The organism is Flavobacterium sp. LC2016-01 (assembly GCF_009711135.1).
Lineage (GTDB): Bacteria > Bacteroidota > Bacteroidia > Flavobacteriales > Flavobacteriaceae > Flavobacterium.
In genome coordinates this window covers 403700-461115 of record NZ_WMIC01000003.1, presented here as the reverse complement: position 1 = coordinate 461115, position 57416 = coordinate 403700, and the positions used below count along the sequence as shown (strand labels likewise).

At 32.9% G+C, this 57416-nt stretch carries 61 protein-coding genes (2 of these 61 running past the window's edge); 19 read left to right on the top strand and 42 right to left on the bottom strand.

Annotated features, from left to right (window positions below; translation table 11 throughout):
- From trpA to GKZ88_RS08950, 20 genes are all read right to left on the bottom strand, one after another.
- Positions 1-206, bottom strand: partial view of a tryptophan synthase subunit alpha gene (trpA, locus tag GKZ88_RS09045; RefSeq protein WP_155102046.1) — the 5' end (the start) only. It extends 556 nt beyond the left edge of the window; the window shows 206 of its 762 coding nt (coding positions 1-206); the start codon lies at positions 204-206; the stop codon falls past the left edge of the window.
- 142 nt (positions 207-348) lie between these two features.
- On the bottom strand, positions 349-846 hold the full coding sequence (locus GKZ88_RS09040) for a nucleotidyltransferase family protein (protein ID WP_230392489.1): 498 nt from the start codon (positions 844-846) through the stop codon (positions 349-351).
- A 107-nt stretch (positions 847-953) separates the two neighbouring features.
- Positions 954-1691 (bottom strand): carbon-nitrogen hydrolase family protein, encoded by a 738-nt coding sequence (locus tag GKZ88_RS09035; protein WP_155102044.1) that lies wholly within the window; start codon positions 1689-1691, stop codon positions 954-956.
- A gap of 19 nt (positions 1692-1710) precedes the next feature.
- On the bottom strand, positions 1711-2028 hold the full coding sequence (locus tag GKZ88_RS09030; RefSeq protein ID WP_155102043.1) for a gamma-glutamylcyclotransferase family protein: 318 nt from the start codon (positions 2026-2028) through the stop codon (positions 1711-1713).
- 160 nt (positions 2029-2188) lie between these two features.
- A complete protein-coding gene (trpB, locus tag GKZ88_RS09025; RefSeq protein WP_155102042.1) occupies positions 2189-3370 on the bottom strand; it encodes a tryptophan synthase subunit beta in 1182 nt (393 codons plus the stop codon).
- Between the two features lie 12 nt (positions 3371-3382).
- Positions 3383-4015 (bottom strand): phosphoribosylanthranilate isomerase, encoded by a 633-nt coding sequence (locus tag GKZ88_RS09020; protein ID WP_155102041.1) that lies wholly within the window; start codon positions 4013-4015, stop codon positions 3383-3385.
- Between the two features lie 138 nt (positions 4016-4153).
- Positions 4154-4939, bottom strand: coding sequence for an indole-3-glycerol phosphate synthase TrpC (trpC, locus tag GKZ88_RS09015; RefSeq protein ID WP_155102040.1), 786 nt, complete (start codon positions 4937-4939; stop codon positions 4154-4156).
- 46 nt (positions 4940-4985) lie between these two features.
- A complete protein-coding gene (gene trpD / locus GKZ88_RS09010) occupies positions 4986-5978 on the bottom strand; it encodes an anthranilate phosphoribosyltransferase (RefSeq protein WP_155102039.1) in 993 nt (330 codons plus the stop codon).
- A 138-nt stretch (positions 5979-6116) separates the two neighbouring features.
- Entirely contained in the window at positions 6117-6524 is a 408-nt protein-coding gene (locus GKZ88_RS09005) for a GNAT family N-acetyltransferase (protein ID WP_155102038.1), read from the bottom strand.
- Positions 6525-6586: 62 nt separating this feature from the next.
- A complete protein-coding gene (locus tag GKZ88_RS09000; RefSeq protein WP_155102037.1) occupies positions 6587-7153 on the bottom strand; it encodes an aminodeoxychorismate/anthranilate synthase component II in 567 nt (188 codons plus the stop codon).
- An 88-nt stretch (positions 7154-7241) separates the two neighbouring features.
- A complete protein-coding gene (locus GKZ88_RS08995) occupies positions 7242-7685 on the bottom strand; it encodes a hypothetical protein (RefSeq protein ID WP_155102036.1) in 444 nt (147 codons plus the stop codon).
- A 96-nt stretch (positions 7686-7781) separates the two neighbouring features.
- Entirely contained in the window at positions 7782-9182 is a 1401-nt protein-coding gene (locus GKZ88_RS08990; RefSeq protein WP_155102035.1) for an anthranilate synthase component I family protein, read from the bottom strand.
- Positions 9183-9479: 297 nt separating this feature from the next.
- Positions 9480-10757: a hypothetical protein gene (locus tag GKZ88_RS08985; protein WP_155102034.1), complete on the bottom strand. Its 1278-nt coding sequence runs from the start codon at positions 10755-10757 to the stop codon at positions 9480-9482.
- Positions 10758-10965: 208 nt separating this feature from the next.
- Positions 10966-11532 (bottom strand): YceI family protein, encoded by a 567-nt coding sequence (locus GKZ88_RS08980; RefSeq protein WP_155102033.1) that lies wholly within the window; start codon positions 11530-11532, stop codon positions 10966-10968.
- A gap of 31 nt (positions 11533-11563) precedes the next feature.
- Complete coding sequence (locus tag GKZ88_RS08975) at positions 11564-12196, bottom strand: NAD(P)H-dependent oxidoreductase (protein ID WP_155102032.1); 633 nt, start codon at positions 12194-12196, stop codon at positions 11564-11566.
- A gap of 5 nt (positions 12197-12201) precedes the next feature.
- On the bottom strand, positions 12202-12663 hold the full coding sequence (locus GKZ88_RS08970) for a MarR family transcriptional regulator (protein WP_155102129.1): 462 nt from the start codon (positions 12661-12663) through the stop codon (positions 12202-12204).
- A gap of 449 nt (positions 12664-13112) precedes the next feature.
- Positions 13113-13631, bottom strand: a complete 519-nt coding sequence (locus GKZ88_RS08965; protein ID WP_155102031.1) for a GNAT family N-acetyltransferase — start codon at positions 13629-13631, stop codon at positions 13113-13115.
- Between the two features lie 3 nt (positions 13632-13634).
- On the bottom strand, positions 13635-14108 hold the full coding sequence (locus GKZ88_RS08960) for a DUF6691 family protein (RefSeq protein WP_155102030.1): 474 nt from the start codon (positions 14106-14108) through the stop codon (positions 13635-13637).
- A 10-nt stretch (positions 14109-14118) separates the two neighbouring features.
- Positions 14119-14682 carry a YeeE/YedE thiosulfate transporter family protein gene (locus tag GKZ88_RS08955; protein WP_347343865.1) on the bottom strand — a complete coding sequence of 188 codons (564 nt, stop codon included), beginning with the start codon at positions 14680-14682 and terminating at the stop codon, positions 14119-14121.
- A 145-nt stretch (positions 14683-14827) separates the two neighbouring features.
- The gene (locus GKZ88_RS08950; protein ID WP_155102028.1) at positions 14828-16246 is read right to left on the bottom strand and encodes an MBL fold metallo-hydrolase; all 1419 of its coding nucleotides are present in this window, start codon (positions 16244-16246) and stop codon (positions 14828-14830) included.
- A 209-nt stretch (positions 16247-16455) separates the two neighbouring features.
- On the opposite strand from GKZ88_RS08950, the gene GKZ88_RS08945 reads away from it, so the two are divergent.
- The 6 genes from GKZ88_RS08945 (at position 16456) to GKZ88_RS08920 (ending at position 22029) form a co-directional block, all read left to right on the top strand.
- Positions 16456-17049: an HD domain-containing protein gene (locus GKZ88_RS08945; RefSeq protein WP_155102027.1), complete on the top strand. Its 594-nt coding sequence runs from the start codon at positions 16456-16458 to the stop codon at positions 17047-17049.
- A 153-nt stretch (positions 17050-17202) separates the two neighbouring features.
- The gene (locus GKZ88_RS08940; protein ID WP_155102026.1) at positions 17203-18549 is read left to right on the top strand and encodes a cytochrome ubiquinol oxidase subunit I; all 1347 of its coding nucleotides are present in this window, start codon (positions 17203-17205) and stop codon (positions 18547-18549) included.
- Between the two features lie 2 nt (positions 18550-18551).
- Positions 18552-19628, top strand: a complete 1077-nt coding sequence (cydB, locus tag GKZ88_RS08935) for a cytochrome d ubiquinol oxidase subunit II (RefSeq protein WP_155102025.1) — start codon at positions 18552-18554, stop codon at positions 19626-19628.
- Between the two features lie 215 nt (positions 19629-19843).
- Complete coding sequence (locus GKZ88_RS08930; RefSeq protein WP_155102024.1) at positions 19844-20338, top strand: hypothetical protein; 495 nt, start codon at positions 19844-19846, stop codon at positions 20336-20338.
- Positions 20339-20588: 250 nt separating this feature from the next.
- Positions 20589-21170 carry a Crp/Fnr family transcriptional regulator gene (locus tag GKZ88_RS08925; protein WP_230392488.1) on the top strand — a complete coding sequence of 194 codons (582 nt, stop codon included), beginning with the start codon at positions 20589-20591 and terminating at the stop codon, positions 21168-21170.
- Positions 21171-21270: 100 nt separating this feature from the next.
- A complete protein-coding gene (locus GKZ88_RS08920) occupies positions 21271-22029 on the top strand; it encodes a glucose 1-dehydrogenase (RefSeq protein ID WP_155102022.1) in 759 nt (252 codons plus the stop codon).
- Positions 22030-22274: 245 nt separating this feature from the next.
- Here the strand turns inward: GKZ88_RS08920 and GKZ88_RS08915 are convergent, their stop codons facing one another.
- Together GKZ88_RS08915 and GKZ88_RS08910 are read right to left on the bottom strand one after the other, a co-directional pair.
- Positions 22275-23060 (bottom strand): sulfite exporter TauE/SafE family protein, encoded by a 786-nt coding sequence (locus tag GKZ88_RS08915; RefSeq protein WP_155102021.1) that lies wholly within the window; start codon positions 23058-23060, stop codon positions 22275-22277.
- 246 nt (positions 23061-23306) lie between these two features.
- Positions 23307-23933: a Crp/Fnr family transcriptional regulator gene (locus GKZ88_RS08910; RefSeq protein WP_155102020.1), complete on the bottom strand. Its 627-nt coding sequence runs from the start codon at positions 23931-23933 to the stop codon at positions 23307-23309.
- Positions 23934-24311: 378 nt separating this feature from the next.
- On the opposite strand from GKZ88_RS08910, the gene GKZ88_RS08905 reads away from it, so the two are divergent.
- The 5 genes from GKZ88_RS08905 to GKZ88_RS08885 all read left to right on the top strand — a co-directional run bounded on the left by GKZ88_RS08905 (position 24312) and on the right by GKZ88_RS08885 (position 29550).
- Complete coding sequence (locus GKZ88_RS08905; RefSeq protein WP_155102019.1) at positions 24312-24623, top strand: rhodanese-like domain-containing protein; 312 nt, start codon at positions 24312-24314, stop codon at positions 24621-24623.
- 77 nt (positions 24624-24700) lie between these two features.
- Positions 24701-26281, top strand: coding sequence for an NADP-dependent glyceraldehyde-3-phosphate dehydrogenase (locus GKZ88_RS08900; RefSeq protein ID WP_155102018.1), 1581 nt, complete (start codon positions 24701-24703; stop codon positions 26279-26281).
- Between the two features lie 226 nt (positions 26282-26507).
- Positions 26508-28382 carry a M1 family metallopeptidase gene (locus tag GKZ88_RS08895; RefSeq protein WP_196216463.1) on the top strand — a complete coding sequence of 625 codons (1875 nt, stop codon included), beginning with the start codon at positions 26508-26510 and terminating at the stop codon, positions 28380-28382.
- A gap of 11 nt (positions 28383-28393) precedes the next feature.
- The gene (locus GKZ88_RS08890) at positions 28394-28786 is read left to right on the top strand and encodes an ACT domain-containing protein (RefSeq protein WP_155102017.1); all 393 of its coding nucleotides are present in this window, start codon (positions 28394-28396) and stop codon (positions 28784-28786) included.
- Positions 28787-28938: 152 nt separating this feature from the next.
- Positions 28939-29550, top strand: a complete 612-nt coding sequence (locus GKZ88_RS08885; protein ID WP_155102016.1) for a hypothetical protein — start codon at positions 28939-28941, stop codon at positions 29548-29550.
- 44 nt (positions 29551-29594) lie between these two features.
- On the opposite strand, the gene GKZ88_RS08880 is transcribed toward GKZ88_RS08885, so the two are convergent.
- A complete protein-coding gene (locus GKZ88_RS08880) occupies positions 29595-30158 on the bottom strand; it encodes a hypothetical protein (RefSeq protein WP_155102015.1) in 564 nt (187 codons plus the stop codon).
- Positions 30159-30338: 180 nt separating this feature from the next.
- On the opposite strand from GKZ88_RS08880, the gene GKZ88_RS08875 reads away from it, so the two are divergent.
- The 5 genes from GKZ88_RS08875 to GKZ88_RS08855 all read left to right on the top strand — a co-directional run bounded on the left by GKZ88_RS08875 (position 30339) and on the right by GKZ88_RS08855 (position 37362).
- Positions 30339-30743 (top strand): GNAT family N-acetyltransferase, encoded by a 405-nt coding sequence (locus GKZ88_RS08875; protein WP_155102014.1) that lies wholly within the window; start codon positions 30339-30341, stop codon positions 30741-30743.
- A 258-nt stretch (positions 30744-31001) separates the two neighbouring features.
- Complete coding sequence (locus tag GKZ88_RS08870; protein WP_155102013.1) at positions 31002-31385, top strand: hypothetical protein; 384 nt, start codon at positions 31002-31004, stop codon at positions 31383-31385.
- 176 nt (positions 31386-31561) lie between these two features.
- Positions 31562-32644, top strand: coding sequence for an efflux RND transporter periplasmic adaptor subunit (locus GKZ88_RS08865; protein ID WP_155102012.1), 1083 nt, complete (start codon positions 31562-31564; stop codon positions 32642-32644).
- A 118-nt stretch (positions 32645-32762) separates the two neighbouring features.
- The gene (locus GKZ88_RS08860) at positions 32763-35930 is read left to right on the top strand and encodes an efflux RND transporter permease subunit (protein WP_155102011.1); all 3168 of its coding nucleotides are present in this window, start codon (positions 32763-32765) and stop codon (positions 35928-35930) included.
- A complete protein-coding gene (locus GKZ88_RS08855; protein ID WP_155102010.1) occupies positions 35923-37362 on the top strand; it encodes a TolC family protein in 1440 nt (479 codons plus the stop codon). Before GKZ88_RS08860 ends, GKZ88_RS08855 begins: the two co-directional genes overlap by 8 nt.
- 318 nt (positions 37363-37680) lie before the next feature.
- Here the strand turns inward: GKZ88_RS08855 and GKZ88_RS08850 are convergent, their stop codons facing one another.
- From GKZ88_RS08850 to GKZ88_RS22590, 3 genes are all read right to left on the bottom strand, one after another.
- Positions 37681-39402 carry an ATP-binding protein gene (locus tag GKZ88_RS08850; RefSeq protein WP_155102009.1) on the bottom strand — a complete coding sequence of 574 codons (1722 nt, stop codon included), beginning with the start codon at positions 39400-39402 and terminating at the stop codon, positions 37681-37683.
- A gap of 51 nt (positions 39403-39453) precedes the next feature.
- Positions 39454-39645, bottom strand: coding sequence for a hypothetical protein (locus GKZ88_RS08845; RefSeq protein WP_155102008.1), 192 nt, complete (start codon positions 39643-39645; stop codon positions 39454-39456).
- Between the two features lie 189 nt (positions 39646-39834).
- Complete coding sequence (locus GKZ88_RS22590; RefSeq protein ID WP_255474703.1) at positions 39835-39969, bottom strand: hypothetical protein; 135 nt, start codon at positions 39967-39969, stop codon at positions 39835-39837.
- A gap of 238 nt (positions 39970-40207) precedes the next feature.
- On the opposite strand from GKZ88_RS22590, the gene GKZ88_RS08840 reads away from it, so the two are divergent.
- Together GKZ88_RS08840 and GKZ88_RS08835 are read left to right on the top strand one after the other, a co-directional pair.
- Positions 40208-40840, top strand: a complete 633-nt coding sequence (locus tag GKZ88_RS08840; RefSeq protein WP_155102007.1) for a hypothetical protein — start codon at positions 40208-40210, stop codon at positions 40838-40840.
- A 355-nt stretch (positions 40841-41195) separates the two neighbouring features.
- Positions 41196-41561 carry a hypothetical protein gene (locus tag GKZ88_RS08835; protein WP_155102006.1) on the top strand — a complete coding sequence of 122 codons (366 nt, stop codon included), beginning with the start codon at positions 41196-41198 and terminating at the stop codon, positions 41559-41561.
- Positions 41562-41637: 76 nt separating this feature from the next.
- On the opposite strand, the gene GKZ88_RS08830 is transcribed toward GKZ88_RS08835, so the two are convergent.
- From GKZ88_RS08830 to GKZ88_RS22310, 4 genes are all read right to left on the bottom strand, one after another.
- On the bottom strand, positions 41638-42990 hold the full coding sequence (locus GKZ88_RS08830) for a GH1 family beta-glucosidase (protein WP_155102005.1): 1353 nt from the start codon (positions 42988-42990) through the stop codon (positions 41638-41640).
- Positions 42991-43259: 269 nt separating this feature from the next.
- The gene (locus GKZ88_RS08825; RefSeq protein WP_155102004.1) at positions 43260-43928 is read right to left on the bottom strand and encodes a response regulator transcription factor; all 669 of its coding nucleotides are present in this window, start codon (positions 43926-43928) and stop codon (positions 43260-43262) included.
- A 7-nt stretch (positions 43929-43935) separates the two neighbouring features.
- The gene (locus GKZ88_RS08820) at positions 43936-45642 is read right to left on the bottom strand and encodes a tetratricopeptide repeat protein (RefSeq protein WP_155102003.1); all 1707 of its coding nucleotides are present in this window, start codon (positions 45640-45642) and stop codon (positions 43936-43938) included.
- 49 nt (positions 45643-45691) lie between these two features.
- On the bottom strand, positions 45692-45865 hold the full coding sequence (locus GKZ88_RS22310) for a hypothetical protein (RefSeq protein WP_196216462.1): 174 nt from the start codon (positions 45863-45865) through the stop codon (positions 45692-45694).
- A gap of 344 nt (positions 45866-46209) precedes the next feature.
- Between GKZ88_RS22310 and GKZ88_RS08815 the strand changes: the two genes are divergently transcribed.
- Complete coding sequence (locus tag GKZ88_RS08815; RefSeq protein WP_155102002.1) at positions 46210-47127, top strand: hypothetical protein; 918 nt, start codon at positions 46210-46212, stop codon at positions 47125-47127.
- A 171-nt stretch (positions 47128-47298) separates the two neighbouring features.
- Here the strand turns inward: GKZ88_RS08815 and GKZ88_RS08810 are convergent, their stop codons facing one another.
- The 12 genes from GKZ88_RS08810 to GKZ88_RS08755 all read right to left on the bottom strand — a co-directional run.
- Positions 47299-47478 (bottom strand): hypothetical protein, encoded by a 180-nt coding sequence (locus GKZ88_RS08810; protein WP_155102001.1) that lies wholly within the window; start codon positions 47476-47478, stop codon positions 47299-47301.
- A gap of 12 nt (positions 47479-47490) precedes the next feature.
- Entirely contained in the window at positions 47491-47898 is a 408-nt protein-coding gene (locus GKZ88_RS08805; RefSeq protein WP_155102000.1) for a hypothetical protein, read from the bottom strand.
- 95 nt (positions 47899-47993) lie between these two features.
- The gene (locus tag GKZ88_RS08800; protein WP_155101999.1) at positions 47994-49049 is read right to left on the bottom strand and encodes a type I restriction endonuclease; all 1056 of its coding nucleotides are present in this window, start codon (positions 49047-49049) and stop codon (positions 47994-47996) included.
- A 94-nt stretch (positions 49050-49143) separates the two neighbouring features.
- On the bottom strand, positions 49144-49653 hold the full coding sequence (locus GKZ88_RS08795; protein WP_155101998.1) for a hypothetical protein: 510 nt from the start codon (positions 49651-49653) through the stop codon (positions 49144-49146).
- A gap of 2 nt (positions 49654-49655) precedes the next feature.
- Positions 49656-51401 (bottom strand): hypothetical protein, encoded by a 1746-nt coding sequence (locus tag GKZ88_RS08790; RefSeq protein WP_155101997.1) that lies wholly within the window; start codon positions 51399-51401, stop codon positions 49656-49658.
- A 3-nt stretch (positions 51402-51404) separates the two neighbouring features.
- The gene (locus tag GKZ88_RS08785) at positions 51405-52952 is read right to left on the bottom strand and encodes a DUF4407 domain-containing protein (RefSeq protein WP_155101996.1); all 1548 of its coding nucleotides are present in this window, start codon (positions 52950-52952) and stop codon (positions 51405-51407) included.
- Entirely contained in the window at positions 52936-54180 is a 1245-nt protein-coding gene (locus GKZ88_RS08780) for a DUF4407 domain-containing protein (RefSeq protein WP_155101995.1), read from the bottom strand. The genes GKZ88_RS08785 and GKZ88_RS08780 overlap by 17 nt, the downstream gene beginning before the upstream one ends.
- Positions 54177-54440 carry a hypothetical protein gene (locus tag GKZ88_RS08775; RefSeq protein ID WP_155101994.1) on the bottom strand — a complete coding sequence of 88 codons (264 nt, stop codon included), beginning with the start codon at positions 54438-54440 and terminating at the stop codon, positions 54177-54179. Before GKZ88_RS08775 ends, GKZ88_RS08780 begins: the two co-directional genes overlap by 4 nt.
- Positions 54441-54786: 346 nt before the next feature.
- Entirely contained in the window at positions 54787-55068 is a 282-nt protein-coding gene (yidD, locus tag GKZ88_RS08770) for a membrane protein insertion efficiency factor YidD (RefSeq protein WP_155101993.1), read from the bottom strand.
- 1 nt (position 55069) lies between these two features.
- Entirely contained in the window at positions 55070-55300 is a 231-nt protein-coding gene (locus GKZ88_RS08765) for a hypothetical protein (protein ID WP_155101992.1), read from the bottom strand.
- A gap of 148 nt (positions 55301-55448) precedes the next feature.
- Positions 55449-56117: a response regulator gene (locus tag GKZ88_RS08760; protein WP_155101991.1), complete on the bottom strand. Its 669-nt coding sequence runs from the start codon at positions 56115-56117 to the stop codon at positions 55449-55451.
- Between the two features lie 6 nt (positions 56118-56123).
- On the bottom strand, positions 56124-57416 hold the 3' portion of the coding sequence (locus GKZ88_RS08755) for an ATP-binding protein (RefSeq protein WP_347343862.1). 324 nt of this gene lie beyond the right edge of the window; the window shows 1293 of its 1617 coding nt (coding positions 325-1617); its start codon lies beyond the right edge, outside the window; its stop codon occupies positions 56124-56126.

Below are 57416 nucleotides of genomic sequence, written 5' to 3'. Positions count from 1 at the left end.
TGAAGCGCCGCCGTAGAACTCGCCTGAATAGTTGGTCCGTCAGCCAAAGGATCGCTGAAAGGCAATCCAATTTCGATTAAATCAACTCCGTTTTTTTCTAAATCCTGAATAATTTGAACGGTATCATTCAAATTTGGATATCCTGCCGAAAAATAGATCGAAAGTATCTTTTTATCTTCTTGTAATTTTTGAGTTATTCTGTTCATTTTAATATCTTTTATTTCTCCTGCAAGGTTTCCTAAACCTTGTAGGTGTCTGTTTAATGATTAGTATAATTTAAGAGTTGAATCTGTAGATTTTGATATTTTAAAAGCTGTTAGAATTTGCCGGAGCATCTTATTCCAACTTTTAAGCTGTATGTTTTATGTTTAAATTTATCCATTGTTTTTTCCACTGTTTTTCATTTAGTCTTTCCTGAAAAATAGCCAGATTAAAGTTTGGTGTAGGTTTAACTATTAAATTAAATAAATCATTTAACCCGTGAGGGGCTAAGATTTCAATTTCATAGTCTGAATTTAACCTCACCGCAATAGCTGTTGCCGTTTCAGGCCAAAATGAAATTGCATTTTCAGTATGACTATATTTTAAATGATTATTGCGTAAATGCATTCTTGCCTGATTTTTAACAGACCATTTTACCATCGGGTTTATGTCAGCTAGTTTTTGTTCTATTTCTTTTTCTAAATTTTCTGAAATATTGTTTTCATCAAAAAAGACTACATCTATATCATTAAGTTTTGTTGTTTTTATTTCATGTAAAATATCCCAAACTTTATTTCGTATAAATCCAGCTCCAATCCAACAATCATGTAGGTTTAAATTTTTAACCACAATGAGAGTTTCCATAATGAACGGATCTTTTATTATTATTTGAATTAGTTCATCTCTATATTTCATTATGTTTATTAGAATTTACTTTACACCTAAAAGGTTTTAAAAACCTTGCAGGAATGCTAATCAGTAACAATTTTAATTGTCCAATTATCATTTTGCTTTTCAACTAATAACAATCCGGAATCTGAGTCATTCATCTGTCCAATTAACTCGCCTTTAGTATTCCAAAAAGCGCTCTGCCCAGCCGAAGGCGATCCCCATGATTCTCCGCTGAAATTCGACATCAAAACATTCATTTTATGCTTTGCAGCATAATTTTGTAAGTCTCTATATGCATTCGGAATTCCATTAGGCGAAAAGAAAATACTGGCAATATAAATATCCGTTTCTCTTTTGCAGGCGTTTTCCGGATGCAGCGGATTATCAATATCAGCACAAATGGCAAACGAAATCTTTTTATCTTCAATCGTAATCATCGGATTATAGTTGAAAGAAGATTGGAAAAATTCATCTTCACCTTCATGCAAAAACTGCTTCGTATATATTGAAACCGAATTGTCTGGAGAAATTACAAATTCACCAATAAACAATTCCGATTCGATTTCGATTGGCGCGCCGGCAATAATGATAATATTATTTTCAGAAGCCAATTTTTTCAAATGATCCAAACGAGAATCGTCTTTTTTGAAAGCTAATTTTTGCGCATCAGCTCTTTCGTAACCCGTAATTGACATTTCTGGAAAAGCAATTAAATGCGCCCCATTTTGTACTGCCAATTCGATAAGATTATAATGATCGAATAAATTAGCTTCAATATTTCCTCGTGTTGGTTTTGTTTGCGCTGCAGCTAAAATCATTTTTTAATTTCTGTAATTTTTAATTTTCCATGTAAATCCAAGCCACAGTTCCAGATTTCAATGTAACTTGAACTCTTTTGTAAGCGTTAGATTCAAATAAATCTACTTTGGCTAAATCTGCCAAAGTAACATTGAAAACAACTCCATGTATAATTTCCGAAGGATTTTCACTTGCCACTGCAACGACATAATCTGCCATTCCAAATTCTTCTTCGATTTGCAGGCTTTTTAGTTTGTAGCCCAGTAATTTGTCTGGAGTTCCTGTTAATACTTTATTGAAAACCTGCATTTGAATTTGTTTTGAACGTAAAGTTCCATATGAGAATAACTGTTCCATAATTATTATTTTTCTCGTTATTTGTTTGCGTTAGGGATAGAGGCGATATCTCTCGATTTAGAAAAATAAGGCTTTTTAGCCGTAGTTTTTGTTTATCGGGAATAAAGCCGAAAGCCTCCCGATAGCTATCGGGATAGGAACGCCCAAATTACGATTTTTATTACAATTTAAAATAGTCAATATAATTGTCTAAATCTTTATCACCGCGCCCTGAAAGACTGATTACAACAACATCTGTAGGTTTAAATTTCTTTTGATCTAAAACTGCAAATGCATGTGCGCTTTCGATTGCCGGAATAATTCCTTCTAATTTTGTCAGCTGTAAACCTGCATTCATAGCATCATCATCCGTTACAGAGAAAAATTCACCGCGTCCGGTTTGTGCCAAATGCGCGTGCATTGGTCCAACTCCTGGATAATCCAAACCTGCAGAAATCGAATACGGTTCTGTAATTTGTCCGTCTGGTGTTTGCATCAAAAGGGTTTTACAGCCGTGAATAACACCAACTTTTCCCAGTTTACTTGTTGCGGCGCTGTGACCGCTATCTACACCTTTTCCGGCAGCTTCAACGGCAATAATACCAACTTCCGGTTCGTGCAGAAAGTGATAATAAGTTCCTGCTGCATTACTTCCTCCGCCAATGCAAGCTACTACATAATCCGGATTTTCACGCCCTTCTTTTTCTTTTAACTGCCATTTTATTTCTTCGGAAATAACACTTTGAAAACGCGTCACCATATCCGGATAAGGATGCGGTCCAATTGCAGATCCGATAATATAATGTGTATCAACCGGATTATTAATCCAGTCGCGAATAGCTTCGTTTGTAGCGTCTTTTAAAGTTCGTGAACCTGAAAGTGCCGGACGAACTTCTGCACCTAACATTTTCATACGAGCCACGTTTGGCGCCTGACGCGCAATATCGATTTCGCCCATGTAAACGATACATTCCATGCCCATTAAGGCGCAGACTGTTGCTGTTGCCACGCCGTGCTGACCCGCTCCGGTTTCAGCAATAATTCTTTTTTTGCCTAAACGTCTTGCCACTAATATTTGCCCGATAGTATTGTTGACTTTATGCGCTCCGGTATGATTTAAGTCTTCTCTTTTTAGATACACTTTGGTATTGTATTTTTCAGATAAACGTTTGGCAAAATAAAGCGGGCTAGGGCGTCCAACGTAATCTTTTAATAACTGATCGAACTCGGCTTTAAAACTAGGTTCGCTGGTAATTTTTAAATAATTCTGGCGTAATTCTTCTACATTTGGATATAACATTTCCGGAATGTAAGCTCCTCCAAATTCTCCGTAATATCCTTTTTCGTTGACGTTAAAATTCATTTTATTCCAATTTTAAAAGTTGGCAACATCAAATTTGCGTTTGAAATTGCTTAATAGATTTTTGTTTTTCAGCCCCGGTTCGATTTCAAATTTACTATTTACATCAATAGCATAAATAGGTAAATTGCTTTTTGAAATTTCTTCGATTGCTTTTAATTCATTAATTCCGATGCCACCGCTTAAAAAGAAAGGTTTATCAGATTTATATTTTTTTAATATGGTCCAATCAAAAGTGGTTCCGTTTCCTCCGGGTAATTTTCCTTTGGTATCAAAAAGGAAAAAATCAGAAACGGCTTCAAAAGGTTTTATCGTTTCAAAATCAAAATTTTCATCGGCAGAAAATGCTTTTATGATTTCTATTTTCTTTGGCAATTGTTTTTTTAATTCTGATATAAATTCCACCGATTCTTTTCCATGTAACTGAACAGCTTGTAAATTATATTTTGCAACTTTTTCCAGAATTTCTTCTTGAGTCTGATCTACAAAAACACCTGTTTTTTTGATGGTTCCGATTAATTCTGGAATCGTTCCGTTAAAATATCGCGCGGACTTTTCCCAGAAAATAAATCCCATATAATCGGGTAGGAGTGCACCTACTTCGAGAATGTTTTCGGGATATTTCATGCCGCATATTTTGAGTTTCATTTTGTTGTGTTTTTTTAACGCAAAGGGCGCTAAGATTTTTTTATTTTGATTGAGTTTTAAAACGCTGAGTTCGCAAAGTTCTTCCGCCACAAATTCACGAATGATTGTAAATTAAATTCGTGAATTCGTGGCTAATTTTTAAACGCTCAAATTTTTAATAAATTCTGTCGCTGCATTACCAGCATTGTCGGTTTTCATGAAGTTTTCTCCAATTAAGAAACCTTTGTAACCGTATGGTTTTAGTTCCTGAATGGCTTCGATTGATGAAATACCGCTTTCGGAAACTTTTACAAAATCATTCGGAATTTGAGATGCTAATTCTTTGCTGAAATCTAAACTAACTTCGAATGTTTTTAGATTTCTGTTGTTCACGCCAATCATGTCTAAACTCGGCATAATTGATTTTTCGAGTTCTTCCTGATTGTGAACCTCCAGCAAAACTTCTAAACCTAAATTCTTTGCAAATTCAGATAATGATTTAATTTCTTCACGCGTTAAAACCGCAGCGATCAATAAAATCAAATCGGCTCCGTGGGCTTTTGCTTCCAGAATTTGGTATTCATCAACTATAAATTCTTTTCGCAAAAGCGGAATATTAACACTTGCTCTTGCCAAAAGTAAATCGTCAAGAGAACCTCCAAAATATTTGGCATCGGTTAAAACTGAAATTCCGCAAGCGCCTGCATTTTCATATCCTTTTACGACTTCTTCAACCGTAAAATTATTGTTGATGATTGATTTTGAAGGAGAACGACGTTTGTGTTCTGCAATAATTCCCGAATTGCTTTCTCTCAATTTCTGACTAAGAGAAATAGTTTGTTTTCCAAAAAATATTGAAGCCTCCAATTGCGAAACCGGAATGATGGATTTTTTGAGAACGACTTCTCGTTGTTTATCAAATATTATTTTATCTAAGATGTTCATTTTTTAAAGATGCTAAGTTTCTAAGGTACTGAGGTACTAAGTTTTTTTAAAGAGATAACTCTTGTAATTTTTTAAGTGCTTGATGCCCTTTTCCAGACAATAAACTTTCCTTCGCCAATTCAAATCCTTCAAGCGGAGAACATTTTGTAACGGTTGCGATTGCCATTGCAGCATTGGCGCAAACCACATTATTCTGTGCTTCATTTCCTTTTCCAGAAATGATATTCGTGAATATTTCAGCCGATTCTTCGATGGTTTTTCCGCCTTCGATTTCAGTTTGGGATAAAAGTCTAACACCAAAATCCTCTGGTTTCAACATTCCTTCCATGTGTGACGTAATTATTTTGGTTGGACCTGTTAAAGAAATTTCGTCATAACCGTCAAGCGAATGAAGTATTGTAAAGTTTGTATCGGTATTTTGATATAAATAAGCGTACATTCTGGCTAATTCAAGATTGAAAACACCAACCAGCTGATTTTGTGGAAACGACGGATTTACCATTGGTCCCAACATATTGAAGAAGGTTTTTACCGCCAATTCTTTACGAATTGGTCCAACATTTTTCATCGCCGGGTGAAATAGGGGAGCATGCAAAACACAAATTCCGGCCTGATCAATACATTTTTCTAAAAACGAAGGATCGTTGCTGAATTTAATTCCCATTTTTTCCATGACGTTACTCGATCCTGAAATGGATGAAACTCCGTAATTTCCATGCTTGGCAACTTTTATTCCGGCTCCAGCCGATACAAAAGAAGCAAGAGTCGAAATATTAAAAGTGTCTTTTCCGTCACCGCCAGTTCCGCATAAATCGATGGTGTTGTAGGCTGATAAATCAACACGAACACACAATTCTAACAAAGCTTCACGAAATCCTGAAAGTTCATCAATCGTAATGCTTCGCATCATAAATACAGTCAAAAACGCCGAAATCTGGCTCGGATTATATTGTCCGCTTGAAATATTAATCAACACCTCTTTTGCTTCTTGTTTCGAAAGCACTTCGTGATTGATTAATTTATTTAATATAGTTTTCATTTTTTAAGTCTTAAAGTCGAAAGTCAAAAGTCTTAAAGTCTTTTGCTTCTCGTACCTGTTTTAATGTTGTGTTATTTATATTTTGTTAGTTCGTAATTGACTTTATGACTTTCGACATTAGACTTTACGACTAAAATTTTAATGTTCATTTCCCTGATAAATCCACATGGGTTCTGTTTTTCCTGCTCTTTCAAATCCGTTTTTTTTATAAAAATCAACCGATTTTCCGTCCGCGGTTAACATCTGCATGTGAAAGTGACTATATTTCTCCTGCATTTTATCTACAATCAATTTTCCAATTCCTTTTCCTTGATAATCAGGAAGCACCAATAAATGCGGATAATAAACGGTTAAAAATCCGTCAGAAATCGCATTCCCAAGTCCGACTAACTTTTTTCCTTCCCAGGCCGTAATTAAAGTTTCGGAATTTAATAAACCGTTATACAATTCATTCGGTTTACTGGCCGAGCTCCATTCGTTTGCTTGGTATAAAACCAAAATATCTTCAATATTGATTTCCCGGGTTTCTGAAATAGTTATTTTCATTTTTTTAAAGATGCTAAGTTGCTAAGATTATAAGGTTCTGAGTTTTTTACTGCGACTGTAAACTAACTCTTAATCCAATTCTCTAAAATCCTTTTTCCGTTTGGAGTCAATACACTTTCCGGATGAAACTGAACGCCTCTCACATCAAAAGTTCTGTGTCTTAGCGACATAATTTGCCCGTTTTCATCGACAGAAGTTGCCTCTAAAACATCTGGTAAATTAGCATCAACAACCCATGAATGGTATCTTCCAACTTCAAATTCAGAGCCTAAACCTTCAAACAAAATTTCGTCTGAAACTACTGTTTTTACATTTGTGGCAACGCCGTGATACACTTTGTCAAGATTGGAAAGCGTTCCGCCAAAAACTTCTCCAATCGCTTGTTGCCCTAAACAAACACCTAAAATGCTTTTTGTCGGTGCGTATTTCTGAATTACCGCTTTTAATAATCCAGCTTCATCCGGAATTCCAGGTCCTGGCGAAAGCAAGATTTTTTCGAAAGAGGCGATTTCGTCAATGTCAAATTCGTCATTTCGGTAAACGGTTACTTCGCAGTTTAAATCTTCTAAATAGTGCACTAAATTATAAGTGAAACTATCGTAATTGTCTATAACTAATATTTTTTTCATTTTTTCTAAGGTTCTAAGTTGCTAAGATTCTAAGGTTCTAAGTTTCGTAACTTGAAACTTGAAACAAAGAAAACCTGAAACTAAATTTTTATTTTTCTCGAACGTATTTTTCTGTTATAATGCGATCGATTCCTAATTTATCTACTTTTTCTACTCCTTTTTGAGTTAGCGTATCGTTTTTGATTTTTACGACAAACTCAAATTTTCCATTTTCCCATTGACGGTTGTTGAAATATTCCAGATTTTCGGTGTAAACACTGTCTTTTAAAGTATATTTTCCGCCTCCGCCAAAGAAAACGGCATTGGTTGAATCTTTACCGTTATTCAAATCATGATTGAAAAAAGCAAAATGCGTATCATTTATAATCTTAATCATTTTTGTTTTTGGATTGAAAGTCGAGAACGTCGAATCTTTTTCTGTCGTTTCAGCCGATATAAGTCGCCAGGTTCCTGTAATAGGATTTTCTTTTTTCTCCGAATTGCAGGAGGTCAGCGTAATGATTAAAATAAAAATTGATAATGATTTTTTCATGATTTGTGGTTTTTGTGGTTTTTGTTTCAGGTTTCAAGTTTCAGGTTTCAAGTTTCAGGTTTCAAGTTTCAGGTTTCATGTTCCAACAACTTGAAACTAAATTTTTTCTGCCATTTCAAGCGCTGTATTCAAAGCTCTTAATTTGTTATAGACTTCCTGCATTTCGCTTTCTTCATCAGAACTTGCAACAATTCCGGCACCAGCCTGACTGTGCAATTGATGATTTTTACTTAGAAAAGTTCGGATCATAATCGCGTGGTTAAAGTTTCCTTCAAAATCCATAAAACCTATTGCGCCTCCATAGAAATTACGATTTGTTTTCTCGTAATCTTCAATTAATTGCATGGCTCTGTGTTTTGGCGCTCCGCTTAAAGTTCCGGCTGGGAAAGTATCGGCAACAACTTGCATCGTCGTCGCTTTTTCATGTAAATGTCCGGTAACTTTAGAAACCAAGTGAATCACATGCGAGAAAAACTGAACTTCTCTGTATTTCTCAACGTTTACATCGTGTCCATTTCGGCTTAAATCATTTCTTGCCAAATCGACTAACATAACGTGTTCGCTATTTTCTTTTTTATCTTCAGAAAGTTCTTTGGCTAAAAGTGCATCGCGTTCATCATTTCCGGTTCTTTTGAAGGTTCCGGCGATGGGGTGAATTTCGGCTTTTCTGTTTTTTACGATAATTTGTGCTTCGGGCGAAGACCCAAAAATTTTGAAATCGCCATAATCAAAAAAGAATAAATACGGAGAAGGATTAATGCTTCTTAAAGCACGGTAAACATTGAATTCATCGCCTTTAAAACCTTGTGTAAAACGACGCGATAAAACCAATTGAAAAACGTCTCCGCGGAAGCAGTGTTTTTTGGCTAAAGCCACATTATGTTTAAATTCTTCGTCAGTTAAATTAGAGAAACCTTCGCCTTCTTTAGTGAATTTATATGAAGCAATATTTCTCGATTGCAATAATTGTTCAATTTCCGAAATATTATTTCTTCCGTCAACGCTGTGGCAGAAAATATAAGCTTCGTTTTTAAAGTGATTAATGGCAATAATATTTTGATAAACGGCATAAAAAACGTCCGGAATCGAAGTCGCGTTGTCTTTTTTTGCAATCGAAACTTTTTCGAAATAACGAACGGCATCATAAGAAATATACCCAAATAAACCGTTATTGATGAATTTAAAATCATTTTTCTCCGATTTAAACTGGCTCGAAAATTCCTGAATTACTTCCGGAATATTAGTCGAAGCATCAATTTTAATTTGTTCCGATGTTCCGTCAGGAAAAGTTTTAGAAATCGTTTCGTTTTCGATTTTAATCGTTGCAATCGGGTTACAGCAAACGTAAGAGAAACTATTGTCATTTCCGTGATAATCACTACTTTCCAGTAATAAACTATTTGGGAATTTATCTCTTATTTTGAAATAAATGCTAACCGGCGTGATGGTGTCTGCCAGGATTTGTCTGTAATGTGTGTTGAGTATAAAAGGTTTCAAAGTATGTTGTTTTTTAGTTTTTAATTTATCTTCTAGAGTTTTGGCCAAAAAAAAAGGCTTGTCGTGATGACAAGCCTTTTATATTTATAGTTTTGAAAATACCATAGGAAGCTTAGTTCACGACGTTTGACGTAAATTCTTCCACCACCAAGTATTGTTCATTAATGTTTTCATTTTCTTATTTTGATATCACAAAGATATAAAGGTAATTTGAATTAGAAGTCATAAAATTTCAAAAAAAACTTTTCTAAATCTGAAAATTTGTTAAATTTTAAAATCAAATACTTGCTCAATGCCTTAATTTCCAATAGCCAGAGTGTTGTTTACATTAGCTCTAAAATCTGGGCTTCCTTTAATGTTTGGCGTTGTAAACAGATCTACATTTTTAATTTTTGTGTATTCTATGCCCGAATTTTGACTATTGTAAAAATTTTGGATCGCTGGATCACTTGACGAAGATTCGCTGGTAATACCGCCATTGCAATTGTTGACAATTAAATTCTTGAAAGTAAGTTTAGCCAAATTCGCATCGCCGTCTCCAATATTTCCTTCAAGCAAAGCAAAAGGGGTAAAGCCTGAAATAATACTATTTGATAAATTAAAAAAGGTATCTTCTCTAACATAAACAGATTCTCTCACAAGGCCTTGATTGTTCTCTTCCAGATTCACTAAAGTAATGTTTGTAGCATTAATTTTAGTCATTTTTTTGCTCATATCTGTATTTCCAATTTTGTCAAACGAATCGACTTCAAAACATCTTGAACCTGAAACATCTGATGAAAAAGGATGACGAATAGCAATACTATTGCTGATGTTGATTTGTGCGCCTTGCGTAAAATCGAAATCATCATCAGTAGTTCTGTATGAAATTAAATTATTCAAGTTTAAATCTCCTCCGTAACACTCAAAAGAATCGTCATTTGAAAAACTGATTTGAATATTGCTTAAAACTGTTTTTCTTCCAACGCCAGCTAATGAAAGTCCGTTAAGCTCTTTTAAGGCACTTAATTTTCTTCCGGCATATTCGATACGAACATATTTTAAAGCACCAGAATTATCTTCAGCATCTTGACCACCATAATGATTTAACAGTGGCTCAAGATCAAAAGGTAAGGTATGTAAACCGCCTAAAGTATTTATTGGAGCTTTTCCTAAAATAATAATGCCTCCCCAATCGCCAGGTTTTCTTTCTGTTTTTTCTTTATTTGAAGTAAAAATTATTGGATCAGTTTCTAAACCTTCGGCCATAATTTTAGCACCATTGGTAATTACAAGTGTACCGCAGCTTTTATCATCGCCGCGAATTACAGTTCCAGGTTCGATTGTTAAAGTTGCATTATTGGTCACATATACAACACCAACTAATTGATATGTATTACGTTTTAATAATTTTAAATCTTTGTCTATTGTTCCGGCAATTATATTGGTTGCTTCATTATATTCGTTAGCAGCAGGCTTAAAATTGGTCCAATTGTTCATCCAGTTTGTCGTTCCAATAATTCCTTTAGTTTGTTGAGCCTGCATGAAAAAAGTGCTTAAAACGATAAAAAAAGCAAGTGTAGTTTTTGTTTTCATAACTATAATTTTAATTTCTAGTTTTTGATTTTTAATTTCCTCAAAATTAGAGCCCGAATGTTAATCAATTCGGTTATAGTTATTATGAAAGCGTTATTTTAGTATTAAGAACGTTATGTTTTCGAAAAGTAATAATGCATAAAAAACAAACCCCAACAGTATAAACTGTTGGGGTTTGTTTTTATAAGAACTTGTAAATTTTAAAATATTAGAATTTTAAAGCTACAGCCAATTCAAATTCGTCGTTGATAGTTTTGTCTCCTAAACCTTCGAAGAAACTTCCTGAACCATATTTAATGTCATATTTAGTTCTGTCAACTTTGAAAGCTGTAGTTGCAGTGTTTCCAGCTACAGTGATATCAAAAGTTACTGGTTTAGTAATTCCTTTGATAGTTAAATCAGCAGTTACAGTATAAACGTCAGTTGCTTTAGCACCGATAGTTTTGAAAACTAATTTTGCAGTTGGGAATTTGTCAGTTCCAAAGAAATCGTCAGCTTTTAAGTGACCGTTTAATTTTCCTTGGTATTCTCCAGTTAAATCTGTAGAAGTTAATGAAGTCATATCAACAGTGAATGAACCACCAACTAATTTTTTTCCTTTGAAAACTACAGCACCTTCTTTGAAGTTTACTGTTCCAGAGTGCTCTCCAGTTACTTTTTTACCTACCCATTTGATAGTAGATGCTTTTGCGTCGATTTTTTTAGTTTGAGCATTTACTGAAATACTAGCCGCTGCTACGAATAATGCTATTGCAATTGTTTTTAAATTTTTCATGTTGTTAAAATTGAATTTGGATTAATAATAATTATAGAGTGATAAATAATTCTTCGTGAGATTTTCTAACTTTTTTGTAATGCTGAGCGTCGTCCTCATCATGTCTGTAACCAACAGTTGCAATAACTGAAGCGTTTAAACCTAATTTGTCAAAACCTAAGATTTCGTTGAATGCAGCAGGATTAAAACCTTCCATTGGAGTTGCATCAATTTTTAATTCAGCAGCTGCAGCAAGTAAAGTTCCTAAAGCAATGTAAGTTTGTTTTGCTGTCCAGATATTTTTAGCATCTTGAGATAAGTTAGCAAGAGTACCTTTCATCATATCGCTGAATCCAGCTAAAGCATCAGCAGGAACTCCTCTTGTTTCACTGATATTTTTGATGTACGCATCTACAGATTCTGGTCCTGCATTTAAGTCATTTGCAAAAATGAAAAGCTGAGAAGCATCAGTAATTTGCGTTTGCCCGTAAGCTGCAGCTTTTAATTTTTCTCTAATTTCAGGATTTTCTACGATAACAACTTTATAAGGCTGTAATCCGTATGAAGAAGCAGCTAGTCTAACAGCTTCTTTTAATGTATTTAAATCTGCTGCAGCAATTTTTTTAGTTGCATCAAATTTTTTGGTAGCATATCTCCAATTTAAATTGTCTAATAATGTGCTCATAAATATTAATTTTGTTGGGTTCGGTATTTTTCTAATAACTTGTTTAATAATTCTAATTCTTCTGGGCTTATATTATCGGCAAATATGCGTTCGTGCTCATCTACCTTCGGGTCTAATTCTTTTAATACATCTAATCCTTTTTGAGTAATCGAAACTTCGATTTTTCGTCGATTATCAGGACAAACATTTCTTGTTACGAATTCTTTCAGTAATAATTTGTCAACTAATCGGGTTGTGTTACTCGTTTTGGCTAACATACGTTCTTGTATCACACACATATTAGCAGGATTTCCTTTTTGTCCTCTTAATATACGCAGTACATTATATTGTTCTCCAGATAAATCATACGGTTTTATCAACTCGTTGAAATGATCCTGAATCACATTCTGTGTGTACATAATATTCAGAATAACTTTTTTCGCATTATCCATCTTAACTGTACTCTTAATAACCTCTTCAATTGTCATAGTCGTAAGTGTATAATTTGTATATACAAATGTATAGCTTTTAATATTTGTATATACAAATGTCATGTTAATTTTTTGTTAATTCAAATAATGGCGAATTATTAACTTGACAAAGCCTATATAATTAGTGTAAAAATAATATTATTTTTTAAAATTTCCGAATAATCTTTATTTGGTATTTTAAATGCTTGATAAAGATACGTTTAAGTTTTAATTTTCTCAAATAATTGGTTTTAACAGAATGTAAAGTTTGATCATCTGGGCGTGCCACTATTTAAAAAAAGGCCTAATATACTTTACGTTTATGAGGCCATTTCTTAAATACTGTCGGGCTATACGGGCTACTTCGGTAGCTTCCTTCTATCCCTCACGCGAGCACAGTATACAAGAAACCCGACAGGTTTCGAAAGCTGTCGGGTTTTATTATGTAATGTTTTAAAATAAAAAACTTAAAACAACTGTTTTTCATAAGCTTTTCGCGCTGAACCTCTAAAATAGACTTCGCCGCAATAGGTATATTTTAATCTGTCAAGAATTTTCAACATCGGAATATTATCAAAATTGGTGTCTACCTTAATACTGTAAACATTATTTTCAAGGCATAAACCTTCAATGCTTTCAAATAGTTTTGTGGCAATTCCTTTTCCTTTTGCCAATTTAGAAACTGCAACACGATGTATTACAACATAATCGCCATTAGTAAGCCATTTGCCTTCGATGTCATCGTAAGCTGGTTCTTTATCAAAAATAATAGCAGCGTAACACAAAATCGATTCGTTTTCGGTTAATACATAAGCATATCCATTTTTTATATCATTTTCAATTGAAACTTCATTTGGATAACCGTCTTGCCATTGTGTGCTTCCGTCTAGTCGTCTTTGTTCAATTGCATCTTGTAGAATATTCCAAATTTCAGGTATTTCTGAAAGATTTGCTTTTCGTAACGATAACTTTTCTGCTGTATTCATTTTTTAGTGAGGCAATTTATCTTTAATCAAACCATAAAACCAAGTTCCGGCAATAGCACTTAATAAAGTAACTATAATTACAGTAACTCCAGTTCCAATTTGAGCAAAAAGCGGACCTGGACAAGCTCCGGTAATCGCCCATCCAAAACCGAACATTAATCCGCCATAAATTTGTCCTTTGCTGAAAGTCTTTGGCTGAATTTCGATTTTCTCGCCCTGAAGGGTTTTAATGTTGAATTTTTTTATCAGTTGAACAGATATAAGTCCAACAGCAACTGCGCTTCCAATTACGCCATACATAAAAAACGACTGCAAATGGAACATTTCCTGAATACGGAACCAGCTGATAATTTCTGCTTTTACAAATACAATTCCGAAAAAGATACCGACAATTAAATATTTAAGATTTGCGAATCCGGCTTCTTTTTTCTCGCTTGCGTTGATTCCTTCAGTATCTGTATTTTCTAGATTACTCATTTTTGAAATTTTAAAGTGAAAGAATATAAGGCAAAATCAAAAGCGACATTACAAAACCACCAATCATAAAACAGATTGTGGCAACTAATGAAGGCCATTGCAAATTTGATAATCCCATAATAGCATGACCGCTGGTGCATCCGCCCGCGTAACGCGTCCCGAAACCAACTAAAAATCCGCCAATGACAATCATGATAAATCCGCGAAGCGTGAATAAACTTTCCCAGGAAAAAAGTTCTTTTGGCAATAATCCGGAATGATCTGTAATTCCGTACGATGCTAATTGTTCTGAAAGCTGTGGTGTAATTTCAACCGCATTTGGATTTGACAGAAAATAAGCTGCGATAGCGCCTCCAAGAAAAATTCCGAAAACAAAAAATAAATTCCAGCTTTCTTTTTTCCAATCGTATTTAAAAAACGAAATATTCGCCGGAATACAAGCCGCACAAATATGTCGAAGCGAAGAACTAATCCCGAAAGATTTATTTCCGATTATTAATAAAATAGGAACAGTTAATCCAATCAGCGGACCTGCAACATACCAAGGCCAAGGTTCTTTTATAATTTCTAATATACTCATAACTAAAATTAAGTGCTTTTTGTTTTTAACCATTAAGATATTAAGCAAATCTAACTTAATGAAACTTTCAAAGAAGAAAAATTAAGCATTCCAACTTAATTAACTTAATATCTTAACGGTAAAAATTTATGTTCAATGTTTATGCTTTCAAAACCTTACTCTGACAAACAAAATCTGATTTTGGAATTTCTGTTTTTGAAATCGCTCCAAAACCGCCTTCAATTTCAGAAAAATTTCTAAAACCGCGAGCCTGCAAAATCGAAGCCGCAATCATACTGCGGTAACCGCCGGCACAGTGTAAATAAAAATGCTCATTTGGGTCAATGTCTTTTACCCAATCATTAATATAAGCCAGAGGTTTACTGTAAGCCTCTTCAATATGTTCTGCTTCGTATTCAGTTTCTTTGCGGATATCGATAATTTTATCGGTATCAATTTTGACTTTTTTAGCAAATTGCGCAGCAGTAATTCTATTTACGGTATCAATTTCAAAACCTGCTTTTTGCCAAGTTTCAAAACCGCCTTCAAGATGTCCAATAATGGCGTCAAAACCTACACGGCTTAAACGCGTAACAGTTTCTTCTTCCATACCTGCAGAAGTAACTAATATAATTGGCTGTTTTACATCAGCAATCAAAGTTCCAACCCATGGCGCAAAATCACCATTGATTCCAATATTAATCGACTGTGGAATAAATCCTTTGCTGAAATCAGCAGCACTTCTTGTGTCTAGGATCAAAGCTCCGGTTTCTTCGGCAACAGCCTCAAACTCTTCGGCTTTAATCGCTTTCATTCCGTTATGCAAAACGGTTTCAAAACTTTCGTAGCCTTGCTTGTTCATCGCAACGTTCATGCTGAAATAGGCAGGAGGAGGTAATAAACCGTCAGTTACTTCTGTTATAAATTCTTCCTCGGTCATATTAGCGCGCAAAGCATAGTTGGTTGCTTTTTGATTTCCGATTGTCGAAACGGTTTCTTTGCTCATGTTTTTCCCGCAGGCGCTTCCCGCACCGTGCGCTGGATAAACAATAACCTCATCGGCCAAAGTCATAATTTTATTTCTTAAAGAGTGAAATAAAATTCCGGCCAATTGATCCTGTGTCATTCCGGCTGCTTTTTGTGCCAAATCTGGACGTCCAACATCACCAATAAATAAGGTATCGCCAGAAAAAATTGCATGATCTTTTCCGTTTTCATCAATCAATAAAAAAGTAGTACTTTCCATCGTGTGTCCCGGAGTATGCAATACTTTAATCGTAATTTTTCCGATTTTAAATTCCTGATTGTCTTTCGCAGAAATGCATTCAAATTCACAGGCAGCATTTGGTCCGTAAACAATTGGTGCTCCGGTTTCTTTGCTTAAATCAACATGGCCGGAAACGAAATCGGCGTGGAAATGCGTTTCAAAAATGTATTTTAAGGTAACGTTGTCGCGTTCTAAACGATCTAAATAGGGCTGAATTTCTCTAAGCGGATCAATAATTGCCGCTTCGCCGTCTGAAGTGATATAGTATGCACCCTGCGCAAGGCATCCGGTGTAGATTTGTTCAATTTTCATGATTTGGAAATCTAAAATTTGGTACGCAAAGGTAAGTTTGTTTTTCCGTAAAATAGGTGACTAATGTTACAGAAATTTGTTTTGGTTGTAAAAAGAAGTGAATTTTCATCCTATGAGTTATTTAAGTAATTAAAGTTGAGCAATTACGCTTTAAGCTTTAATTTTGCATATGACGAATGTCATTTTTCAGAAAAAAAATAATCAGTTATATGAATACAAAAGATTTATTAGATCAAATTGCTTTTATAAAAGAAATTGATAAAGTAAAATACATTCAGCGAAAGACAAAATTGTTTAACAGTGACCGATGTGAAAATGATGCTGAACACAGCTGGCATTTGGCTTTAATGGCAATTGTTTTAGCAGAACATTCAAATGAGCCAATTGATGTTTTGAAAGTCGTAAAAATGGTGCTTATCCACGACATTGTAGAAATCGATGCGGGAGATGTTTTTATTTATGATACTGTAAAAAATCATGATAATACGGATGAAGAACGATTAGCGGCGAATAGAATTTTTGGTTTGCTTCCAAAGAAACAAGCTGAAGATTTTATCGCCATTTGGGAAGAATTCGAAGCCGGAGAAACCAACGAAGCTAAATTTGCAAGATCAATGGACAGATTAGAACCTTTATTGCAGAATACTTCTAATAACGGCGGAACCTGGAAAGAGTTTGATGTAAGATACGATAAGGTTTATGAGAAAAAAAGCGTCATAAAAAATGGTTCAACATCTTTATGGAATTATGCTGAAGGTTTGATAAACGAGAGCGTTGAAAAAGGGATTTTGAAGAAAGAGTAGAGATAATAATAGCGGAATCATTAAGTGTACTTTCTACTTTTTAAATTGTTGAAAAGTTTCACAAATATCAAGCGAGAAACTTTTTTTTAAAGGCAACATTTCGGGTTGTAATGGTTAAATTTGTGGGACTTCATAAAACCAAATACCACTACAATGGAAGAAATGCTTTTTTATGACCGAATGCAATTCGCCTTCACAATTACCTTTCACTATCTTTTTCCGCAACTTACAATGGGTCTTTCTTTGATCATTGTGTACTTCAAATGGAAATACCTTAAGACTAAAGACGAGCAATATAACCACGCCACGCATTTCTGGATGAAAATCTTTGCGCTGAATTTTGCGATGGGCGTTGTAACCGGAATTCCCATGGAATTTCAATTCGGGACAAACTGGGCTAAATTCTCCGAATTAACTGGCGGAATTATTGGTCAGACTTTGGCGATGGAAGGAATGTTTTCTTTCTTTCTTGAATCATCTTTTCTGGGAATATTTTTATTTGGAGAAAAACTGCTCGGCCATAAATGGCATTTTGTAACCGGACTTTTAATTTGTATTGGTTCCTGGGCAAGCGGATTCTTAATCATAGCGACACATTCTTGGATGCAGAATCCGGTGGGTTATGAGATTTTGGAAAACGGAAAATTTGTCCTCAATAATTTTCAGGCTTTATTTTTAAATCCGTGGCTTTGGCCTTCCTATTTGCACAATCAAGCCGCTTCTTTGGTAACAAGTTCTTTTGTTGTTGCTGGAATTGGCGCTTTCTATATTTTAAGTCATAAGAATGTTTCTTTCGGAAAATTGTTCCTTAAAACCGGAGTTATCTTCGGATTGATTTCGAGTATCATTGTTGCCGTTCCAACGGGAGATTTACTGGCTAAAAATGTTGTGAAATATCAGCCTGTGACTTTTGCCGGAATGGAAGGGATTTTCCATACCGAGAAAAAAGGTTCTGAAATTGTCTTAATCGGTCAGCCCGATGTAAAAGATAAAAAACTCGACAATAAAATTGCTGTTCCTAATATTTTAAGTTTCCTGACGTATGGAAACTGGAATCAGGAAATTAAAGGTTTAGATCAGTTTGAAGAAGATATTCATCCTACAAATATTTCGGGATTGTATTACGCCTATCATATTATGGTGGGACTCGGAACTGTGTTTATTGGTTTGATGGTTCTCTCACTTTTTCAGTTAATCAGAGGAAAATTATTCGAAACCAAATGGATTTTATGGTCGCTCATGTTTATGATGCCATTTCCGTACATCGCCAATACAACTGGCTGGTACACGGCGGAATTAGGAAGACAGCCGTGGCTGGTTTACAATTTAATGCGGACTGCGGCGGGCGCATCGCCAACGGTTTCATCCGGAAATACCTTATTTACTTTATTAGGTTTCATCGGATTGTATCTTTTACTCGGAATGCTGTTTTTGCTTTTGATTGGAAAAATTATCAATAAAGGACCTCATCATGTGGAACTTTCAACAGAAAAAATATAAGTATGGAATTTTTTTGGTACGTAGTTTTAATGGGAATTTTGGCTGTTTATCTGGTTTTAGACGGCTATGATTTTGGCGCAGGAATTATTCATTTATTTTTTGCCGATACTGAAAGAGATAAAAAAGTAATTACGAATTCAATTGGCCCGTTTTGGGATGCCAATGAAGTTTGGTTGATTGCTGCAGGAGGTGTTTTGTTTTTTGCTTTTCCAACTTTATATGCATCTTCTTTCAGCGGATTTTATTTGCCTTTGATTATGATTTTATGGTTGTTGATTTTCCGTGCGATTGGATTGGAAATGCGCGGACAAGTGCATAATCACATGTGGGAAGCAATTTGGGATAAAGCGTTCGGAATTGCGAGTTTGCTTTTAGCACTTTTCTTCGGAATTGCTTTAGGAAATATTGTTCGAGGCGTAAATCTCGGAATGGTGCAAAATGGTGTTTCGACTCAGGAACCGCATTTTTTCTTCCTGCCTTTATGGAATCCAACTTTTAGTCCACAGGCAAATGAATTGGGAATTATAGATTGGTTTACGCTTTTTCTCGGAATTGTCAGCACGGTTGCTTTAACCATTCACGGCGCCAACTGGATTATTTATAAAACCAATTCATCTTTGAATCCAAAACTTAAAAATGTGGTTTTCAAATTGAACTTTGTTTTGCTTCTTTTGGTTTTTATTTCCTTGGGAATCTGGCATTTCATAGAACCTCAACCGTTCCATAATTTTATTGAAAATCCAATCCTTTGGTTTTTTCCGTTAATGACTTTCGTTGGAATTGCAGGATTATTCAAAGTCCGTTCCTTTAAAAAAGACGGTCAAGGATTTGTATTTTCGACTTTATTTTTAGTTGGAGGATTTGCTTCAACAGCCGTTTCAATTTTTCCGAATGTTTTGCCTTCTACGAATAATGTAAACCCTTCATTAACGATTTATAATACTGCAGCCGGAGAATACGGTTTAAACGCAGGTTTGAGTTGGTTTTTTGTTGCTTTGTTTTTGGTGATTGTTTATTTTGTTATTCAGTATCGCGTTTTTAGCGGGAAAATGGATGATGTTGGGTACGGGGAGCATTAAGTTTTTTGTTAGCCACAACCCGAGCGATAGCGAACTGGCGAAGCAATTGCACTAATTTTCACGAATTAATTATATGAATTGCCTCCAGTTTTAACTGGAGGTTTTTTGTTTGAATTTGAATTAGGCTTTAGCCAAACTTTGTGGTTTTGGCTAAAGCCTTTTTTGCATACATTTGTTTACCTCCAGCTTTAGCTGGGGGTAAACAAATGTAAATTATGGAATTTGATCCTTTATTAGATTATAGTCATACTGATTTGGGTAATGAAAAGAATTTAGCTTACTGGAATTTCTGTGAATTAATAAAAACATTAATAACTCTTTCGAGTAATGCTGAAAAACAAGATGAAATTGTAGGTTATGGAGCAGTTTGTGACGAAATGGCAATCGATTTTGAATCATATTTTACATTAACTGTAGATCTATATCGAAATTTTAATTTATTAACTAATCTACAGCTTGAAAAACTTGAGGAATTGGATCTATTTTTTGACAACAGAAGTGGAGACAAATCTCCAGATTTTTGGGATGATTTTTTACTTGAAACAAATCATGAATGGGAGTTGGTTAGGAATATGGCAAAAGATATTTTGAAATTGCTGGAGATGGAGGATTTACAACTTGAAATAGAACGAGAAGAAAAATTCGAAGAAACGAATAAAGGGAGGAAATTAATTATGCAGTGTACCAAAATTCGATTAATTAAAAAATAGAATATTGAAATTGAAAAATGTCATTGACCCGATATTGCGTTAGGGATAGAAGCGGTATCCTTTTGTGACAAATTTTTGGTCTTGATTAAAAATGATATTTTCTGGAACAAAAGATATAGCGGATAGCCCGGCCGGAGGAAACGCCCAAAACAGACCAATTCAATTCTGCGTTTTTGATACCAATTTTTAGAATAACTTTGCAAAACTGCTTACATCTATTGTAAATCCTAGCCTAAAATCCATGGAAGACATGACATCCTTTATTGAAAATATTAATAATAAAGTCGTTTTATTGCCGGACGAAATGGATGTTTTATTGTCTGAATTTAAAGTGCGAAAAATAAAGAAAAGACAGTTTATTGTACAACCGGAATTTGTAAACAAACACAGAACTTATGTGCTTGAAGGAGCTTTTCGCGCTTATGTTGTCGATGAAAAAGGAAACGAGCATACCATTCAGTTTGCTATCGAAGACTGGTGGATTGCGGATTATAATAGTTATATATATCAAACTCCAGCGACGATGTTTGTAGTAGCTTTAGAAGATAGCGTGATACTGCAAATAAATCATGAAGCCGAACAGAAACTAAAAGCTTCTGCTCATAATTTTGAAACATTATTTCGTATAATGGCTGAAAAGTCTGCCGCATTTTTTGCGCGTCGAATTGTTGCAACGCTAACACAAAATGCAGAGCAGCGCTATACGGAGTTTCTCGAAAAATTTCCAAAAGTTGCGCAGCGATTGCCGCAATATGCTCTGGCATCGTACCTTAACATGACAACAGAGTTCTTATCGAAAATACGTAATGAAAAAGTAAAGAAGAAAAGTTGAAGTAGTTCAACCTTTTTTCCTAAGATACTTCAACTTTTCGGCCTGACTTAATACCCAACTTTGCTTTATAAATTAACAATGTATAATTAATAAAGTAAAAATGGAAAATTCACAAAAATTAAATGGTAAAGTCGCATTAATAACTGGCGCATCAAAAGGTATTGGTGCCGGAATTGCTAAAGCTTACGCAAATCAGGGCGCAAAAGTAGTTGTCAATTATGCCAATGACAAGAATGGTGCCGATAAAGTGGTTCAGGAAATAATCACTAATGGTGGAAAAGCAATTGCAATTCAAGGTAATGTTGAAAAAGCAGCTGATGTAAAACGCATTTTTGAAGGAATTGTAAAAACATTTGGTCAACTTGATATACTGGTAAATAATGCAGGCGTTTACAGCTTTGCAGGTATCGATGATATTACCGAAGAATCTTTTCACCGTATGTTTAACATTAATGTATTGGGCAGTATACTTACAATTCAGCAAGCAGTGAAATTATTTGGAGATAAAGGCGGTGCTGTCATTAATGTAGGTTCGATCGTATCAACACTTGATATGCCAACTACATTGGTTTACACGCAAACTAAATATGCCGTCGATGCTATGACGCGTATTCTTGCCAAAGAATTTGGACCGAAGAAAATACGTATCAATTCTATTAATCCTGGACTGATCGAAACAGAAGGTTCACATAGTTCTGGGGTTATGAACGGAGATGGAGAAAGATGGCACGTATCAGAAACACCGCTAGGCCGTGTAGGGAAACCGGATGATATTGCAAAAGTGGCTGTATTTCTTGCTTCTGAAGATTCGTATTGGATTACGGGCGAAACCATTGCTGTTTCTGGTGGACAACGTTAATTAAACTTTGGTTCATAAAACGCAGCTATTAAATTCAATGATAAGAATATATTCTTGTCATTGAATTTTTTGTTTTATATGAAGTCAGTTTTGTCTAAGCTAATTGACAAGAAACGCAAAATGCTTTTTTTAGTTTCACCTTTGTCAAAGTGTAAAACTCTGACAAAGATTACTCTACAAGTGAACTAAATTGAAAATATTTAAAATCTACACAAATTTGCCGAATTTATGTGATGTGATAAACTTTAGAATAAAACCTCTTTTGTAATAATATAAATTCCCATTACGAGAACAAACCAGCCGAAAAGCGGTTTTAATTTTGCTCCGTCAATTTTTTTAGAAAGCTGGCTTCCAATGAACATTCCGAGAAGCGCCATTCCTGAAACGCTTAATAAAAATGGATAATTTATGGAAGTTCCAATATATAAATCCCCTGCAAAACCTATTGAAGAATTGATTGTGATAATTAAAAGTGAAGTTCCAACGGCTTGTTTCATTGGTAATTTTGCAAAAAACAAAAGCGCCGGTATAATTAAAAATCCACCGCCGGCTCCCAAAAATCCCGTTACAATTCCGACTAAAAAGCCAATGATACTTAATTGAATATAATTTGTTTCGGCATTTTTTATTTCTGGCTGCGGTTTCTGAATCATCGAAATTGCTGCCGTAATCATCAAAACTGAAAAGACAATCATGATCAGGAAATCTTTTGAAACCGAATAAGATGCGATTGAAAATAGGGTAGAAGCAATTTGAGGAAAAATAACTTCACGAATAATTAAAATGGAAATCACAGAAGGAATCGCAAAATACAATGCCGATTTTAATTTTAAATTTCCCATTTTGTAATGGCTGTAACTTCCAGAAAGTGCAGTCAAACCAACAATAAATAAAGAATAAGAAGTGGCTTGCTCTGGGTTTACTTTAAATAAATAAACCAGAATTGGAATTGTCAAAATCGATCCGCCTCCACCAATTAGGCCCAGCGAGATTCCGATTATGATTGAAGCAAAATAGCCTAAATATTCCATTGCATTTATTTTGACGCAAAGGTGCTTAGGAAATTAGAAACCTACAGTAACATTTATCACAGAAGGATGTTTTTTGTTTCCTAATTGTTGCCCACGGATTTTACGGATGAAACGGATTGCCACAGATTAATTATTAAAAGTATGTCAGACTGAGCGAAGTCGAAGCCCACACAGCATTTCGACTTCGCTCAATGTGACAAATCAACCAGCGAAAATCCGTTTAATCAGTATAATCCGTGGCCAATATCACTTCAATAATTCAATCTGGTTTCGGTTGAGTTTGACTAAACCTCTTTGCTCCATTTTTTTTAATAATCTGGAAACAACTTCTCGAGAGGTGTTTAGTTCGGTTGCGATTTCTTGATGCGAAAGTTTAACTTCTGAACAGCCACAGGCATCAGAATGTCTTTTTAAATAAAATTCCAAACGTTCATCCATAGAACGGAAAGCGATATTATCGACAACTTCTAAGACTTCTTCAAAACGACTTCTATAGGTTTCTATTACAAATTCGTACCAAGAACGGTGTTCCATCATCCATTTGTCCATTAGCGTAAGCGGAATCATCATGACGGTAACATCTTCGACCACTTTTGCCATGATTTGGCTTTTTTCACTTTTGGCAGTACAAATCATCGAAATAGCGCAGGCTTGACCCGGCTGTAGATAATACATTAGAAACTCACCGCCATCTTCGCCTTCGCGGTAAATTTTGATTTTTCCTTTAAGTATCAAAACGGTGTTTTTGATATATTGTCCGGTACGCATTAAAATGGTTCCGGCTTCAAAGTTTTGCTGGTTTCCGTTTTCTTCAATAGTTGTAACGAGTTCGCTGGAGAAATTGGGGAAGATATTTTTTAAGAAGTTTTGCATTGATTTAAAATAATTTTGTCACATCGAGCGGAGTCGAGATGTTTGCGGTTCTCGACTCCGCTCGAACTGACAGATGTTATTCGTTATACCCGATGTTTTTATCAAAATCGAATTAAAAATTGTAATTTTTTACAAAGATAATAGATTCGGCTGGCATTAATTGTCAGAAAACTTTAATTAAGATGTATTTTGTGTAAATGCAAAAAACCTATTTTCTATCGATTTTATAGAGTGAATTTTTAAAAATAGTAAGTAAATTTGTAATTCACTGATTATAATCCTTTCTCTAAAACGTTTTCTGAGAATAATAATCGAAATCGCATTTGGTACGTTTTTAATTAATAGAAACGTCGTAATTTTACAAAAACACATATTACTATGAATTTATCACAAGAAGATTGGGTTGCTCAGCTAAACGCTGACGAAAATGCAGTTATACTTGATGTAAGAACTGAAGACGAATTTAATGATGGCTATATTGAAAATGCTGTAAATATTGACATTAATAAAGGTCAGGCTTTTATTTATGAAATTGAAGAATTAGATAAAAACAAAAACTATTATGTGTATTGCCGTTCTGGTGCCAGAAGTGCAAAAGCATGCCAGGTTATGAATGAATTAGGTATAGAAAATGCCTATAACTTGCTTGGCGGTATACTGGATTGGGAAGGCGACACCATACAACCATAAAAAGAAGAAGAGGCGCAAAAAAGCCTCTTTTTTTGTTTTAAAATGCTATTAATAACCAAACTATAAATTACCAGATTATGAGTTTAATACCCGAAGAATATCAGATTAAAAGTCTGATAAATCAAGATACCTATCTTGTAAATGGAGAATTGAAAAAATGGACAGGGCAGACTACACCAGTATTTTCGACGATTTCATCAACTGAAAAATACACTCCAACATTGTTAGGATCGATTCCGTTTATGGCAGAAAAAGAAGCTGCCGAAGTGGTTGAAGCTGCAAACACAGCCTATAATAAAGGTCAAGGTTTATGGCCAACTATGAAAGTGGTTGATCGTATCAAATGCATGGAAAATTTTGTAAAGCAGATGAAGGAAACCCGCGAAGAAGTGGTGAAACTTTTAATGTGGGAAATTGGAAAAAACCTTGGCGACTCGCAAAAAGAATTCGACAGAACAGTTGAATATATTTACGATACAATTGCCAGTTATAAGGAATTAAACGGGCGCAGTTCGCATTTTGAAAAAGTACAGGGTGTTAATGCAATGATTCGCCGTGGACCGCTTGGAGTGGTTTTATGTCTTGGGCCTTACAATTATCCTTTAAATGAAACTTTTTCTTTGTTGATTCCGGCTTTGATTATGGGTAATACCGTGATTTTTAAACCGGCTAAACATGGTGTTTTATGTATTTCGCCATTGTTAGAAGCTTTTAGAAGCAGTTTTCCAAAAGGCGTTATCAATATTGTTTACGGACGCGGAAGAGAAGTGGCTTCGCCAATTATGAAATCGGGTAAAATTGATGTTTTGGCATTAATTGGAAACAGTAAATCAGCGATTGCTTTGCAGGATCAGCATCCAAACAAAAACAGACTTCGTTTGATTTTAGGATTAGAAGCTAAAAATCCAGCGATTATTCTTCCGGATGCCGATTTAGATTTGGCTATTCAGGAATGTATTGCCGGAACTTTATCTTTTAACGGTCAGCGTTGTACAGCTTTAAAAGTGTTATATGTTCACGAATCTATCAGAGAAGAATTCAACAAACGTTTCTCTGAAAAAGTAGACAGTTTAGCATTCGGAAATCCGTGGGAAAAAGGAGTTTCTTTAACACCGCTTCCAGAAACAGATAAACCGCATTATATTCAGGGATTAATTGACGATGCAAAAAGCAAAGGCGCACATATCCTGAATGAAAAAGGAGGAAAGCATACAGAAAACTTTATTTTTCCAGCAGTTTTATATCCAGTAAATAAAGAGATGAGAGTGTATCACGAAGAACAATTTGGTCCAGTAGTGCCAATTATTTCTTTCAAAGATATCAACGAACCTCTTGAAGATATGGCCGAATCAAATTATGGCCAGCAAGTGAGTTTGTTTGGTAAAAATATCAAAACTTTAGCGCCGCTTATTGATGCTTTGGTAAATTTAGTGTGCCGAGTAAACCTCAACAGTTCTTGTCAGCGTGGGCCAGATGCGTTCCCGTTTACAGGACGTAAGGATTCGGCAGTTGGAACTTTAAGTATTCCAGATGCTTTGCGTTCTTTTTCAATACGTACGTTTGTAGCTTCAAAAGATATCGATTATAACAATGAAATTTTGCAGGAATTGCTAAACAGCAAAGAATCAAACTTCATTAATACCGATTATATTTTGTAGTCATCAGGGTTATATATTAATTGTAGGGGCCGTCTTTTTCTATTTGAAAGAGACGGTTTTTTTTGTGAGATGCTAAGAGACTAAGATGCTGAGGTTCTAAGTTTTTTTTGAAACCTGAAACTTGAAACCTGAAACTTTGATTTTTTTTTAACTCAATTGTAACAATAAGTTAAAAATATCCACTAATATTATACACAATTAAATCATCAAAATCTTAAAACAATTTATGAGAAAAAATTCACTGCAGTTTTTATTAATTGCTCTTGCATTTTTTGCACAAAACAGCTTTGCACAAGAGCTTTATATGCCTAGAAATATAAAAGATGCTTACGCAAAAGGTACACGTTCGATGGACGGAAAACCTGGGAAAAATTATTGGCAGAATCACGGAAAATATACAATGGAAATTACTGTTGATGCCAAAACAAAAATAGTAAGCGGAACAGAAACAATCGAGTACGAAAACAATAGTAACGATACATTAAAAAATTTACCGATTAGATTTGTAAATAATCTTCATAAACCATCTTCACCGAGAAGCGGTTCAGTAAGTCAAGATTTTTTAAGTGACGGATTAACAATTACTTCATTGAAAATTGCTGGTGAAGTGTACAAAGAAGACGGCAGAAAATGGGGAACTGTCGGAATGATTCGAATGAAAAAAGCGATTCCGCCTCATTCTAAAACAACAATTAATATTGACTGGAATTATCCTTTGTCTAAAGAAAGCGGGAGAGAAGGACAAATTGACGAAACTACTTTTTTTGTAGCGTACAGTTATCCGCGTGTTTCAGTTTTTGACGATTATAATAAATGGGACAGACTGCCTCACACCGATCGTCAAGAATTCTACAATGATTTTAATGATTACACCTATTCAGTAAAAGCGCCTAAAAATTATGTGGTTTATGCAACTGGAGATTTGCTTAATCCAGATGAGGTCTTACAGCCAGAATTTGCAGAGCGCTTAAAAAAATCTTACATAACTAATGAAATTCTGCACATCGCAAATGAGCAGGAAATGAAAAACGGATTGGTTACAAAACAAAATGATTGGAATGTTTGGAAATTTGAAGCGAAACATATTTCAGATGTTTGTTTTGGATTAAGTGATCATTATTTATGGGATGCCAGCAGTGTTGTGGTAGATAAAAAAACAAACAGACGCGCGAGTGTTCAAGCCGCTTATGACGTGAAAGGGACTGATTTTGAGGCTTCGGTAAAAAATAATCAATATGCGTTAGATTTCTTTTCGAATAAATGGCCTGGAGTTCCGTATCCGTTTTCTAAAATGACGGCTTTCCAAGGTTTTGCCGATATGGAATACCCAATGATGTGCAACGATTCGCAAATGGGTGATCCTAAATTTGCACAATTGGTTCAAGATCATGAAGTCGCGCATACCTACTTTCCGTTTTACATGGGAATCAATGAAACACGTTATGCTTTTATGGACGAAGGCTGGGCAACAACTTTTGAATATTTGATTGGAATTGAAGAGCATGGTAAAGAAGCGGCGGATAAATTCTACAAAGAGTTTAGAGTGAAAAACTATATTAATGATGCGTCAACAGAAGAAGATCAGCCAATTATTTCGATGTCGTCTCAGGTTTCTGATGCTGGTTATGGAAATAATTCTTATGGAAAAGCTTCTCTATCTTACATTGCTTTAAAAGATTTGCTTGGCAATGATGTCTTCAAAAAGGCGCTTCATGCGTACATGGAAAATTGGAATGGAAAACATCCAATTCCGTGGGATTATTTCAATTCAATTAATTCGGCGACAGGAAAAAATCTGAATTGGTTTTTTAATAACTGGTTTTTTACCAATAATTATATCGATCTTTCAATTAAGAGTGTAGAGAAAAATAAAGTTTCAATTATAAATGAAGGAGGTTTTGCTATTCCATTTGATATAGTAGTAGTTTATACTGATAATTCTGCTGAAACTGTACATCAAACACCTGCAGTTTGGGAGAAAAATCAAAAATTAGCAGTGATAGATCTAAAAAATAAGAAAGAAATTAAACAGATTACTATTGATGGCGGTATTTTTATGGACGCATCACCTGCAAATAATTTTTGGTTGAACAAACAATAATAAAAGAAGAAATGTCTGGAGAAAAAGACCTGCAAAAGTTGCTTAAAAACATGAAACCTGAGCATAAATTGGGAAATTATGTTTTTTGTAAAGTAGACAAATTGGAAGGTTTAAATTTAGATGAAGTTGATATGTTTTTTAGAGAAGAAGAAGCCATAACGCTGATTTTGAGAAAAGAAATTGCTGAAAGGTTACATCTGGAGTATTCGATTGTAATGTCTTGGATTACGCTTTCTGTTCATTCTTCACTAGAAGCGGTTGGTTTGACTGCGGCTTTTTCTAAAGCACTTTCACAACATGAAATTAGCTGTAATGTTGTTGCAGCGTTTTATCATGATCATATTTTTGTCGATAAAGATGATACGGAAAAAGCGATGGAGATTTTAAATTCATTTTCAAATTAGACATAAATTTTATTGCTTTTTTAATAATTTGCTAAAAAACTGCTTCATTACTGAAGCAGTTTTTTTTATATGTATTATTGTGGGAAACCGTAATTATTAGAATAATTAATTCATTAAGTTTGCGGAAATTAAAAAAAACAATCCCCAAACCAATGAGAAATTATTTTATTCTTGTTTTTATGCTATTTTCAATAAAAAATATAGCGCAAACTGCTCCGAATATCGCATTTCAAAAAAGCAGATATGATTTGGCAGTTTCCTATTATAAAAAGGCAGATTTTAAAAAAGCATTAGATTTATTTTCGATTGCATCTAAACTTAAACCTGAAAATGAATTAGGAAAAGAATCTATAAAAAAGGTAGATACTCTTAAAACTATTTTGCGAGATGATGCCTTACATTATATTATTGGTACATGGAAATTAGCTGGAAACAAGCCTACTTGGGCGCAGACGACAGGTACTGATAAAAATGAAAAAGAGGAAATAGTTGAAATAAGCAAAGACAAGATTTTGTTTTATGAAAATGACAATAAAACACAGATCAAAAAACTGATTAAAACGGAAGATTTAAAGTATTTTAATAAAGATGCATTTGATGCAGCATTTTCGGATATCATTCTTTCTGACGGAACGATCTGGAGCTGTCTCTTAAATAAAGAAACAAATGTACTTCGAGTTATTAATGTCGGAAAAAAAACCGAAACTGGTGTCGAAAAAATAACCAGTGATAATGAAGAAGCCTATTTTGTTAAAGTGAAATAAAAAAAGGGAATCAATTTTGATTCCCTTTTTTTATGTCTTCTATTTTATAAAAATTTAAAACCTACAGAAAAATTTGAAACACCCGTTTTGATACTTCTTCCCGAAGGATCTAGATCTGTTACTCCGGCGAGATATCGATAATCAATAGTAAATCGCCATAAATCAACTCCTGCACCGCCTAAGAAACTGCTGTTATTTCGTTCAAAAGCAATAAAATTAAGGTTGTTGCTTGCGGAGATATCGGAATAGTTTTTCCAGTTGTATCCAACAAAAATTCTTACGTTTCCTAGTTTTCCAAGCGGAACCACTTTTATACCGGCTATTAAAGTTGCATCTGTCCCGCCTAATTTATATTCGGTTTCTCCAATTCCGGTTTGCGAAACAGTAAACTTCGATTCAGCATATCCAAATTCGCCTTGAGCATAAAAAAGTGCTAAATTAACCCTCGCAAATCCTGAAAAACCATAATCTGTTCCTGCACTTTTTGAGCTGAAATCATCTGTAATAACAGAAGTGATATTGGTAGAAAACATGGGGCCAACTTGTATTAACTGTGCAAATCCATTGGCACAAATACACAATAATGAAGCAAGAAAGAATTTTTTCATAACTGGTTTTATTTGTTTTTGATCCCATAAAATTAATTATTATTAATTTAAATAGAATGATTTTTCTGATTTATTTTGAGTTATCTTTTTGATAATGAGTGTAGTTGTGTTTTTTGCTTTAAAAGAATACCGCATTTTTAAATGGTGTAAATTTGGCTAAAGATCAAATACGTTTTAAAAATGGAAATAAAAGCGATTCAGCCTTCGCAGACTTGGCAAATCAGACATGAAGTAATGTGGCCGGAACAGCCTATTGAATTTGTTCAATTACAAGAAGATGACTTTGGATTGCATTTTGGTGCTTTTGAAGATGAAAAACTGGTTTCAATTGTTTCTTGTTTTTTTACTGAAGATGAAATGCAGTTTAGAAAGTTAGCCACTTTAGAGGCCTATCAAGGAAAAGGAATTGCATCAGAATTGCTAAAATTCATTTTAAATCTTGCAAAACAAAAGAAAATAAAACGAGTTTGGTGCAATGCGAGAAGCAATAAAAAATCATTTTATGAAAAATTTGAAATGAAAGATACACACCAAATTTTTATTAAAGCAGAACAAAAATTTACTATAATGGAAATTTTGCTATAGAAAAAGAACCAAATTTGCTGAATAAAATATACAAAGTCAGATAGTTGTGATTTGCGCAATATTTACTCCATTAAAGCCCTTGTCTTAATAAGATTCTAATTGAGAACCTTTTTTTCGTGATTTTTCTGTATAAAAAAATAATATTTTAATAAAAATGATGCCTAAAAAAAGAATGAAAACGTTTTCGGTTTTATTAAATGTTAAAGCTTATTAAAAAATATTTTTTTGTTTAGATACTTTGCTTACTTTCGCACCCAAATGAGAAAGTTAATAGTATTTTTAGTATTCATGAATTTGCTTCTATTTGGCGGAGGCCAATATTTGAATGCAAATACTTTTGATGCTTCTCACCATCACACCCTTGTAAAAAAGCACCGTGTAAAATTCACTCATCAGGAACGAGGCACTTCGGTTATTGAAGATGCTGATATTGATCTTGAAGAAGATTTACTTGGAAATGATGATGTTAATGATGGACTTACTGCTAAATTTGTTGCGGTTAATTACAGTTTGCTTGATAACTGGTATTTGACATTTTCAGATCAGTCTGCAACAAATGAATCAAATCGTTTTAAAATCTTTGCGCCTTTTCTTGCGCCTTCAAATCCTATTTACATTACGCAACGCGTATTAAGAATTTGATTCAACAATACACATCGGTTACCTAAGCTGTAATCCTGCTGTCTTGTTGATGTATTTTTTTTCTACTTCTTCTTGTATAAAAGTGAGGTTATAACTTATCGGTTTCTGATGCATTTTTCCATCTAGAGGAATCATTGTATTCCAAGCATTCAATCGCTTAATTTCCAAACTAAATCATGAAAAGAAGTATTTTGTTCACAGGCTTAATTGCCTTTGTGTGCCTTGTTAGTTGTAACACTAAAAAAGAAGAAAAAGAAGAAGTGGAAACATTTACTGTGACAAATCCGGTAAAAATTGACACTGTATTTACTAAAGAATATGTTTCGCAGATTAAATCTGTTAGAAATATTGAAATCCGTGCCCAGGAAAAAGGGTTTTTACAAAACATTTATGTTGACGAAGGTCAGTTTGTAAAAAAAGGCCAATTGTTGTTCAGAATTATGCCAAATATGTATGAAGCAGAATTGCTTAAAGCACAAGCTGAACAAAAATCGACTGAAATTGAATTGCAAAATGCTAAACTTTTAGCAGATAAAAATATCGTTTCTAAAAACGAATTAAGTGTTGCTCAAGCTAAATTGCAATCTGCAAAAGCTGAAGTTTCTTTAGCAAAACTTCATTTATCATTTACAGAAATCAGAGCTCCGTTTGACGGGACAATTGACCGTATTCCATTAAAATTAGGAAGTCTTATTGACGAAGGTGAATTGCTTACAAGCCTTTCAGACAACAGTCAAATGTTCGCTTATTTCAATGTTACTGAGCCAGAATATCTTCAATATGAAACTAATGTTCAGGGTCGTGCAGAAAATAAAGTGAATTTAGTTTTAGCAAATGGCGAAACATTTAAGTATAAAGGAAATGTTGAGGTTATAGAAAGTGAATTTAACAACGAAACTGGAAATATCGCTTTTAGAGCAAGATTCCCAAACTCTGAAAAATTGCTTAGAAATGGCGAGACTGGACAAGTTCAAATGTTCTTGCCTCTTAAAAATGCAATTGTAATTCCGCAGAAAGCGACTTATGAAATTCAGGATAAAAAATATGTTTTCGTTGTCGATAAAAACAACAAAGTAACCTCTAGAGAAATCACGATTACAGGTGAAATTCCTGATTTATACGTGATTAAAAGCGGACTTACTGAAAATGATAAAATTTTGCTAGAAGGAGTTCAAAAAGTAAAAGAGAACGACAAAATTAAATATGAATACCAAGCCCCACAAACGGTAATCAATCATTTACGTGTGAAAGCAGAGTAATAAAATGTTCAGCCACTCCCGATAGCTATCGGGATTAGTATTCAATCTTTTTGAAACTATAAATATGTGCTGATCATTTATTGATTTCCTTTTAGTTTAATCATTAAAAAAATATAAAATGTTTAATAAATTTATACAAAGACCTGTTCTGTCGATAGTAATATCGCTGATAATTGTCTTTTTAGGGGTATTGTCGGTATTGAATTTGCCAATTACGCAGTTCCCTACAATTTCACCGCCAATGGTGAATGTTACCGCAGATTATCCTGGATCTAACGGTGAATTGATGATCAAGGCGGTTGTTATTCCTTTAGAAAGAGCTCTGAATGGTGTTCCAGGAATGAAATATATGGCTTCAGATGCCGGAAATGATGGTGAAGCTACTATTAAAGTGGTATTTAATTTAGGAACAGATCCAAATCAAGCCGCAATTAACGTTCAAAACCGTGTGGCTTCGGTTACCAATAAATTACCTCCATTAGTAATTAGAGAAGGTATCAAAATTACGCGTGAAGTACCGAGTATGTTGATGTACGTGAATCTTTACAGTACAGATAAAAATACCGATATGAAGTTCTTGTATAACTATGCTGATATCAACGTACTTTCAGAATTGAAAAGGGTAAATGGTATTGGAGCTGGAGATATCTTAGGAACACGTGAATATGCAATGCGTATCTGGCTGAAACCAGATCGTATGTTAGCGTACAAAATTTCTGCAGATGAGATAATGGAAGCATTGTCAAGCCAGAGTTTGGAGGCTTCGCCAGGTAAAACAGGTGAAAGTTCTGGTAAACGTTCTCAGGCATTTGAATATGTATTGAAATATTCTGGACGTTTTACAACAAAAGAGCAATATGAGAACATTGTAGTAAAAGCAAATCCAAATGGAGAGCTTTTACGTTTGAAAGATGTTGCTAAAGTTGAATTTGGAAGTTCGATGTACGATATCTATTCTAATTTGAATGGAAGACCATCGGCGGCGATTGTATTAAAACAGTCTTTTGGAAGTAACGCGAATCAGGTTATTGAAGAAGTAAAGGCTAAATTGGAAAAAATTAAGAAAAGATTTCCAAAAGGAATGGATTATGAAATTTCATATGACGTTTCTAAATTCCTTGATGCTTCTATCGAAAAAGTAATTCATACGCTTGTTGAGGCATTTATTCTAGTTGGTTTAGTAGTATTCCTTTTCTTGGGAGACTGGCGTTCTACGGTTATTCCGGCAATTGCGGTACCTGTATCGTTAATTGGAACTTTTGTGTTCATGACATTCTTTGATATTTCATTGAACTTAATCACATTATTTGCCTTAGTACTTGCCATTGGAGTCGTCGTCGATGACGCGATTGTGGTTATTGAAGCCGTTCACGCCAAGATGGAAGAGGAACATCTCTCCCCGTTGAAAGCGACTAAAAAAGCGATGCATGAAATTGCAGGAGCAATTATCGCAATTACATTCTTAATGGCTGCCGTATTTATTCCTGTTGCCTTTATGTCGGGTCCTGTTGGAGTATTTTACAGACAGTTCTCTGTAACGATGGCAACTGCGATTATTCTTTCAGGTATTGTGGCTTTGACATTGACACCAGCGCTTTGTGCTATGATGTTAAAAAATAATCACGGTAAACCTAAAAAGAAAACACCAGCAAATAGATTTATTGATGCTTTCAACGAAAAATTCAATTTAGCACAAGGAAAATATCAAAATCTGCTTGGCAAAATTGTTGACAGAAGAGTTGTTACTATTGTGGCGCTTCTTGGTTTTTGTGCTGGAACATGGATTATAAGCAGTTCTGTTCCTTCAGGATTTATTCCAAATGAGGATCAGGGGATGTTTTATGCTGTAATTCAGACACCTCCAGGTTCCTCTTTAGAGAGAACTAATAATATTGCTGAGAAAGTTCAAAAAATTGCTGAAACAATTGATGGAGTAAAATCAGTTTCTTCATTAGCAGGTTATGAGATTCTGTCTGAAGGTACAGGAGCAAACTCGGGAACTTGTTTGGTGAATCTTAAAGACTGGAGTGACCGAAAAGAATCTGTTCTTGAGATCATGCATGAAATGGAGGAAAAATGTAAAGATATTACAGGAGCTAATATCGAATTTTTCCAGCCGCCTGCTGTACCTGGATATGGTGCTGCTGGAGGATTTGAGCTTCGTTTGTTAGATAAAACCGGTTCTGTTGATTACAAGAAAATGGAACAGGTAAATAACGATTTTGTTGCTGAATTGAACAAACAACCAGAATTATCAAACGTATTTAGTTTTTATAGTTCTAGTTTCCCTCAATACATGATGAAAGTCGATAATGATTTGGCACAGCAAAAAGGTGTTTCTATTGAAAATGCCATGAATACTTTGTCAACTCTTGTGGGAAGTAACTACGAAATCAGTTTCATTAAATTTGGTATCAACTATAAAGTTATTGTTCAGGCTTCTCCAGAATACCGTGCGCAACCAGATGATATTTTAAAGCTGTATGTGAAAAATGATCGTGACGAAATGGTACCTTTTTCTGCTTTTATGAAATTAGAAAAAGTATATGGTCTTTCAGAAATTACGAGACATAATATGTACACGTCTACACAAATTAGTGGTTCTGCAGCTGCTGGTTATAGTTCTGGTACTGCAATTAAAGTAATTCAACAAATTGCTGCAAAAAAATTACCAAGAGGATATGACATTGACTGGGCAGGTATTTCTGCCGATGAGGTTGCTCAGGGTAATCAGGCTATTTGGGTATTCTTGATCTGTTTAGGATTCGTTTACTTGGTTTTAGCAGCTCAATACGAAAGTTTTATTTTGCCATTATCAGTTATACTTTCTTTACCAGCGGGTATTTTTGGAGCTTTCCTTTTATTGAAAATTGCAGGATTAGAAAACAATATTTACGCTCAGGTTGCCATGGTAATGCTTATTGGTTTATTAGGTAAAAATGCGGTATTGATTGTAGAGTTTGCTATTCAAAGACATGCAGCTGGATTAACCGTTTTACAAGCAGCTATGGAAGGAGCAAAAGCAAGGTTCCGTCCAATTTTGATGACTTCGTTTGCTTTTATTGCAGGTTTATTGCCGCTTGCTTTTGCAACTGGTCCAGGTAAAATTGGAAACAGAACCATTGGTACTGCAGCAGCCGGAGGTATGCTTATAGGTACTATCTGCGGGGTTTTTGTAATTCCGGGATTGTATTTCATATTCGCTAAGATTGCTGAGAAGCACAAATTGGTAAAACATGAAGAAGAGAATCCATTAACTGAAGAAATTGACAACAATCATGTATAAATTAAAAGTATATAAATATAGTGCCGTATTGGGATTATGTCTTGCTGCAGCGAGCTGTAAAGCTCCTGTTGCGGAGACTGCAACTGCCAGTGCGCCAGTTCCGCAATCATTTGGTGCTGCTGCCACTCAGGATACAATCAATACCTCAACTGTAAAATGGAATGAGTTCTTTAAAGATCAAAATCTTATTGATTTGATTGATGTGGCCCTGAAAAACAATCAGGAGTTAAACATGACGCTGCAGGAAATCGAAATCGCGAAGAACGATATAAGAGTTCGTAAAGGACTTTTATTGCCAACAGTTGGTGTTCGTGCCGGAGCTGGAGTAGAAAAAGTAGGAAGGTATACCAGCCAAGGTGCTGGTGATGCCACTACAGAAATTAAACCTGGTGTTGAAACTCCAGATCCGCTTGGTGATTTTACAATTGCCGCTTATGCAAACTGGGAAGTGGATATCTGGAAAAAACTGCGCAATTCTAAAAAAGCAGCAATAAACAGATATTTAGCAACTGTTGAAGGCAAAAACTTTGTAGTTACAAATCTTATTGCTGAAATCGCCGATTCATATTATGAATTATTGGCTTTAGACAGTCAGCTTGATATTGTAAAACAAACGATTACTTTACAAAGTAATGCTTTGGAAATTGTAAAAATTCAGAAACAAGCTGCAAGAGCAACAGAACTTGGTGTTAAGAAGTTTGAGGCTGAAGTTTTTACTTCAAAAAGTATGGAGTTTGATATTTTACAGCAAATTAAAGAAACGGAAAATAAAATTAATTTCTTGTTAGGACGTTACCCACAGGAAATTAAAAGAACAAACACTAACTTCCTGACTTTATTGCCAGCTTCAGTAAGTGCCGGAATTCCGTCTCAATTGTTAATGAATCGTCCTGATGTTAAACAGGCAGAATTGGAATTAGTTGCTGCAAAATTAGATGTAAAAGTTGCTCGTGCAGAGTTTTATCCGTCACTTGATATTTCTGCTGCTTTTGGAGTTCAGGCATTTAAACCATCTTATTTGTTTACGTTTCCTGAATCGCTTTTATATTCTTTAGCTGGAGATCTTGCCGCACCGCTGATCAACAGAAATGCAATTAAAGCAGAGTTTTCGAGCGCAAATGCAAGACAGCTTCAGGCATTATACAATTATGATAAAACGATTTTAAACGCTTATTTAGAAGTATCTAATCAGCTTTCTAAGATTGATAATCTGCAAAAAGGGTATGATTTAAAATCACAGCAAGTTGCTGCATTGAACACATCAATTGATGTTTCGAATGATTTGTTTAAGTCGGCACGAGTAGATTATTTTGAAGTTTTAATGACGCAACGTGATGCATTAGAAGCAAATTTAGAATTGATCGATACTAAAAAAGAACAACTTAACGCTGCGGTTCATGTTTACAGAGACCTAGGCGGAGGTTGGAAGTAGAATGCCCATTTTAATTAGTTATTAGTAGAAGCCTCTCAGAAGTCAAATTCTGGGAGGTTTTTTTTAAATTAAATAAACCGGATTAATCCCAAAGCTTCGACGCTCCTAATAAGATAAAAGCCAAAAACTCTTTCTATAGTTTCGAAGGAACAAATTATATTGTAAAGCTGAACTGGACTGAAATCCAGCCCTACAATATGGTTCAAGCCAAAGGCTCTTTTTATAGTTCCGAAGGAACAAATTATATTGTAGAGCTGGACTTCATCCAGTTTAAATAAAATAACGCAAAAAACCTTTTAGAATAAGGGAACAAGGTTTTTAAATTTTTGTTTGCTTAGGAATAACAATTTTGGCCTTAAAACCTTTATCGGGTTCTGTTTCAAAATCTACAGTTCCTTTAACCGCATGAATACGGCTTTCCATATTTTGAAGGCCATTTTTTACGATCCTATTTTTTTCGCAGCCAATGCCATTGTCGGTGTAGTTTATTAAGATAGAATTTTGATCATTTTCAAATTTTAAAACAACAAGGTTTGCTTTGCTGTGTTTTTTCATATTTACCAATAACTCTTGTAAAATTCGGCTAATGGTGATCTTCTTTATATCATCAATAATTTCCCAGTTTACATTTTCTAAATTGGTAAATATGACATTTCTTTCGCTGGTATTATAACTCGAAAGCATTTCTTTTATGCTGATGGTAAAATTCGCACCCGTATCAATTCTGTTGTTTTCTTTTGAAATTCCTCTTACACGGCCGTAAATGTCATCTAGTTTTTGAAGAAGATTCTCTTTTGTATTTTCTTTAGACAAAGGTTGCGATTCGGTAAAAGCAATCACATTAAAGACATCGTTTGCTAGCTCATCATGGATTTTTTTAGCAATTCTAGTTTCGGTTTCATACGAAGCTTTAAATTCGATGGCCTTGTTTTTATTTTTATAATAGCGAATTAGAATTGCTATTAAAATAACAAGAAAAATAAATATGATAACTAATACAATTCGCAGGTATTTTTCCTTTTGAAGCGCTAACAGGTTTTCAGCTTTTTCTAAGCGAAGTTTCTCGTTTTCATCTTTTTCTTTTTTAGAATCGTATTTAATTTTGGCAGATTTATTTTTGAAGTTGTTTCTAACCCTAATGATACTGTCGTTTAGTGTAAAATACTTTTGAACATATTTGATTTTATTAGGACTGTTATTATTTGAAATTAAAATTTGAAGCGCTTCTAATCTTTCGTCAACACTATTTAAATTTGTGGCAACGTTGTATGCTGTAAGCGCATTTTCATCTGATTTTTGAATGTCTTTTTTGGAATAATAATCCGCTAAATTCAGATAGCTTTGGATACTTCCATAGGTATCGTTAATTTCATTTCTTTTTTGGAGAGCTTCACTCATTAAACGGAATCCTTTTTCTTCCATTCCTTTTTTAAAATAAGCATAACCCAAATTATCTTGAATTCTCGCTTTACTGAATGCGCTAGATTTCTCATTAAAAGGTTTAGTATTTAATATGGATTCCATAAGAGCAATCGCTTTGTCATTTTTTTTTTGGTAAATATAAACAACAGCAATATTGCTCATAATGTCATGTTTAAGGACAGGGTCTGTCTCATCTTTTATGGATTCCTTGTAGTAAAAAATGGCATCATCGTAAAGAGATAATTCTTTATCAGCAATACCTAGAATAAGATTTATTGAAGAGGTATATGTATTCTTTTCATTATAATACGCTAAGGCTTCTGTAGCGGTCTCCTTACTGCCATAGTAATCACCATTAACTTGCTGAATTGTTGCTATTGAAATAAGCGCATATCCTATATTGGCACTGTCATTTAAAGTTTCAAAAAGTATTTTGGATTTATTAAATTCGTGAAAAGCAGTGTTGAAATTTTGTTTTTTAAGATTTTCGTATCCTTTATTTCGTAAGCTAAATGCTTCTTTTCGGATAGATTCTGTCTGAGAATCAATAGTCTTTTTTTCTTTACAGGAAAAAAGAAAAAGAAAAAGAATAGAATAAAAAAACGGGGACCGTAACATAGAAGTTTACTTTCCCCGAAAATACTAATTAATTAGATACTAAAAATATATTTATTCATCCTTTGGTGGCGGTGGCGGTGGTAGTTTATCATCAGGACCATCACCATCAGCAGCATAAGTATCCTTTACTGGACTAATAGTTTTTTTTGTTTCTTGTTTCGGCTTCGTTTCAATTTCATCCGGAGTACAAGAAAATATGCTGAATAATAACGCAATAGCGCTAAAAAGTAATAATTTTTTCATTTTGATTTAATTTAGAAATTAGACATAGGTATTGCTGTCCGGAGTTATCCAGAGTTCATTATTGACAATACCAAATTGATTTTGGGAAGTTGATCGTGTAGAACGGTAAGACGTAATTTAAACTTCCCGAATAAACTCGGTCTTACGGTTTTCCACAATGTTAATTAGAACTAGTTTTATATTTTTGTTTTAGTCTGCAGACAAAACTTGAACTAATTTCTGATACAAAGGAAAGGCACTTTTAGACCACTGTAGATAAGGAATTCCCGGAATTCCTGCGTTTTCCTGAGATTCCCATGATTTCCCAATAAAATAAAAATGCAATGCCTATTTTTATATTAAATATTATTTGATTTTAGACTAATCTCTATTTTAATAGAGGCCAAAAGTCTGATGAAAGTTGGGTGAACTTTGAAAAAAAGTAGAAATAATCTGGAATTAAAGTGAAAATTGAAAGTGCTGGTAAGGATTTGAATTTTAGAAGTCAAAAGTAAAGGCATATAAAAAGGTTTAGATTAAAAATGAAAGTAAAGAGTCCAAAGAGATTCCTAAAAAAGATAAAATGAATAATACATTAGAAGAATATAAAAAAGGGATTAAAATTAAATATGAACTCGAAAAGGAGGGAGAACACTTTGATTATTTGTATAGTCCGTCTCGAGGAAAACTCCGCGATTTGTGCTGGCTTATTTTCGAAAATAAACCAACCCAAGATGATTTGAATGTTTTTAGGAATTTATTGTGTTTAGATTTTGATCATACTAAAAAGAATAAGTTTAAGGAACAAAAGGATAAGTTTAGACCTATAGAAACCTTTTTTAAAGGAGAAACAGATCCGTCAAATATTGACGCAATAAATCTTGCGGCAATTATGGTCGATTTTCAGCCGCGCCCTTTTAAAAGGTTTAATGAAAAGTGCAGAATTGAAGAAACCAAAATGGTTGAAAATGCAGAAAGAAGTAAAGTGTCTGCCGAAATCGAAAATGAAGCCATAGAATTGAAGAGTTTTGTGAAAAATGAAAATGAAGAGCCGAAAGAGCTTCCTAAAAGGGGAAATCTTTTTTTGAATTTAAAAGATATATTTTCTAAAAAAATAGTTCAGAAAATGCATCCAAGAAAAGTAATTACGATTGCAATTGGAGCGGTCGCATTGGTGTCTTCTGCGTGTTTGTACTTTGTGCAGAAAAAAGATTAGAAAGGATAATTTCCAAATGAAGATGGAAAGCATTTTTTTGAAAAATAAAATGCAAGAAATTGGAAAAAGAATAATTTTTTAAGAAGTAATTTAGGCATTTAAATAGTTTGTTTTTTGGCATATATTAAAGTGGTATTTACACTATAAAGATACGAAAAACATACGGTTAAACCAAATAAAATCAGCAAAATAACTGATTTTATTTAACTTTTTTAGAAGTTTTTTTAGTGTTTTTTGATGTTTAATAATTGAGGTACTGAAACTTGTTTTTAGGCTGGATTGAATAAAATTATTTATATTTATAAAAGAGTAAAAACAGTTTGATTTCGGCTGCCAATCATTTAAAATATCATGTATGAAAAAGGTTTTAATTTTATTAATTGCTCTATCCGTTTTAGGGTGTAAAAAATATGTAGTGTTGTTTGAACAGCCAACAAATATGCAACTGAATAACTTAAAACTGGAAGTATATCTGGATAAAAAGAAAGTTCAGGATATTAACTTAAAAGCAACAAATGAAATGCCGACATACCAAACAGCGGAACTTTCAATATCTGACGAAGGAAAGCACGTTCTTGAGGTTAAAGCAAAAGATACAACCTTTAGTTTTGATATAAAATATCCCGAAGAAAAATATATTATGGTGACGGCTCACTTAAAAAGCAACGGAAAGCTTAATATTGGAATTATAAAGCAACCATATAAATTTAGATATCATTGATAAATGCTTTGTTTAAAACATAAAAAACCTTTCACATTAAATGCGAAAGGCTTTTATTATTTTTAAGGAATTAAGCTTAAGATAAAAAATCTTTGAGCCAGAATCCTGAATTTTTGATGGTTCTTTTTTGAGTCTCAAAATCAACATGAATTAGTCCAAATCTGGCGTTGTAGCCTTCGGCCCATTCAAAGTTGTCAGTAAGTGTCCATACAAAATAACCATCGACATTTAGGCCGTCTTCTTTGGCTTTTAAAATTTGTTCCAAGTGGTCCTGAATATAATGTGTACGTTTTATGTCATGTACTTTTCCATTTGTAACAGTGTCTGGGAAAGCAGCACCATTTTCGGTAATTATAATTTTTTTGATGCCGTCGTATTCGTTAAATCTTTTTAAAACATGATAGAGCGCAGGAGGATACACTTCCCAACCCATATCAGTTGCTATGACATTTCTTTTTTCGGCACTAATTAACTCGGCACCGATATATGGAATTATTAACGACGATTTTACAACTTCTCTGGTATAGCATTGCAGACCAACAAAATCGAAATCGAAAGCTATGTTTTCCAAATCATTAGGCGCGATATAATTGTTTAGTTTTTTTAAAACAGGTAAGTCATCTTGCGGATATCCGAGTCCGAGAAGCGGTTCGATAAAAGTTCTGTTCAATAAAGTATCGACACGTTTTGCAGCTTCAGCATCTTTTTGACTTGTTGTAGCGGGTTCAATATGAGTCGAAGAAAAAGTAGTTCCAATATTTGCGTCAGGAATTCGGTTTCTAAGTATTTTTCCTCCTGCTGCAGTTGCCATTGTAACGTGGTGCATGGCTTTTAGGTAATTTGTAATTCCTTTTTTTCCCGGAGCGTGAATGCCCAAGAAATAGCCGGCTCCAGTAAAAACAGAAGGCTCGTTAATTACCATCCAGTTTTTTACACGATCGCCAAAATGTTTTGCACAGATTTCCACATATTCTGAAAACCACGAAATTGATTCGCGATTCGTCCAGCCGCCTTTTTGTTCGAGTGCATGAGGCAAATCCCAATGGTAAAGCGTGACCCAAGGTTCAATTCCTTGTGCCAATAATGAGTCGATGATTTTATTGTAGTAATCAATTCCGGCTTGATTTACAGGATGAGTTCCTGTTGGCATAATTCGTGGCCAGCTGATCGAAAATCTAAAATTCGGTATATTTAATTCTTTGATTAAATCAATATCATTTTGATACGAATTATAGAAATCACAAGCGGTTATGGCATGATGTCCATTTTTAATTTTCCCTTTTTGAGAGGTAAAAACATCCCAGATCGAAGAACCTTTTCCGTCTGCATCATGAGCTCCTTCAATTTGAAATGCGGCGGTAGAAACACCCCACAAGAAATCCTCTCCAAATTGATTTTTGTTTAGAAACGAGTTTTCAATTTTATTCATTCAAATGTATATTCCTTGATTTTTAATTGACTTTTTAATGAAGGAAAGAAGATTGCATAGCTCTTAAAAAAAGCCATTCTTTGAATGATACCAGAAAATTTAGATTAAAGAATTTCATAACTTTTACTTTTATTCAAATTAATAAAACTAATGTGAATTAATTGTAAAGTCATTATTATCAAATAATTAAATAAGTATTGAATTAGTAAATCAAAGCAATAAAAAAAGCCCCTTCAGGAGCTTTATAAAATATTGATGCAGATTTAGAATTAAATAATTCCCATATCCTTTATGATCGAAATTAATTGAACGCTATTGTTCGCTTTAAAAAAATCTTTTAGTTTGGCTAATCTTTTTTCGATAGCGCTTTTACTGTTAGGTTTGATATCGGCATTTTTAAAGATATTTATAATGTCTTCCTGCGATTTGCCTTCAGCTAAATATTTCAGGATTTTAATATCAATATCATCAATTTCAAAATTGTTTTTTTCCTGTAATACAGATGCGATTTCTGGAGAAATAAATTTTTCATCAGAAGCAGAAATCATGTTAATGGCTTTTTTTAATTCTTCAATACTGTTTCGGCCTTTTAGTACAAAAGCGTTGATGGCAGCATTTTCAAAAAGCGATTTAATACGATAACTTTTGTCTTCGACCGAGTAAGTAAGAATTTTAATATCAGGCTGTAATTCACGCGTCTTTTGAACTAATTCATCACCACTGGCCAATTTCACTTCACGGTGATCTGTTTTGAATGAAAGATCACTTATCAATAAATCATATGGGTCATTGTCCTGAACAGCTTTTCGTATTTTTAAAAAAGCATCGTCACAATATTTAGAATAGTGAAAGTTTTCAATCCCTAAATCTTTTAGGACTTGTTCTATTCCAAAATTGATGCTGTCAAGGTCTTCGGCTATAATTACTTTTTTAAACATATAAAAATTATTTAGGCATGGATATTTTTACTTTAAAACCTTTATCGGGTTCAGTGTCAAAAGTAATAGTTCCTTTCGTAGACAAAATACGGTTTTCCATATTTTGAAGACCATTTTTAAAAATTTTATTTTTTTTAGCTCCTTTTCCGTTATCTATATAGTCTATAAAGATCATATTTGCATCTTGGTCAAATTTTACAACCACCAGCGAAGCCCCGCTGTGCTTGGTCATATTGACCATTAATTCTTGTAATGTTCGCTGAATTGTAATTTTTTTAATATCATCAATAGCATCCCAATTTATTTTTTCGATACTGTTTATAATAATGTTTCTTTCGTCATTATTATAAGTAGAAAGCATTTCTCTCAAGTTTGGTAAATAATTTATGCCCGTGTCAATTGTATTATTCTCTCTTGAAATACTGCGGACACGTGCATATATATGATCCAGTTTTTCAATCAGAGTTTCTTTGGCGCTTTCGTTTTCTAGCGGCTGTGTCTGCGAAAATGTAATGGTATGGAAAACATCATTTGCAAGTTCGTCATGAATGTTTTTCGAAATTCTGATTTCCGTTTCGTAGGCTGTTTCGAGTTTTTCAATTCTGTTTTTGTTTCGGTAATATTTCCTCAGATAAAATATCAGAACAGAAAGCAAAAGAAAAATCGAAATGAATATAAATTGACGATACTGCGCGCGCTGCAAGGCTATTTGATTTTCAGCTTTTTCTAAACGAAGTTTTTCATTTTCGTCTTTTTCCTTTTGAGAATCGTATTTAATCTTAGCAGATTTATTTTTAAAATTATTTCTGATTTTAATAATGCTGTCGTTTAAAGAAGTGAATTTTTTGGCGTATTCAGTATTTTCTGCTACCGACTTATTTGACATTAATAAAGCTAAAGCCTCTAGACGCTCATCTATACTGTGCATTTTTGTAGCTGTGCGATAGGCTTTTAAAGCAAATTCTTTTGATTTTTGAGGATTAGTTTCACTATAAAATTCGGATAAATGAATGCTGTTTTCGATACTCCCGTAATCATCTTGAAGACTCTTTCTCAAATCTAAGCTTTTTTGCATGTACAAAAGTCCTTTTTCAGGCAATCCATTTTTAAAATAAGCATAACCTAAATTATCAATGATCCGTGATATACCATCTTGTGATTCTGTTTTAGCTATTTTTATTTTTATAGCAGATTCTAGGAGATTTATGGCTTTATCGTATTTTTTTTGGTTTATATAGACAGCTGCAATATTGTTTAAATAAGCTTGTTTAACTTCAAGACCATCATAATCTTTCATAGCTGCATTATAATAGTAAATTGCATCTTTATAATTAGATAATTCTTTTTCAGCTATCCCAAAAAGACCATTTACATAAGAAGAGTAAATATCTTTTTTTCTGATATAAGGCAATGTTTCTGTAAGCGTTTCTTTGCTTGCATAATAATCGCTATTGGTTTGCTGAATCAGAGCCATTTGAGAAAGGACATATATAATATTAGCACTATCAGCAGTCTTTTTATATAAAGTTATAGATTTATTGAAATAGTAAAAAGCACTATCATAGTTTTCTTTCTGAAGCGTTTTAATTCCTTTAGCTCTAAGTTCTTTGGCTTCTTTTTTTAGGGCCTCATTTTTTACAGGAACAGCTGTTTTGTCTTTGCATGAAATAAGAAAAACAAAAAGAAGAAAACATAAAAAAGGGGATCGTAACATAAAATTTACTTTCCCCGAAAGTACTAATTAATTATTAAGTACAATTTTTTTATTCATCTTTTGGAGGAGGCGGTGGAGGCGTCGTATCGCCTGGACCATCATCGGCATATGTTGGTTTTGCAGGTTTGATTTCTTTTTTTACATCATCATATTCATCAGCAGTACAAGAAAACAATGTTGTACTCAATAAAGCGAACGCTCCCAATAAAAATATTTTTTTCATTTTTTTTATGATTTAAAAATTTGGCATAAGCATTGCTATTCAGAAGTATTCTGAATCGTTTTTTGGGCAATGACAATTTTTGTTTGGGAAGAAAAGCGCGTAGAACAATAAGAGTTAATTTAGACTTCCCTCCTAAACTTTGTCTTACAGTTTTCCGCACTTTATGAGTGAACTAGTTTTGTACAATTATTCTAATCGCGAGTCAGAATGAGAACTAATTCTGAGACAAAGTAAACATGTAGTTTCCTCTGAATTGACAAGAAAATCCGGAGATTCCTAATGTTCCTGATTTTCCTGAAAAATCCGAGAATTTATCCTAAAAATCCTGAAAATCCTGAATGTATATGGACAACATTACACGATGCAATTATGAAAAAGCTTATAAAGAAGCTATACGAACAAAATATAATAATGAAAAAGAATTAGGGGAAAATTCTAATTATCTGGAGACACCTTCTCAAGCACATTTGAGAAATTTATGCTGGAAAATTTTAAGTGTAAATCCCGCGCCAGACGACTTAAAAGTCTATTGGGATTTTAAAGGTACTCCTTTCAATAAAAATGAAGAAGATACCTGCACAACTTATACCGATAAGTACAAAAAGGTTGGCGCTTTTTTAAAAGGCGAGAAAGAACCTCAAAAAATAGATACGGTTGACATGGCGGCAATTTTGATTGATTTCCAGCCAAGACCTTTTCGAAAATTTAAGGCAAAAGCAATGGCTCAGGAAGGACAAATTACAGTATACGGTGCCGAAGTTTTAAGCAAAAAGGAAAATGAGAATACAATTGAAATTTTAAAAAAGCCAGAAACCCCCGTTTTTGTAAAAACACCAAACAAGAAAAGAAAATTCAGAATTTATAAGTCAAGATTTAAAATGTTCCGAACTGCAGCTATAACTGCTTTTATCTGTTTAATTGGCGTTATTATTTATTTGGCGCTTCCGCAGAAGGAATGTATGCAGTGGTCTGAGGATCATTATGAGCTTGTTAATTGTAATTTGAAAACAGAAGGTTCGCTTGCAGGAAATCCAGTTGAATTGTTAGATGAAAGTTTGGTTCATCTAAAAAAAGTTGATATTTATGATAATACAGTTTGTTTTGATAAATACGGACGCGCAACAATTTGGTATGCGAACACGGCTGATGGAATTGACTTTTTCAACGGTCATGGTCGACACCCAGAAAATAATAATGCACTAAAACCAGTGACAAAAGATATTTTCAAAAAATACGCACATAAGTCGAGTAAAGAAAAATAAAAAACCTCCCAAAAAATATCTTTATTTTGAGAGGTTATGTAATTCGTTTTATTGATTCAGTTGTTTTTTCTTTGATTTTAGCTCTTAATTGAGAAGGTAAAAAATCACTCATAATACAACTTTGAATGATAAAAAATAATTTTAATCTTCCCAACCACAAAGCGTCAAACCCTATCCTTGAGCTTTTTTAAGGGTAACTTTTGTAATCTCATGATTGCATGAACTTAGTCCGCGACAGCTTGCATTATAATGATATCTTTTGGCGCCTGTTGGACCGCATAAATATACTGTCGTTTCAGGCGGGCAAAATGAAGTTAAAAAAACGAAGAGAAGTAATAAAGCATATTTCATTTTTGACCTAATTTATTTTACTACTAATTGATATTCATTTCCTTTATTATCAAAAGCTTTTAATTTTCCATGAGAAATCCATTCCGTATTGATTTCGATTTCAGCAATACTATCAATTAAAATTCCTGCGCCATATTTCCGGTGAACATTTATATTTCCAAAAACCGAATCACCTTTATAATTTATTCCTTTTACATCATAATTGTATTCGTAATTTCCTGGATTTCCGGTCCGGTATTCATATTGGTAGGTTTTATTTACGTGATAGGTTTTTGCTTCTTCCGGTGTAATCGTTTTTCGGTCGTCTGCTGTAACTGCCTCTTTATAAAATGTATTGATTTGCTTTGGAGGAGGAGCATCAGCTTTTTTACAGGAGTAAAACGCAAATAATAAAAGTAAGATAAGGTAGTTTTTTTGCATAGGCTTTGTGGTATTTGGTTTAGAGCTAAAAGCTTTATTTAATTTCTAAATCTAATTAGAATTAAATTCTTTAAAATGAGTACTTATACGTGATTTTATTCTGTTTCGTAGAGCGCCACAGTATCTAATAATTCTTTCTCAAACTGATAAATATCGTCGATTGATGAAATTGAAATTTTTGACTCTGTTTTATTGTCATTAAAAAGGCTTATGTATTTTTTACCGCCATTAAGATGCAGTCGGCATAAAGGCTTACGATTGTTGTCATCTAGTAAGATTCCAAAATAAGATTGCGTATCGCGATAAACAATTCTGTTGGTTGGTAATTTTCGACGTAAAATGGCAACTACTATTCGATAACCATCAAGTTCTTCTTCAGATGTAATAATTTTATTGTCATCTTCAACTATAGTAATTTGTTCAACTTGCTGTTTGATTGTTTCTTTGGTTAAAGCAGCATTTAATCGGTCATTGATTTTATCATTAATAAATTGGCTGACCGATTTTTGAACTAAATCTTTAAATTCATCGATAACTTTTTCAGTCAATCTTCCGGCGTACACTTTATTGGCAAAAAGCTTTGTAAAATCATTTGAAGGATTTTCCAATTCAACGCTTATTTGTTTTTTTATTTCTTTGATATATTTTAAAGAGCTGGCATTGCTGACAATATTATTTACATCAAAGTTCGCTTTATGAAATTTCGCAATTTCGTTTATAGTATTCTCTTTTAGATTGCAGATGTCAAATTCCAAAAATGGTTTTTCATCCATTTTGTTTTGATTATCTAAATCAGTAAAAAATTGGTAAGTAATGCCGTTTGTCAAAAGCGCAAATCGGGTTTTTGTAACGTGGAAATAGCGAAATAATTGAGAATTATGTACTGTAAGATTTTCTTTCCAGCTTTTGCATTCTACAATGATAATGGGTTCTCCATTTTGAAAAATAGCATAATCTACTTTTTCGCCTTTTTTCAGCCCAAGATCTGCTGTAAATTCAGGAACTACTTCTAAGGGATTAAAAGCATCATAACCCAAAATATGTATAAAAGGCAATACAAAAGCATGTTTTGTAGATTCTTCAGTCTCAATCTTACTTTTCAGCTGATTTATTTTATCGGCTAATGATTTTAGTTGAATGTTGATTTCCATTGGTTTTAGTTTTGATTATTATTCAAAGGTAAATCCTGTAAAACCAGTATTTTATGGAAATCCGTAATTTGAGGAATTTTTATTGTCTTTATAATTAATGATAAAATGGCGTTTCTATTGTTGGTAAAAACCATTTTAAGAAATGTTCAAAAATAGTTATTAGAGAGAAGGTAAATAAGATTAATAAAATTCCTTTTATAAGATAGTAACCGATATTTTCCTTTTCAATCTCAATAGTGTCTAATCTTGTACCAAATGATAATTGTAGTATTTTTTCAACTGTAAAATAAGATATGAAAGTGAAGAAAAAAGTAAAGCCAATAAAAATTGTAATTTTTTGCATTGATATCAAAAATGTATTTTCTATTAATTTCGAATAAATGATTATTTCGATTGAATTTTCAATTAATTCTAAAGCAACTTTTAAAAATAGAAAATAAGTAATCAAAATAGATACATACCATATCGTATATGAAATTTTTATTTTTTCTTGTTCTTCAGGTTTTAGATTTAATTTTTTTGCTAAAAATTGCATTGACATTAACATTAATAAAGTTGAAACTATTGCTACAAGGCATGTGAAAAATAAACTTTGTTTGTCCATGATTATTTTGATTTTAAGGAGATTCTCCAGTTGTTTAAATTTGAAATTTCATTGGGTATATTTCCAGGTCTAACATTTGGTGCTGTTGTTTCCCAAAGAATATATTTTTGGTTGTTATAATTATAAGCAATACCGTTAATTGGCAAATTAATTCCAATTATTGAGTGTCCGTAAAATTCACTACTCATAAGCATAATATCGTAATTGTAGTGACTTAAAATGTTGTATAGTAACAATGTACGTGTATCACAATCTCCTTTTAGATTGACTAAAAATTCCACAGGAGTATTGATTCCGAACCGTTGATTTCCACTGCAATCACCTTTATTGTTTAAAAGATAATTTCTTGTAAAACGATCACTGTATAAATTAGAATTACAATCCTTATCAAGTACTATAGCATATGGTATATCTTGAACAAAAGTTACAATCATTTCTGCAAATTGTATTTCGTTTAATCTTTTTACCTTATTGATGCTATCGAAAAGTTTAAATAAGTTATTGAAATTATTTTTGTCAAATTCTTTCAAATCAAAAATAACTTTATCGTAAGCATTTAAGGTATTTGAGTTTAAACGAAGACTTTCCTTATATAAGTGAGCTTTTTTATAATCACTTAATCTAATTTTATATTTACCTTCATATTTGTTGCCGGAATAGTCTTTCCAAGATCTATATCTTGTTATGATACTATCATTTTCAATATTTTGATCTTCATCTTTAATTTCTTCAATTGGAATATAGGGAGCTACTTCTCTCGGCGAATCAACAATTAATGGTTTTGGATTATAAGTATGTGATTGCTTGTTAAAGGAATGAATTAAGGAAGCAATAAATCCAATTAAAAATAGTATTCCAATTATTCTAAATAATGGTTTAAAAAATGCTCCCAGATTACCTAAAATTAATATAATTGCGAAAAAAGCAATTATATATAAGATACTGGGTAATAGAAAAATTATAAATGCCAAGCCAAATAAAAGACCAAGAATACCAAAACCTTGACTTGCGCATCCTGGATTATTGCCAATATTATTACGAGATCTAAAATTTAATGGCTGACCATTTTTTAAATACTCCCAATTACCCCAAACATTATCATTATGATTTATACATTTATATTCTCTTCTGATATAATTGTTTTTAATTTCTGTTTTTCCTGTTTCTATATTACTGCATACACAAATTGAAGGAGATTTGGGAATAGAAATTACTTCATCTTGAACTAAAATGACTTCTTCTACGATTTCTTTAGTTTCATCAACGATATATCCTGTAATGTAAGCGTTAAACGATCCAAAAATTTCATCACCTTCTGTTTGATGAAGTTTCCTTATTATTTCAAATTCGAATAATTGTGGTTCCAGTACATTTACTCCAAATAATTTTTCATTTGCAGTTATTATGACCGGTAGATTTTGGGGCAATTTTTCTTTTGGAAATTTTTTGCCTTTTATTTTCTTTCTTTTAAAGACGCTTTCAAAATCTCTGGCAAAAATAAAAGGTTTATCAGCTCTAAAATCATCTCGACCTTCACTTATTACATTTGCTTCATAAATTTCAAAATCAAAAAGATCTGCCTTATCGAAATCATCTTCAATTTTTACACCTCTGTATTTTCCAGAAATTATTCCCTTCAAATATGTCTTTCTTGGTGTAAGAATTTCGTATGTAACTTTTTTATAGGTCAAATTATCTTCTCCTGTGAAAGTTTCTTCATTAATAATATTTTTAACTTTATCAGGCATATTTTAATTGTTGATTTCTGTATTTTGATTATATAGAAAATCTAATAATCCCTTTTCGTCATTTGAAATTTTTGTGATTGCCCGCATTTTAGTTCTAAATGGACAATCCAGCCAATATTCATATTTTATCATTTCCTCATCTACATATTCTTTAAATATGCTTCCTGAGATTTCATTGTACTTTTGAACATTATATTGTTTTAGTTTTTCTAATAATGGATTTAGTCTTTCTAATGATGCTTTATTGAATAATGATATTTTAATGGTTAGATTTTTTTTAAAGACTTTTTTAGTATGATCATATTCTTCTAAAATAATTTTGTGTTCAATAAGCATTCTTTGAAAATAATAATCAGAGGTTCTAATATTAGAAATATTGATAGATTTAATTTTATTTTCTAACCATCTGAAATTTGTTGTGTTAATTAATTCTTCTCTCAGTTTAATAATCTCAGCTTCATTTTTTTCTTTAGTTTTGAAAACTAGAGAACATACACTACGAACCTTGTATTTGAAATAAATTGGCAATAGAAATATTGCACAAACACTTAAAGTAAGAAGCCACGAAAACAGGCTTTCAGCAAATAATATTTGAATAGTTTTTATGTAAAAATTGCTCTTGTTTAAAAGAATATTCAAAGAATTATAGTTTTTAATCTTATCGTTAACCAATATTGTTAAGTTAGTTTTGAAATCATCAAAATCTTTCTTCAAAGAGCCTTGTATAGCTATTGAATTAATATTTGTTATGAAGTTTTCATCAGAAATTAATTCATTATTCAATAGGCTTTCAAGTTCATTTAATATTTTGGCTTTTTTTTCTTCTTCTTTATCGTTTAAGCTAAATTTTTCATCAATTTTATTAAACTCTGTAAGTTTCTTTGTAGCGTTTATTACAAATAAACTATCCGTTGCAATTTTTGATTTTATAATATTTAAATGACTTGTAATTAATCGTGTTTCAGCTAAATTTAAACGAGTAGTTATTTTATCATTAAATTCTTTTTGGTTAGTTAATTCCTCTTTAATCAATTGCTTGTTAGTTAATGAGTAAAGCTTAATTCTTTCTGAGATTTTGTGTTTTTCAATATTGCTTTTTATTGAAGAAGAAAACATGAAGACATTCAAAGGCTGTGCAATTATTACCGCTAACAACATCATAAATCCAATTCTTAAATTCATTGAAAGCGTTAAAAACTTATTGCTATTTTGATTTAAGTCTGAATTGTCATTAGAATACTTGTTTTTTTTTCTTTTAGATGATAATGGAATAATTGCAGGAGAAATAGTGTGCAGTAATAATAAATACATATTTACGATTACTGCGCCCCAAATTATTCCCATCGGAAGACTGACCCATTTAGCTCCATCAAATAAAGAAATAATGAAAAATGTTGCACTAAAAAAACATCCTGTAAATATTAGCAAAACAAAAAAACCTATTAAGGCAAACCTTGTTTGAATATTGGCATTGCATCTTTTTAGAATATAATTGTCTTCTCCAGAACAAGTGAATAAAAAAAGCCGAATTTCGTTAACTGCTTTGTTCATTTTTTTCGATTGAATTAATGTAATTATCTAGATTTTCATCTATCTTTTTCATTTCTCTTTCTTTATATTTTTGAACAGCATATGCAGTTAGTTCTTTTTGAATTTCTGTAACTTTCATTTTTTCGAAAATCAATTTTTCGGCTTCGTGATTAATTACTAAATGTTTTTCTACTCCTTGTTTATCTTTATAATAATCATACTTAACTTCAATTCCATAATCAGCTTTGATTAGTTCATCGCGATTTTCTGCTAGATAATCATAAGTGGTTTTGGTTAACATCAATTTGAAAAATATAGGTGTTAACTCAATAGCCATGAATAATAAGGTTATAAATAACGAAATCCAAAATCCTGCAACTTCATGGGCAATTTTTATTCTTTCTAGCAAACCATCTAGACCATTTGCTATTTTAGTATTATCAGACCTTGCTTTGTCTTTTTCTATTCTTAAAAAATCTTTTCTTTTATTTAATTCAGCTAAATCTTTTCCATTTTGATTGTCAAAAGTTTTTAATTGATTAGACAAATCATCTAATTGTGATTTTAAAGCTTTTGATAGTGGTCCATTGCCAGCAGGAACTTTTTCTCCTTTACCCATTAAATTATCAGTATAGGCTTGTTCTGCTATTTTGATTCTTTCATTAAGAGCATTTCTATCCTTTGCAATATTTCCAAATTCTGCCGTTAATAGTTTTTCTCTATCGGCATAAGTTTTATCCACTTTTTTTTGATATTCAGCTTGTTGTTCAAGTTGTTTTTCTCTTAGTTTTATATCAATTTCAGTTTTAAACATTCTAATTTCAACAGGTTTTGAAATTGTCATTGCGATAATCATTCCCATCAAAATTCTAGGAAGAGCACTTTTTAATTCTCCTACAGTTATTGCTTCAGTTCCATCTCCTTTACCTGTACTAGTAACAATAAATCTGTCGATATTAAATATCATTAAACCCCAAACAATCCCAAAGAATAGCGCTATACAAATAGTCTGTAAATCTATTGGATTCTCAATTGCAGACCCGCGTGGTTCAAATATGGTATAAAAAGCATAACCGCCTGCAATTCCTGCCAAAGCACCAGTTGCAAAAACAATTCCTCCAAGACACATATATTTTATTTGATCAGAATAAGTTGCTCTTTCAAGTAAATAGCGATCACCTCCTGCACATTTCCATAGAAATCGCATTAATGCACTTGATTCAGGTAATTTGTAATATTCTCGTGTCATATAAATTCGTTTTGGTTATAATTATTATGTTTGATATTGAATGTTTGATTTTCGATAGTAACTTTTGATGTTTTTATTCCTAGTTTTGAAATGGAAATCCCGATCAAAGAATGAGTTAATTGAGGAATTACATTTTCCTTTAGATTTAAGGAAAGATTTGAAAAATTCGTTTTAAAACTTTGATTTTCGATTTTTAATGATGGTTCAAATTTTAATACGTATTTCTTTTTTCTAAAAAAACCATGAATTACTATATTCATGTTTGGAGGTATATTTTCAAGGTTGAAAATTTTGATACTCTTTTCTGAAGTTTTTTTATTGTTAAATGAATACCATAAAGCATTTTTAAATTCATAATCAATAATGACAAAACTATTTTTAAACAGATAATTTGTTTCGTAGTTTAATTTTAACAATTCAATATCCTTATTTCTTTTAAAAAGAATAATTAAGAATCTTACCAATACTATTTTTGTAAAGGCTATCTGTTTGAATAAATATTTTAGATGTTGTGAAAACAAAATTTCAAGGTTTTAAGTTATATGACATCTGATAAATCTAATCAGAATTGAACCCTTCAGAAAGAGTACTAATACCTGATTTTATTTAAGTAATTAATCTGTCAGCAATTTCTTCCTCACCAATTATTATTTGAGAAGGAAGAATCATTTGTATTTTATCATTAATTGGATTCTGAAAAATTGAAAAATTTCCTCTGCAGTTTTTATATCGAAATTGAAATGCTTTAAGCCCTTTAATAAAACCTTCTTTTTGAGTTATTTCAAAAACATAATTAGAACAGGATTTTTTAAAAATGCATTTTCTTCTGTTAGACTGAGGAATTAATATCCAATACAATCGAATAATTAATAAGATGAAATATTTCATTTTATTTTTCAAAAACGATTAAGTGCGTGAAAAGTGTTTGTGCAGGTCTTGCCCCAATTCCAAAACATCCTAATTCTGCATGAACAAAAGTTGTAATGTTTTCTACTCGAACATATTTCCAGCCTTTATCAGTATGATATTTTATTGCACTTTCTAATTGTTCTGCAATTTGTGTAGATGCGTCTTTCTTTAAATCGATTGAAGCTACAAATGGTATTACTTTGTGTTCCATAATTTTTTAAGTTTTAATTAGTTGATTAATAATCCAAAAGTAAAATCAATAGAACCAACATTTTACGGAAATCCATAATCCATAAAATTTTAAATTTTTGCAATAAAAAAAGCCCCCGAAGGAGCTTTAAAATAGGAATGGCGGGAATTTAAATTATTCCCATATCTTTTACAATTGAAATCAAATGAAGCGTATTATTCGCTTTAAAAAAGTCTTTTAATCTCGAAAGTCTTTTTTCCATAGCACTTTTGCTGTTTGGTCTAGTTCCTAAGGTTTTTAGAATTTCTATTATTTCATCTTGAGAAGTGCCGTCAGCTAAATATTTTAAAATCTTAATATCCAGTTCTTCTATTTCGAAATTGTTTTTTTCCTGTAAAGTGGAAGATATTTCTGGAGAAATAAATTTTTTATCAGAACTTGAAATCAGATTGATTGCTTTTTTTAATTCTTCAATACTGTTCAAACTTTTTAAAACAAAACCATCTATTTCAGCATTTTCAAAAAGCGATTTAATACGAAAGCTTTTGTCTTCGACCGAATAGACAATTATTTTAATATCAGGTTGTAATTCACGTACTTTTTGAACCAGTTCATCCCCATTTATAATATTTGGTTCACGATGATCTTTTTTAAAAGAAAGATCACTAATTAATAATTCAAAAGGTTCATTTTTGTGAATTGCTGCGCGTATTTTTAAAAATGCATCATCACAAAATTTAGAATGTTGGTAATCGGCAATATTTAATTCTTTCAAAACCTGTTGAATTCCTAAATTCATTGCATCGATATCTTCAGCTATTATTACTTTTTTAAACATAGGCTTTTATTTAGGCATCGTTATTTTTACTTTAAAACCTTTTTGAGGTTCGGTTTCAAAAGTAATCGCTCCTTTTACAGATAAAATACGGTTTTCCATATTTTGTAAACCATTTTTTATAATTTTTGATTTTTCAGAGCCTTTTCCGTTGTCTGAATAATTTATAAAGATTTTATTACTGCCGGTTTCAAATTTTAAAACAACTACTGAAGCTTCGCTATGCTTTTTCATGTTAACCATTAGTTCTTGTAAAACGCGATGAATTGTTATCTTTTTAAGCTCTTCGATTAAATCCCAATTTATTTTTTCGACACCATTAATCGATACATTTATATTGTTGTCGCTGTAAGTAGAAAGCATTTCTTTCAAGTTTCTAGAATAATTTGCTCCAGTATCTATATCGTTATTCTCTCTTGAAATACCTCGAACTCTAGTATAAATATGATTTAGTTTTTGCAATAAGATTCCTGTATTATTTTCGGCTGTTAAAGATTGAGTTTGCGTAAAGGTTATTGTATCGAAAACATCATTTGCCAATTCATCATGTATATCTTTTGCAATTCTTGTTTCAGTGTCGTAGGCAGTTTTTATTTTTCCTATTCGGTTTCGATTATCATAATGTTTTTTCAAATAGGCAAGCAAAAAGAGGAGAATAATTAGAGTTCCAATAAATACGATTTTCTCTTTTTCGGAATCTTTTTGGGCTACAGCTTTTTCTAAACGCAATTTTTCATTTTCGTCTTTTTCCTTTTTTGAATCGTATTTAATTTTTGCGAATTTATTTTTAAAATTATTTCTAACTTTTAGGATACTATCATTTAAGAAAATGAATTTTTGGATATATTCTGTTTTATTGGTCACAGAATTATTGGTCATTAAAAAAGATAAAGCCTTTAAACGCTCATCAATACTATGTATTTTTGTTGCCGTTTCATAGGCATTTAAGGCAAATTGTTTTGACTTTTGAGGCTGGGTATTAGAGTGAAATTCTGATAAATGTAAATTGTTTTCGATGCTTCCGTAATCTTTAATATTACGTTGTCTTAGGTCTAGACTTTGTTTCATAAACGAAAAACCTTTTTCATTTAAGCCTTTTTTGAACAAAGCGTAGCCATAATTGTCTAAAATTCCGGCTTTACTATTTATGAATTGATCTCCAGATCCTTTTGTATTTAAAATAGATTCAAAGATTTTGATTGCCTTATCGTATTTTTTTTGATTAATATAAACGACCGCGATATTGTTTAATATAGATTCTTTGCACAAAGAATCGGAACAATCTTTAAGTCCTTCGTTATA

What these genes read in the sequence shown, in the direction of transcription:
- GKZ88_RS09040 (WP_230392489.1), bottom strand. Translation starts at nt 846, where the DNA reads ATGGAAACTCTCATTGTGGTTAAAAATTTAAACCTACATGATTGTTGG.
- GKZ88_RS09035 (WP_155102044.1), bottom strand. Translation starts at nt 1,691, where the DNA reads ATGATTTTAGCTGCAGCGCAAACAAAACCAACACGAGGAAATATTGAA.
- GKZ88_RS09030 (WP_155102043.1), bottom strand. Translation starts at nt 2,028, where the DNA reads ATGGAACAGTTATTCTCATATGGAACTTTACGTTCAAAACAAATTCAA.
- trpB (WP_155102042.1), bottom strand. Translation starts at nt 3,370, where the DNA reads ATGAATTTTAACGTCAACGAAAAAGGATATTACGGAGAATTTGGAGGA.
- GKZ88_RS09020 (WP_155102041.1), bottom strand. Translation starts at nt 4,015, where the DNA reads ATGAAACTCAAAATATGCGGCATGAAATATCCCGAAAACATTCTCGAA.
- trpC (WP_155102040.1), bottom strand. Translation starts at nt 4,939, where the DNA reads ATGAACATCTTAGATAAAATAATATTTGATAAACAACGAGAAGTCGTT.
- trpD (WP_155102039.1), bottom strand. Translation starts at nt 5,978, where the DNA reads ATGAAAACTATATTAAATAAATTAATCAATCACGAAGTGCTTTCGAAA.
- GKZ88_RS09005 (WP_155102038.1), bottom strand. Translation starts at nt 6,524, where the DNA reads ATGAAAATAACTATTTCAGAAACCCGGGAAATCAATATTGAAGATATT.
- GKZ88_RS09000 (WP_155102037.1), bottom strand. Translation starts at nt 7,153, where the DNA reads ATGAAAAAAATATTAGTTATAGACAATTACGATAGTTTCACTTATAAT.
- GKZ88_RS08995 (WP_155102036.1), bottom strand. Translation starts at nt 7,685, where the DNA reads ATGAAAAAATCATTATCAATTTTTATTTTAATCATTACGCTGACCTCC.
- GKZ88_RS08985 (WP_155102034.1), bottom strand. Translation starts at nt 10,757, where the DNA reads ATGAAAACAAAAACTACACTTGCTTTTTTTATCGTTTTAAGCACTTTT.
- GKZ88_RS08980 (WP_155102033.1), bottom strand. Translation starts at nt 11,532, where the DNA reads ATGAAAAATTTAAAAACAATTGCAATAGCATTATTCGTAGCAGCGGCT.
- GKZ88_RS08975 (WP_155102032.1), bottom strand. Translation starts at nt 12,196, where the DNA reads ATGAGCACATTATTAGACAATTTAAATTGGAGATATGCTACCAAAAAA.
- GKZ88_RS08970 (WP_155102129.1), bottom strand. Translation starts at nt 12,663, where the DNA reads ATGACAATTGAAGAGGTTATTAAGAGTACAGTTAAGATGGATAATGCG.
- GKZ88_RS08965 (WP_155102031.1), bottom strand. Translation starts at nt 13,631, where the DNA reads ATGAATACAGCAGAAAAGTTATCGTTACGAAAAGCAAATCTTTCAGAA.
- GKZ88_RS08960 (WP_155102030.1), bottom strand. Translation starts at nt 14,108, where the DNA reads ATGAGTAATCTAGAAAATACAGATACTGAAGGAATCAACGCAAGCGAG.
- GKZ88_RS08950 (WP_155102028.1), bottom strand. Translation starts at nt 16,246, where the DNA reads ATGAAAATTGAACAAATCTACACCGGATGCCTTGCGCAGGGTGCATAC.
- GKZ88_RS08945 (WP_155102027.1), top strand. Translation starts at nt 16,456, where the DNA reads ATGAATACAAAAGATTTATTAGATCAAATTGCTTTTATAAAAGAAATT.
- GKZ88_RS08940 (WP_155102026.1), top strand. Translation starts at nt 17,203, where the DNA reads ATGGAAGAAATGCTTTTTTATGACCGAATGCAATTCGCCTTCACAATT.
- cydB (WP_155102025.1), top strand. Translation starts at nt 18,552, where the DNA reads ATGGAATTTTTTTGGTACGTAGTTTTAATGGGAATTTTGGCTGTTTAT.
- GKZ88_RS08930 (WP_155102024.1), top strand. Translation starts at nt 19,844, where the DNA reads ATGGAATTTGATCCTTTATTAGATTATAGTCATACTGATTTGGGTAAT.
- GKZ88_RS08925 (WP_230392488.1), top strand. Translation starts at nt 20,589, where the DNA reads ATGACATCCTTTATTGAAAATATTAATAATAAAGTCGTTTTATTGCCG.
- GKZ88_RS08920 (WP_155102022.1), top strand. Translation starts at nt 21,271, where the DNA reads ATGGAAAATTCACAAAAATTAAATGGTAAAGTCGCATTAATAACTGGC.
- GKZ88_RS08915 (WP_155102021.1), bottom strand. Translation starts at nt 23,060, where the DNA reads ATGGAATATTTAGGCTATTTTGCTTCAATCATAATCGGAATCTCGCTG.
- GKZ88_RS08910 (WP_155102020.1), bottom strand. Translation starts at nt 23,933, where the DNA reads ATGCAAAACTTCTTAAAAAATATCTTCCCCAATTTCTCCAGCGAACTC.
- GKZ88_RS08905 (WP_155102019.1), top strand. Translation starts at nt 24,312, where the DNA reads ATGAATTTATCACAAGAAGATTGGGTTGCTCAGCTAAACGCTGACGAA.
- GKZ88_RS08900 (WP_155102018.1), top strand. Translation starts at nt 24,701, where the DNA reads ATGAGTTTAATACCCGAAGAATATCAGATTAAAAGTCTGATAAATCAA.
- GKZ88_RS08895 (WP_196216463.1), top strand. Translation starts at nt 26,508, where the DNA reads ATGAGAAAAAATTCACTGCAGTTTTTATTAATTGCTCTTGCATTTTTT.
- GKZ88_RS08890 (WP_155102017.1), top strand. Translation starts at nt 28,394, where the DNA reads ATGTCTGGAGAAAAAGACCTGCAAAAGTTGCTTAAAAACATGAAACCT.
- GKZ88_RS08885 (WP_155102016.1), top strand. Translation starts at nt 28,939, where the DNA reads ATGAGAAATTATTTTATTCTTGTTTTTATGCTATTTTCAATAAAAAAT.
- GKZ88_RS08880 (WP_155102015.1), bottom strand. Translation starts at nt 30,158, where the DNA reads ATGAAAAAATTCTTTCTTGCTTCATTATTGTGTATTTGTGCCAATGGA.
- GKZ88_RS08875 (WP_155102014.1), top strand. Translation starts at nt 30,339, where the DNA reads ATGGAAATAAAAGCGATTCAGCCTTCGCAGACTTGGCAAATCAGACAT.
- GKZ88_RS08870 (WP_155102013.1), top strand. Translation starts at nt 31,002, where the DNA reads ATGAGAAAGTTAATAGTATTTTTAGTATTCATGAATTTGCTTCTATTT.
- GKZ88_RS08865 (WP_155102012.1), top strand. Translation starts at nt 31,562, where the DNA reads ATGAAAAGAAGTATTTTGTTCACAGGCTTAATTGCCTTTGTGTGCCTT.
- GKZ88_RS08860 (WP_155102011.1), top strand. Translation starts at nt 32,763, where the DNA reads ATGTTTAATAAATTTATACAAAGACCTGTTCTGTCGATAGTAATATCG.
- GKZ88_RS08855 (WP_155102010.1), top strand. Translation starts at nt 35,923, where the DNA reads ATGTATAAATTAAAAGTATATAAATATAGTGCCGTATTGGGATTATGT.
- GKZ88_RS08850 (WP_155102009.1), bottom strand. Translation starts at nt 39,402, where the DNA reads ATGTTACGGTCCCCGTTTTTTTATTCTATTCTTTTTCTTTTTCTTTTT.
- GKZ88_RS08845 (WP_155102008.1), bottom strand. Translation starts at nt 39,645, where the DNA reads ATGAAAAAATTATTACTTTTTAGCGCTATTGCGTTATTATTCAGCATA.
- GKZ88_RS08840 (WP_155102007.1), top strand. Translation starts at nt 40,208, where the DNA reads ATGAATAATACATTAGAAGAATATAAAAAAGGGATTAAAATTAAATAT.
- GKZ88_RS08835 (WP_155102006.1), top strand. Translation starts at nt 41,196, where the DNA reads ATGAAAAAGGTTTTAATTTTATTAATTGCTCTATCCGTTTTAGGGTGT.
- GKZ88_RS08830 (WP_155102005.1), bottom strand. Translation starts at nt 42,990, where the DNA reads ATGAATAAAATTGAAAACTCGTTTCTAAACAAAAATCAATTTGGAGAG.
- GKZ88_RS08825 (WP_155102004.1), bottom strand. Translation starts at nt 43,928, where the DNA reads ATGTTTAAAAAAGTAATTATAGCCGAAGACCTTGACAGCATCAATTTT.
- GKZ88_RS08820 (WP_155102003.1), bottom strand. Translation starts at nt 45,642, where the DNA reads ATGTTACGATCCCCTTTTTTATGTTTTCTTCTTTTTGTTTTTCTTATT.
- GKZ88_RS22310 (WP_196216462.1), bottom strand. Translation starts at nt 45,865, where the DNA reads ATGAAAAAAATATTTTTATTGGGAGCGTTCGCTTTATTGAGTACAACA.
- GKZ88_RS08815 (WP_155102002.1), top strand. Translation starts at nt 46,210, where the DNA reads ATGGACAACATTACACGATGCAATTATGAAAAAGCTTATAAAGAAGCT.
- GKZ88_RS08810 (WP_155102001.1), bottom strand. Translation starts at nt 47,478, where the DNA reads ATGAAATATGCTTTATTACTTCTCTTCGTTTTTTTAACTTCATTTTGC.
- GKZ88_RS08805 (WP_155102000.1), bottom strand. Translation starts at nt 47,898, where the DNA reads ATGCAAAAAAACTACCTTATCTTACTTTTATTATTTGCGTTTTACTCC.
- GKZ88_RS08800 (WP_155101999.1), bottom strand. Translation starts at nt 49,049, where the DNA reads ATGGAAATCAACATTCAACTAAAATCATTAGCCGATAAAATAAATCAG.
- GKZ88_RS08795 (WP_155101998.1), bottom strand. Translation starts at nt 49,653, where the DNA reads ATGGACAAACAAAGTTTATTTTTCACATGCCTTGTAGCAATAGTTTCA.
- GKZ88_RS08790 (WP_155101997.1), bottom strand. Translation starts at nt 51,401, where the DNA reads ATGCCTGATAAAGTTAAAAATATTATTAATGAAGAAACTTTCACAGGA.
- GKZ88_RS08785 (WP_155101996.1), bottom strand. Translation starts at nt 52,952, where the DNA reads ATGAACAAAGCAGTTAACGAAATTCGGCTTTTTTTATTCACTTGTTCT.
- GKZ88_RS08780 (WP_155101995.1), bottom strand. Translation starts at nt 54,180, where the DNA reads ATGACACGAGAATATTACAAATTACCTGAATCAAGTGCATTAATGCGA.
- GKZ88_RS08775 (WP_155101994.1), bottom strand. Translation starts at nt 54,440, where the DNA reads ATGAATATAGTAATTCATGGTTTTTTTAGAAAAAAGAAATACGTATTA.
- yidD (WP_155101993.1), bottom strand. Translation starts at nt 55,068, where the DNA reads ATGAAATATTTCATCTTATTAATTATTCGATTGTATTGGATATTAATT.
- GKZ88_RS08765 (WP_155101992.1), bottom strand. Translation starts at nt 55,300, where the DNA reads ATGGAACACAAAGTAATACCATTTGTAGCTTCAATCGATTTAAAGAAA.
- GKZ88_RS08760 (WP_155101991.1), bottom strand. Translation starts at nt 56,117, where the DNA reads ATGTTTAAAAAAGTAATAATAGCTGAAGATATCGATGCAATGAATTTA.